This window comes from Gilliamella sp. wkB292 (assembly GCF_001690235.1).
GTDB classification, from domain to species: Bacteria; Pseudomonadota; Gammaproteobacteria; order Enterobacterales; family Orbaceae; genus Gilliamella; species Gilliamella apicola_F.
The window spans coordinates 1-57,671 of record NZ_LZGO01000024.1 but is presented as its reverse complement, the minus strand read 5'-3'; the positions used below and the strand labels follow the sequence as shown (position 1 = coordinate 57,671).

At 37.6% G+C, this 57,671-nt stretch carries 40 protein-coding genes and 1 pseudogene (1 of these 41 running past the window's edge); 27 read left to right on the top strand and 14 right to left on the bottom strand.

Translation table 11 applies throughout. From position 1 onward, the window contains the following. On the top strand, positions 1–198 hold the end of the coding sequence (gene tsaA / locus A9G09_RS02210; protein WP_065633287.1) for a tRNA (N6-threonylcarbamoyladenosine(37)-N6)-methyltransferase TrmO. The gene continues 522 nt to the left of window position 1, outside the view; 198 of the gene's 720 nt are visible here — the last part of the coding sequence; the start codon falls outside the window, past its left edge; it ends in the stop codon at positions 196–198. 294 nt (positions 199–492) lie between these two features. Here tsaA and hslO read toward each other — a convergent pair whose 3' ends face one another. The 3 genes from hslO to A9G09_RS02195 form a co-directional block, all read right to left on the bottom strand. Next, positions 493–1,365: an Hsp33 family molecular chaperone HslO gene (hslO, locus tag A9G09_RS02205; protein ID WP_065633286.1), complete on the bottom strand. Its 873-nt coding sequence runs from the start codon at positions 1,363–1,365 to the stop codon at positions 493–495. After that, entirely contained in the window at positions 1,358–1,756 is a 399-nt protein-coding gene (gene hslR / locus A9G09_RS02200) for a ribosome-associated heat shock protein Hsp15 (RefSeq protein WP_141671509.1), read from the bottom strand. Before hslR ends, hslO begins: the two co-directional genes overlap by 8 nt. Before the next feature lie 105 nt (positions 1,757–1,861). Beyond that, positions 1,862–3,418, bottom strand: a complete 1,557-nt coding sequence (locus tag A9G09_RS02195) for a hypothetical protein (protein ID WP_141671508.1) — start codon at positions 3,416–3,418, stop codon at positions 1,862–1,864. Positions 3,419–3,701: 283 nt separating this feature from the next. On the opposite strand from A9G09_RS02195, the gene greA reads away from it, so the two are divergent. Next, a complete protein-coding gene (gene greA, locus A9G09_RS02190; RefSeq protein ID WP_065559646.1) occupies positions 3,702–4,178 on the top strand; it encodes a transcription elongation factor GreA in 477 nt (158 codons plus the stop codon). Between the two features lie 41 nt (positions 4,179–4,219). Here the strand turns inward: greA and yhbY are convergent, their stop codons facing one another. Continuing rightward, positions 4,220–4,513: a ribosome assembly RNA-binding protein YhbY gene (yhbY, locus tag A9G09_RS02185; protein WP_065633283.1), complete on the bottom strand. Its 294-nt coding sequence runs from the start codon at positions 4,511–4,513 to the stop codon at positions 4,220–4,222. A 98-nt stretch (positions 4,514–4,611) separates the two neighbouring features. On the opposite strand from yhbY, the gene rlmE reads away from it, so the two are divergent. The 3 genes from rlmE (at position 4,612) to folP (ending at position 8,215) form a co-directional block, all read left to right on the top strand. Further along, entirely contained in the window at positions 4,612–5,238 is a 627-nt protein-coding gene (rlmE, locus tag A9G09_RS02180; RefSeq protein ID WP_065633282.1) for a 23S rRNA (uridine(2552)-2'-O)-methyltransferase RlmE, read from the top strand. Positions 5,239–5,324: 86 nt separating this feature from the next. Further along, a complete protein-coding gene (gene ftsH, locus A9G09_RS02175; RefSeq protein WP_218837068.1) occupies positions 5,325–7,196 on the top strand; it encodes an ATP-dependent zinc metalloprotease FtsH in 1,872 nt (623 codons plus the stop codon). Positions 7,197–7,378: 182 nt separating this feature from the next. Then, positions 7,379–8,215, top strand: a complete 837-nt coding sequence (gene folP / locus A9G09_RS02170) for a dihydropteroate synthase (protein WP_065633281.1) — start codon at positions 7,379–7,381, stop codon at positions 8,213–8,215. A 954-nt stretch (positions 8,216–9,169) separates the two neighbouring features. Here folP and ubiA read toward each other — a convergent pair. The 5 genes from ubiA to A9G09_RS02145 form a co-directional block, all read right to left on the bottom strand. After that, positions 9,170–10,009 carry a 4-hydroxybenzoate octaprenyltransferase gene (gene ubiA / locus A9G09_RS02165; RefSeq protein WP_065633280.1) on the bottom strand — a complete coding sequence of 280 codons (840 nt, stop codon included), beginning with the start codon at positions 10,007–10,009 and terminating at the stop codon, positions 9,170–9,172. 140 nt (positions 10,010–10,149) lie between these two features. Beyond that, positions 10,150–10,713, bottom strand: a complete 564-nt coding sequence (locus tag A9G09_RS02160; protein WP_065633279.1) for a molecular chaperone TorD family protein — start codon at positions 10,711–10,713, stop codon at positions 10,150–10,152. 68 nt (positions 10,714–10,781) lie between these two features. After that, entirely contained in the window at positions 10,782–11,621 is an 840-nt protein-coding gene (locus A9G09_RS02155; protein ID WP_065633278.1) for a DmsC/YnfH family molybdoenzyme membrane anchor subunit, read from the bottom strand. Position 11,622: 1 nt separating this feature from the next. Then, positions 11,623–12,246 carry a DMSO/selenate family reductase complex B subunit gene (locus tag A9G09_RS02150; RefSeq protein WP_081297446.1) on the bottom strand — a complete coding sequence of 208 codons (624 nt, stop codon included), beginning with the start codon at positions 12,244–12,246 and terminating at the stop codon, positions 11,623–11,625. A gap of 11 nt (positions 12,247–12,257) precedes the next feature. Beyond that, complete coding sequence (locus A9G09_RS02145) at positions 12,258–14,708, bottom strand: DMSO/selenate family reductase complex A subunit (RefSeq protein WP_065633277.1); 2,451 nt, start codon at positions 14,706–14,708, stop codon at positions 12,258–12,260. A gap of 234 nt (positions 14,709–14,942) precedes the next feature. Between A9G09_RS02145 and parE the strand changes: the two genes are divergently transcribed. From parE to A9G09_RS02090, 11 genes are all read left to right on the top strand, one after another. Further along, positions 14,943–16,832, top strand: coding sequence for a DNA topoisomerase IV subunit B (gene parE, locus A9G09_RS02140; protein ID WP_065633276.1), 1,890 nt, complete (start codon positions 14,943–14,945; stop codon positions 16,830–16,832). Between the two features lie 27 nt (positions 16,833–16,859). Then, positions 16,860–19,088, top strand: a complete 2,229-nt coding sequence (parC, locus tag A9G09_RS02135; RefSeq protein WP_065633275.1) for a DNA topoisomerase IV subunit A — start codon at positions 16,860–16,862, stop codon at positions 19,086–19,088. A 1-nt stretch (position 19,089) separates the two neighbouring features. Then, on the top strand, positions 19,090–19,944 hold the full coding sequence (gene djlA, locus A9G09_RS02130; RefSeq protein WP_065633274.1) for a co-chaperone DjlA: 855 nt from the start codon (positions 19,090–19,092) through the stop codon (positions 19,942–19,944). Positions 19,945–19,958: 14 nt separating this feature from the next. Beyond that, the gene (locus A9G09_RS02125; protein ID WP_065633291.1) at positions 19,959–21,404 is read left to right on the top strand and encodes a TrkH family potassium uptake protein; all 1,446 of its coding nucleotides are present in this window, start codon (positions 19,959–19,961) and stop codon (positions 21,402–21,404) included. Between the two features lie 793 nt (positions 21,405–22,197). Then, positions 22,198–23,760: a TerC family protein gene (locus A9G09_RS02120; RefSeq protein WP_065633273.1), complete on the top strand. Its 1,563-nt coding sequence runs from the start codon at positions 22,198–22,200 to the stop codon at positions 23,758–23,760. A gap of 537 nt (positions 23,761–24,297) precedes the next feature. Further along, positions 24,298–26,097, top strand: coding sequence for a YbaL family putative K(+) efflux transporter (gene ybaL / locus A9G09_RS02115; protein ID WP_065633272.1), 1,800 nt, complete (start codon positions 24,298–24,300; stop codon positions 26,095–26,097). Between the two features lie 178 nt (positions 26,098–26,275). Beyond that, positions 26,276–27,586, top strand: a complete 1,311-nt coding sequence (locus tag A9G09_RS02110; RefSeq protein WP_065633271.1) for an NCS2 family permease — start codon at positions 26,276–26,278, stop codon at positions 27,584–27,586. Between the two features lie 317 nt (positions 27,587–27,903). Then, positions 27,904–29,223, top strand: a complete 1,320-nt coding sequence (xylA, locus tag A9G09_RS02105) for a xylose isomerase (RefSeq protein ID WP_065633270.1) — start codon at positions 27,904–27,906, stop codon at positions 29,221–29,223. 70 nt (positions 29,224–29,293) lie between these two features. After that, entirely contained in the window at positions 29,294–30,751 is a 1,458-nt protein-coding gene (gene xylB, locus A9G09_RS02100) for a xylulokinase (RefSeq protein WP_065633269.1), read from the top strand. 404 nt (positions 30,752–31,155) lie between these two features. Beyond that, on the top strand, positions 31,156–32,802 hold the full coding sequence (locus tag A9G09_RS02095; protein WP_065633268.1) for a family 43 glycosylhydrolase: 1,647 nt from the start codon (positions 31,156–31,158) through the stop codon (positions 32,800–32,802). An 18-nt stretch (positions 32,803–32,820) separates the two neighbouring features. After that, the gene (locus tag A9G09_RS02090) at positions 32,821–34,056 is read left to right on the top strand and encodes an MFS transporter (RefSeq protein WP_218056796.1); all 1,236 of its coding nucleotides are present in this window, start codon (positions 32,821–32,823) and stop codon (positions 34,054–34,056) included. An 87-nt stretch (positions 34,057–34,143) separates the two neighbouring features. Here A9G09_RS02090 and A9G09_RS02085 read toward each other — a convergent pair whose 3' ends face one another. Next, positions 34,144–35,328, bottom strand: a complete 1,185-nt coding sequence (locus A9G09_RS02085; protein ID WP_065633266.1) for a DNA-binding transcriptional regulator — start codon at positions 35,326–35,328, stop codon at positions 34,144–34,146. A 431-nt stretch (positions 35,329–35,759) separates the two neighbouring features. On the opposite strand from A9G09_RS02085, the gene rpsL reads away from it, so the two are divergent. The 6 genes from rpsL to nusG all read left to right on the top strand — a co-directional run bounded on the left by rpsL (position 35,760) and on the right by nusG (position 41,252). Further along, a complete protein-coding gene (rpsL, locus tag A9G09_RS02080; RefSeq protein ID WP_034883792.1) occupies positions 35,760–36,134 on the top strand; it encodes a 30S ribosomal protein S12 in 375 nt (124 codons plus the stop codon). Between the two features lie 99 nt (positions 36,135–36,233). Beyond that, positions 36,234–36,704, top strand: coding sequence for a 30S ribosomal protein S7 (rpsG, locus tag A9G09_RS02075; RefSeq protein WP_065633265.1), 471 nt, complete (start codon positions 36,234–36,236; stop codon positions 36,702–36,704). Between the two features lie 108 nt (positions 36,705–36,812). After that, complete coding sequence (gene fusA / locus A9G09_RS02070; protein ID WP_065633264.1) at positions 36,813–38,915, top strand: elongation factor G; 2,103 nt, start codon at positions 36,813–36,815, stop codon at positions 38,913–38,915. 68 nt (positions 38,916–38,983) lie between these two features. Further along, the gene (tuf, locus tag A9G09_RS02065; protein ID WP_065633263.1) at positions 38,984–40,168 is read left to right on the top strand and encodes an elongation factor Tu; all 1,185 of its coding nucleotides are present in this window, start codon (positions 38,984–38,986) and stop codon (positions 40,166–40,168) included. A 135-nt stretch (positions 40,169–40,303) separates the two neighbouring features. Further along, on the top strand, positions 40,304–40,705 hold the full coding sequence (gene secE / locus A9G09_RS02060; RefSeq protein ID WP_065633262.1) for a preprotein translocase subunit SecE: 402 nt from the start codon (positions 40,304–40,306) through the stop codon (positions 40,703–40,705). Between the two features lies 1 nt (position 40,706). Then, a complete protein-coding gene (nusG, locus tag A9G09_RS02055) occupies positions 40,707–41,252 on the top strand; it encodes a transcription termination/antitermination protein NusG (RefSeq protein WP_065633261.1) in 546 nt (181 codons plus the stop codon). Between the two features lie 1,575 nt (positions 41,253–42,827). Here nusG and A9G09_RS02050 read toward each other — a convergent pair. Beyond that, entirely contained in the window at positions 42,828–44,753 is a 1,926-nt protein-coding gene (locus A9G09_RS02050) for an ABC transporter ATP-binding protein (RefSeq protein WP_065633260.1), read from the bottom strand. Between the two features lie 90 nt (positions 44,754–44,843). Here A9G09_RS02050 and A9G09_RS12680 point away from each other — a divergent pair. After that, positions 44,844–44,936, top strand: a pseudogene (locus A9G09_RS12680) (sugar diacid recognition domain-containing protein); the annotation flags it as partial. 68 nt (positions 44,937–45,004) lie between these two features. On the opposite strand, the gene A9G09_RS02045 reads toward A9G09_RS12680, so the two are convergent. Continuing rightward, positions 45,005–47,011 carry an OPT family oligopeptide transporter gene (locus tag A9G09_RS02045; RefSeq protein WP_065633259.1) on the bottom strand — a complete coding sequence of 669 codons (2,007 nt, stop codon included), beginning with the start codon at positions 47,009–47,011 and terminating at the stop codon, positions 45,005–45,007. A gap of 235 nt (positions 47,012–47,246) precedes the next feature. Between A9G09_RS02045 and mazG the strand changes: the two genes are divergently transcribed. The 3 genes from mazG (at position 47,247) to A9G09_RS02030 (ending at position 49,276) form a co-directional block, all read left to right on the top strand. Beyond that, positions 47,247–48,053, top strand: coding sequence for a nucleoside triphosphate pyrophosphohydrolase (gene mazG, locus A9G09_RS02040; protein WP_065633258.1), 807 nt, complete (start codon positions 47,247–47,249; stop codon positions 48,051–48,053). After that, a complete protein-coding gene (locus A9G09_RS02035; RefSeq protein ID WP_065633257.1) occupies positions 48,046–48,486 on the top strand; it encodes a hypothetical protein in 441 nt (146 codons plus the stop codon). Before mazG ends, A9G09_RS02035 begins: the two co-directional genes overlap by 8 nt. A gap of 97 nt (positions 48,487–48,583) precedes the next feature. Next, positions 48,584–49,276, top strand: coding sequence for a glutathione S-transferase (locus A9G09_RS02030; protein ID WP_065633256.1), 693 nt, complete (start codon positions 48,584–48,586; stop codon positions 49,274–49,276). Between the two features lie 78 nt (positions 49,277–49,354). Here the strand turns inward: A9G09_RS02030 and A9G09_RS02025 are convergent, their stop codons facing one another. Together A9G09_RS02025 and gltB are read right to left on the bottom strand one after the other, a co-directional pair. Then, positions 49,355–50,767 carry an FAD-dependent oxidoreductase gene (locus A9G09_RS02025; protein WP_065633255.1) on the bottom strand — a complete coding sequence of 471 codons (1,413 nt, stop codon included), beginning with the start codon at positions 50,765–50,767 and terminating at the stop codon, positions 49,355–49,357. 13 nt (positions 50,768–50,780) lie between these two features. Next, on the bottom strand, positions 50,781–55,238 hold the full coding sequence (gene gltB, locus A9G09_RS02020) for a glutamate synthase large subunit (RefSeq protein ID WP_065633254.1): 4,458 nt from the start codon (positions 55,236–55,238) through the stop codon (positions 50,781–50,783). A gap of 675 nt (positions 55,239–55,913) precedes the next feature. Between gltB and A9G09_RS02015 the strand changes: the two genes are divergently transcribed. Continuing rightward, the coding region (locus tag A9G09_RS02015) for a type VI secretion system Vgr family protein (protein WP_065634047.1) at positions 55,914–57,671 on the top strand (1,758 nt) is incomplete at its 3' end.

Below are 57,671 nucleotides of genomic sequence, written 5' to 3'. Positions count from 1 at the left end.
TATCAACTGACATACCCTAATTTAGCGACATTAATTACTCAAGTTATTGCTCAAGATCCAAGGCCTGCATATAAACAAAAAAGTTTGAAAGAGCAGGATTATGGATTTAGACTTTATCACTTTAATATTAAGTGTAGAATTTCTGATAAACATGCCATAGTTGAAGATATTGATATAGAAAAAAACAACAAAACATAAATCGCATTACTGCCGTTATTATTATAAATTCTATACTAGAAACACTTTTAGTTTATTAAGTAAAAAGTAAACCACCTAAATTATTGATATTAAAGAAAATTAATAAGATATTTTTAGGTATTATTGTCATAAAAAGTTTTGTAAAGATTCTTTACAAAAATATCTGTCAAAACCGATAAAAGAGACTGACATAATTATACGAGTCTGGTAAATTAGAACTGGGTTTAATTTCCCTATATTTCACCTTACCACTAAAATTTTAACAAATTTTAGTGGTCCTTTTAGAAAGAAAAATCAATGATAATTGGTATGCTGTTTAGCTCTGATTTGTGCAATATCAATTGCATCAAATACGTAATGTTTTCCACAATAATCACAGTGAATATCAATTTTGCCACCATCTTCTTTTAGCATCTGATCTATTTCATTGGCAGGCAAAGTCATTAAGCTATCTTCACAACGTTCACGAGAACAACTACACTTAAATGTCACGTTATGTGTCTCAAATAATCGAACTTGTTCTTGATTATATAAACGATATAAAATTTCTTCAGTGGACAGTTCAAATAACTCATCACTAGTAATCGTTTGAGTTAAAGTACATAAATGCTCGAAAGAATCTGATGTATTTTCATTTCCTGGCAATATCTGCAATAAAATACCAGCAGCAACAGGTTTATTATTATAAACGCCTGTTTTGACAAATAAACGTGTTGGCAACTGCTCAGACTGCATGAAATAGTTTTCAATACAACCAATAAGCGTATCGCTTTCTAATCCAACAATACCTTGATAACGCTCACCATTTTTGGGGGTAATTGTAATAACAATATAACCATTACCAACCATTTCTTTAAGTGTTGCATTATTGGCAATATCAGACTTTACACGCGCAACTCCTCGAAGTTGTTGCTGATCATTACCATTTACAACCGCTAAAGATAAAGGACCATCGCCTTGTAATTGTACTGCGATATCACCCTCAAATTTTAGTGTAGCCGTTAACAAACTGGTTATCACCAGTAATTCACCTAATACTTTTTGTACAGCAACCGGATAAGTGTGATTATCTAAAATTGCCTGGTATGTCTGTTCAAGATGGGTGATTTCACCTCGAATAGCGTGATTATCAAATAAAAATCGATTTAAAGTATCCATATTAGTTATTTTCGCCTAGTTGTCTATCATATTTAAATTTAATCAAGTTACGTCGCTCTTTTTTATCCGGTTTCCGATCCGGATGTGGCATAGTTAATGCGTTAAGTTTACGTGCTTGCGCTATTGTTTCGCGTTTAGTAATACTTTCTTGCGTTTCTTGATAAAGTAATTGTGCCTCTGTAGCAGATCTACGCTGTTCAGTAATGGCTAATACTTGGATGGTCTTTTGATCAGAACCTTGTCGAAGAGTTAAAATTGCACCCACTTCAATAATTTTACTTGGTTTAGTGCGCTGTCCATTATAATGAACTTTACCACCGTCAACCATTTCTCGAGCTAATGAACGAGTTTTATAAAACCTTGCAGCCCACAACCATTTATCTAATCTAACTGGATTCATTACATCCTCATATACATTTTTCATCAAGTCAATCTGATACTAAACACTAGTCAGATATCAAATATCTTTACAGGGTATATAAGGATGTTTTTACTTAAATCAATATTATGGATTAATAATAAACTCGTTTTCATTAGACAATAAAGTGCCAGATAATTTAAATGGTGAAATACTACCGTGTAAATCTGCACTATAATTAATGGATTTAGGTGGTTCTTCTATTAATTTCCACTCTTTTAATAGTAAACTGGAGATATTATAGGCAGTTAAATGTAACGAGACAAATTCAGTTTGCGTTGGATCTATTGTCGCTATTGCTTCAACCATACCGCCACTCACTAACGAACTAAAACTGACTAAAGTTTGATCTTGAGCATCAAATTTAACAACAAGATCGGGATATTTAATATCAATTTCATTAATAGAGCCCAGTTCAGCTTTACAAAATAAGGTTCCAGCATAAATACCTAATTTTCTATCTTGAACTAAGACTACATTAGAGCCTGACATTTCAAAATTGATAAAAACAAATGGAAAATCTGAATTTTTATCAATTAACATACCAGGTAAAATGGTTAATTGATCCACTTCTACTCGGCTAAATAGATCGGGTAATAAGAATCCTTCTGATTTTGGCGGTACTTGGTAATTAACACCAGCTAATAATAATTTTTCTAAATGTAAGGCGTTATCGCTCCAACTACCAGTAAAATCAAGATTACCTTCATTCCAATTTGCCATCGCTTTTTGAATTTCAACTTGATTATTTTTAAACTGTAATTGTAACAATGCCGATGAAAATACCTCATCATGCCAAACTACACTCTCTGCACTCAAAGTAACATCACTATCATCTACTATCCATTGTTGATCATAGCGTAGGTTAGTTGCATCAATATTCCCTTTATCAATAGTTAATTCTGGAAGTTGAATACTACTATCGAACATAGTTAATTGGCGAATAACTAACTTAGGCAGTATTGCAGAATAGCGGTCATCCATCGATTTAAAATGAATCTTATTAATCTTCAACTGTTCAATATCCCAGCTATTATCCGCCATTATTTTCAATTTACTAACAAAAAAACCGTTATCAACATTACCACCTAAATTGGTAACAGTAATAATATTATTTCGATGAAAGCCTTGAATAAGTACCTTATCCATTGCCTGTTGATTCAACATAACTTGCTGTGCCGTCAAATCAAACTGATAGTCTCCCTCACCTTGCGAATTAAATGACTTAATGCCACCATTTAACTGGTTTAGTGATAATTTATCTTGGTTATTATTGAGGGGAATATTGATGTTGGTATCCACAAATTTTAACGTGTTGGCTGTAAAATTATAATCTTTAGCTGTTTGTGAATAATCAATCACACCTTCGAAAACAGTAATATAATTGAAATGATTTAACTGCCAAAGATTATCTTTATCAAATCCAACAACTAATTTTTGCACATTGACCAATTGCTGCTTTTCATTACTAATCACAACATCATCAAAAGATAGCTCGTATAAATTTGAAAACGAATGACTTACCTTACCAATAGAAATAGTATAGGGGCTTAATTTTGATAATTGTTGCCCAATTAAATTTGCACCAAAAGAAGTCTGCATTAAAAAATAAGGTAATAACAACACAAACCAAATGATAGACAAGACAATAATTATAGATAATCTTAATCGTCGCATAACATAAATAGACTAAATGTTTAAATTAAAATATTAATAATTACATTACGATAACCGATTTTAGCCAAAATAGCACCTGATTTCGATATAAATGATTTGTGGTCAGATCGGTTTTACAGTTAATATATAGCGATAGACATTGGTGTCTTTTAAAATAACATATACAAATACAATCACCACCTGCCACGCTTTTGATTAAGCGTTGGGCTTGTTATTTTTTATTTATTATCAGTAAAACGGGAGAGCAAAGATGAAACAAATCCCAATGACGGTAAAGGGAGCCGAATTATTACGCGCGGAATTGGAAGAGCTGAAAAATGTTAAACGACCACAAATTACAGCAGCTATAGCCGAAGCAAGAGCGCACGGGGATTTAAAAGAAAACGCCGAATACCATGCAGCCAGAGAACAACAAGGCTTTTGTGAAGGACGTATTCAAGAAATTGAAGGCAAGTTATCACAAGCACAAATTATTGATATTACCAAAGTGAAAAACACCGGACGTATAATTTTTGGTGCCACAGTAACAGTAATCAATGTTGATACCGACGAAGAGACAACTTATCGCATTGTAGGTGATGATGAAGCTGACTATAGGCAAAATCTGATTTCGGTCAACTCACCTATTGCCAGAGGTTTAATTGGCAAAGAAGATGGTGACACAGTCCAAATTAAAACACCGGGCGGTGATGTAGAATTTGATATTGTTAAAGTTGAATATATTTAGTAAAAACTCAATTGCAAAAAAACAGGGCTGTTGCCCTGTTTTTATTTTGGTAAAGTGATTTTCTTTTCATCACTTGGTCTAAAAATGGTAAAAATAGAGCCTACTTGCTGTACAGCTAGTGCCTTGGTTTCACGGATAATTGCATCGCAAATTAATTTTTTACTATCACGATCTTCAGCTGACACTTTAATCTTAATTAATTCATGAAAATTTAAAGCGCTTTCAATTTCAGCAAGAACACCTTCAGTAAACCCATTAGCACCAATCATCACAACAGGTTTTAGATGATGAGATTCACTTTTTAAATACTGTTTTTGTTTATTTGATAAATTCATTAATTTTTTATCACATTAAGTTGTAATTTTGCTATTCTACCCTTATATATATGAGTAATCAATTGAAGAAACCTTCTTACACTAAGGATTTATTAGCGGTGAGTAATAAAAAACGCTCGGCAAGTTCAACACGCTGGCTTAATGAACATTTCAAAGATCGCTTTGTACAACAAGCCCAAAAAAAGGGATTACGATCTCGGGCATGGTTCAAATTAGAAGAAATTCAAAAAAGTGACAAACTATTCAAACCTGGAATAACCGTTGTTGATTTAGGTGCAGCGCCTGGTGGTTGGTCACAATACGTAGCATCTCTAATTGGTAATAAAGGTCGCATTATTGCATGTGATTTATTACCCATGGATCCAATTGTCGGCGTTGATTTTTTGCAAGGTGATTTCCGTGATGAAGCTGTATTAAAAGCACTACTTGAACGCGTTGGTGATCAAAAAGTTCAAGTTGTGATGTCAGATATGGCGCCCAATATGAGTGGTCAACCCGCTGTTGATATTCCTCGAGCTATGTATTTAGTTGAACTCGCGCTTGATATGTGTCGCGACGTGCTTGCACCTAATGGTAATTTTATTGTCAAAGTATTCCAAGGTGAAGGTTTTGAAGAGTACCTAAAACAGGTACGCTCAATGTTTAAAACAGTCAAAATCCGTAAACCTGAAGCTTCACGGGCAAGATCCCGAGAAGTTTATATCGTTGCAATGGGTATGAAGTAGCCAGTTGTATAATTTTGTAGTACCATTGCTAAGTTAATTTTAGTCGTAACTGTTAATTTTTATGAGAGGTTTTTCTTTTGAACGACATGGTAAAGAATTTGCTGATCTGGGGAGTCATTGCGGTAGTATTGATTGCTGTATTTAATCAATTCAGCTCAGTATCCAATAGTGGTCCTCAAGTCAATTATACCCAATTCAACTCTGACATCACGAGTGGCAAACTTCAAGAGGTGCATATTAACGGACGTGAAATTGTTGCTACCACTAAAGGTAACGGCAGTTATGTCACCTACATCCCTTATTTTGATGAAAAATTAATGGATGATTTGGTATTAAACAAAGTTGCTGTTTATGGTAGCCCTGATGAAAAACCGAGTTTATTAGTTAATATTTTAATCTCTTGGTTTCCAATTATCCTATTAATTGGCTTCTGGATTTTTATCATGCGCCAAATGCAGGGGGGAGGCAAAGGCGGGCCAATGTCTGTTGGCAAAAGTAAAGCAAAAATGCTCACTCCAGATCAAGTCAAAACTAAGTTTACCGATGTTGCAGGTAGTGAAGAAGCGAAGCAAGAAGTCACCGAAGTCGTGGATTTTTTACGCGATCCTGGCAAATATCAAAAACTAGGTGGACGCATCCCAAAAGGTATTTTAATGGTTGGACCACCAGGTACCGGTAAAACGCTACTTGCCAAAGCTATCGCGGGTGAAGCCAATGTACCTTTCTTTAGTATATCGGGTTCTGACTTTGTCGAAATGTTTGTTGGTGTCGGTGCATCTCGTGTCCGCGATCTATTCGAGCAAGCTCGTAAACATTCGCCTTGTATCATTTTTATTGACGAAATTGATGCTGTTGGACGTAAACGTGGCGCAGGTTCAATGGGTGGTCATGACGAACGTGAACAAACCCTTAACCAAATGCTTGTTGAAATGGATGGTTTCGAAGCGAATAGTGGCATCATCATTATTGCGGCAACCAACCGTGTTGATATTTTAGATCCAGCATTACTTCGCCCAGGTCGTTTTGACCGCCAAGTACAAATTGGTTTACCGGACATGAAAGGCCGTGAACAAATTTTAGCCGTTCATGTACGTAAAGTTCCACTTGGTTCTGATGTCAATTTATCCGTTCTTGCACGTGGTACACCTGGTTATTCTGGTGCTGAACTAGCAAACCTTGTAAACGAAGCCGCACTATTTGCCGCGCGTCGTAATAAGCGCTTAGTCACCATGGACGAGTTTGAAGAAGCTAAAGATAAAATTAACATGGGTACTGAACGACGTTCATTAACCATGACTAAAGAACAGCTTATTTCTACTGCTTATCACGAAGCTGGTCATGCAATTATTGGTTATTTAATGCCTGATCATGATCCGATTCACAAAGTCACCATTATTCCACGTGGGCGTGCATTAGGGGTTACTTTCTTTTTACCTGAAGGCGATCGCGTTAGTGAAAGCCGTGAAAAATTAGAAGGTGACATTGCAACACTTTATGGTGGTCGGCTTGCTGAAGAACTTATTTACGGTGTTGATAAAGTATCAACCGGTGCATCTAACGATATTAAAGTCGCAACGCAATACGCCAGAGCGATGGTTACTCAGTGGGGCTTTTCTGATCGCTTAGGTCCGTTATTTTATGAAATGGATGATAACTCATCTTATGGTCGTCCTAAAGATATTTCAGACGAAACAGCACGTATCATTGATGAAGAAGTCAAAAAAATTATCGACCGTAATTTTGAACGTGCACGTAAAATACTGACTGAAAATATGGATGTACTTCACGCTATGAAAGATGCGTTAATGAAGTACGAAACTATTGGTGCTAAACAAGTTGCAGATTTAATTGCTCGTCGACCTATCACTGCGCCTGATGATTGGACAGAAAGTGACGAAAAAGCAGCAAATCAAATCCCAAATGAAGGAAGCGATACACCACCTCAATCAGAAAGTTAATCGACTTTAATAAAATATAACGCGCTACGGCGCGTTTTTTATCGATAATATTAAAATAACTATCTAATAAATAGGGCAAGAATAAAATCATAATCTGCATAAAATGCATGCAACAACTGTGCTCAAGAGTTTTCAATATCACACTAAAACATTATCAATAAAAATAGAATAAGGCTATAACCATGGAAATACGTTTTCAAAATCAAGTAATGGAGCTCTCTTATCCACAAGTGATGGGGATTGTAAATATGACACCAGATTCGTTTTCTGATGGCGGCAATTACAACAATCTTGATGATGCAATGCGTCGTGTCGATAACATGATCCAAGCCGGTGCCACATTCATTGATATTGGTGGAGAATCAACTCGACCAGGGGCGGCTGAAGTCTCGGTTGAAGAAGAACTCGATAGAGTGGTTCCTTTAGTTGAAAAAGTTGCCCGTTATTTTGATGTTTGGATTTCGGTTGATACCTCAAAACCACAAGTAATAACAGAATCGGCAAAAGCAGGTGCACACTTAATCAATGATATCCGTGCATTAACCGAACCTGGCGCAATTGAAGCAGCGTCCCAAACAGGATTGCCCGTTTGTATTATGCACATGCAAGGCGATCCAAAAACTATGCAAAATGCGCCACATTATGAACAAGATATCTATCAAGTAGTGGATGACTTTTTTGCTCAACATATTGATCGTTGCGTACAAGCAGGAATTGATCGACAAAAAATTATCCTCGATCCGGGCTTTGGTTTTGGTAAAACCTTGACGCATAATTATCGACTCTTAGCAACATTAGAAAAATTCCACCATTTTGACCTCCCTTTATTGGTAGGCATGTCACGTAAATCCATGATTGGACAAGTACTAAATGTACCACCACAACAGCGTATGCTAGGTAGTGTAACTTGTGCTGTCATTGCTGCAATGAAAGGTGCACACATTATTCGTGTCCATGATGTTAAAGAGACATTTGATGCACTACGAATTGTACAAGCAACATTAGCGGAACAAAAATGAAAAATGTTTATTTTGTGGTAGATGTAAAAATGTAAAATCTAGAGATTTTGGGTGTATACAAAAACGCATCCATTTCCTAAAAATTTTTAACCACGGATTGAGTTTTTTAGTTGGGTGTTGGTTTCAAACGTTTATGGTTTTGTGATTTTTTCTTTTTGGTGAAAACATCTGAGTTAGGGAATTTTTTGTCAAATCCCCCTAACCCTCCTCACAGCACAAGGACAAAGCGGTCTGCGACTTCGCTCCACCTTCGTGCGGTCTTACGCACCGTCGCTGATTTGCTCCTGATAGAACAGCGTCTTGCCAAATTCCCTATTTGGCATACTAACCGCTCTCAATTGTCGGCTCTTTGTAATTGCGCGAATATTATCTTTAATAAACGCCTTAGCTTATTGATGCAGAATTTTGCGATTTTTAAGATCCGATACTAAAATGCCACTCTTTCATTAAACTTTTCGACTGGAAATTAGATTCTTTCTTTATTTCAACGAGAGATTAATCAAGATACCAGTTTCCCATCTGAATGCTGCCGAGTAATGAAATTGACATAGAACATTCGGCAGAATGCTGAATGAGGCGAGAGCGCACAGAAAGTAGGATACGCCGGTTCGTTAAGTGACAATTTACGAAGCGAGGGCAGTCACGCAATGACCAGCATAAGGCGGGGACAACTTTTTATGGAAATCGCTCCGCGATGATGGCCTCGAAGAGGCAAGTATCATGGATGATACGAGTAGTTTGTAAAGCGGGATTTCCACCATTCCCGCTTTACTCGGACATTTTCACCAAAAAGAAAAAATCACTAAACCATTAATGCCCGAAATCTTACCATACAAAAAATCCTTAACTTCTTTTAAGAAGTTAAGAAATTAAAAAAACAAATTTGATTGATAAATAGAGACAATTACCGACAAGAAGTTTAAGGAAATATCCATATTTATGGATGAAAATCAATCAAACAAACCACTCACTGCAAAAAATCCCGACAAAAACCAATAATCCCACAGAATTATTATTCATAAACGCTTTAAAACAGTTGCTGCGTTGGCGTTGTTTGATTAATGTTTGTTGATAGATAAATAACATCAAGGCTAATGCTAACGCGCTATAGTATATAAACGATAAATGATTGATTAACCCAACAATAAATAAACAGAGTATGGTGATCATTTGTAACGCACCAATCATTAATTTGTCATAACAACCAAATAGAATTGCCGTTGATTTAATACCAATTTTTATATCATCATTTCGATCGACCATAGCATACTCAGTATCATAAGCGACCGTCCAGCTAATATTCGCTAAACAAAGTAACCAGCAAGTTAATGGAAATTGCTCGATGGTTGCCGCGTACACCATTGGAATGCTCCAACTAAATGCTAACCCCAAAATAACTTGAGGAAGATGAGTATAACGCTTCATGAAAGGGTAAATCATGGCGGTTAATAAAGCAAAACAGGCAATTAACCAAGTCAATTTGTTTAAAGTTAACAATAAACCAAGCGCTATCCCTAAAAGTAATACTAGTGTCCATAAAGCATTTTTGGCAGTTAATGCACCGCGTGCCAATGGGCGATTTTGGGTTCGTTCGACATGGGTATCAAAGTGACGATCGGCATAATCATTTACCACACAGCCAGCCGCCCGCATAACAATTACACCTAAAACAAATATCACCGAGACATAAGTATAAGGCTGCCCAGTCAGCCAAATTGCCCAAAGTGTGGGCCATAGTAATAATAAGGTACCAATTGGTCGGTCTAACCGCATCAGTTGTAAATAAGCTAACATAATTTGGTGTTTATCTAAAAAGTAATAGCAGGATTATACCGTTTCCCTTAAAAGCTGCAATGTACAACAACTTGCGTATCGGTCAGTAACATTAAGATTTAAAAGCAAGTTGTCATAATGAGTAAACAACACGACACAGCTCAGATTGAAATCATTTGTAAATATTGTTCAACAATGACTGCCAATGCTTGATAAAATTGGCTAATGCCATTATTTTTTAATTTGGCTAAATAGTTAGATGACCAAATTATTAGATGTTGATTAATCAATTGCCATGCGGCTTGTGGTTGATTTTTATCTAACAACATAGCAAATGCCATTAACATTAATCCAAACTGATCTTCCGGCTCATTCATACCGGTATTAAGGGTTATCCCGTGTTGCTGTAAAAACTGACGATAACGCTCTTGTGATTCGCCCATTAATAACTGTTCTTGATCTAAATAAACGGATCCCCAAGGGGGTGCAGGCATATCACCCTGCCCTTCAAATAACAAAGAAAATTGATAATCAAGATCTGTATTACTTATCTCTGTCATTAATGTTTGGCACTGCTGACTAATTAATGATGGATTTTGCCAATCAATAAGTTTATCAATATGTAATAAAGGATTAATCAGTGGCTGTACAATCTGGCTATTTGGCGAATAATAAAAAAAAGCACCTAACACTTTTGCCACCGTTGCGCATGCTAACTTATCCAAGTTATTCTATCCCTTAATTATCATTAGACGATTTTTTCATCTTGATGAGTAAAACTGTTTGTTACTTATTATAATGGAATTATCCATAAATTATAAAATACAATGCGCCCACAAATTTCAGCAACAAAAACACAAGCAAAAGCGAAAATCGACAAGACCATCGAATAATTTGCTCGCCAAATATTGATAATCACTAACAACAAGGCAACTAAGATTAAAGCACATTCACCAATCATCCAACCACTTTGCTGAGCGGTGAGTTCTGGCGTAATAGTTGCCATTAAATTAGCATAAGGTATTTTTAACAATAGGATTAACAATCCGCCAATAAAAAAAACAACACTGCCCAACCGTTTCAAACCCAACATAGCGCTTGCAATCCCACCTAAAGCAAACATAGCGGTATACATTTGCAAGGCAGTGTAATACGTATCCCATGTTTTGACTGTTGGTAACATATAGGTTAAAACAATGGTCCAAACAAACACTATGCTTAATAAAATTAGAACGGCTGATAGTAGACCATTTACATAAGGAATCTTATTTATCTTCGAACAAATAACTCTAAAGAATTTGAACTTATCATTAGTTGGACAACACGAAAAATAATTTAATACTACTGAAGCAAAGGTGACACCAAATAATACACCAAAGGTAAAAATTTCGTTACTCATCGGCGAGCGACCAATACCAAAAATCACATTTAATGCGCGTAAAGGATGCCCTAAATGGAAAGAAGCAATGATCATGCCTATCGCCATAAAAATCAGGCTGATAACATTAATTTTTTGAATAATAGATAATTTATCTTTTGTATGATTAACCAGATAATATAAGCTACTCAAAAACACCATACCAGCGGATAGTTGCCCAAACACCGTAAAAAACACTAGAGGTAATTCATGCATATTACACCTCCTCTGGATTGAGTATTTTACCCAAAGTATCACCCGAAGCTTTAGCTTGGGGATGTGGTTTAATCACGATATTAGGTTTTGTTAACTGAGCATCAGGTAATGGCGCAATATTACGTTCTTCACCATAGCGCTCACGTAATTTATCGATTTGGTCAAAATCTAATGCACGTTGTGGACAAGACTCTACACATACTGGTTTTAGCCCCTCGGCCACACGTTCATAACAACCATCGCATTTTGACATCACCCGTTTTTGGTGATCATACTGAGGTGCACCATATGGACAGCGCATTTCACAATAGCGGCACCCTATGCACACATCTTGATTAACCACAACTAAACCATCTTCCTTGCGTTTATGCATCGCACCGGTTGGGCAACCTTGCACGCAAGTTGGTTGCTCACAATGATTACATGAAATGGATAAATAATAGGTAAAAGTATCATTTTGCCAAATACCATCAACTTGCTGCCATGAACCACCGCCATATTCATATACGCGGCGATAATGAACACCGAGCGCATTATCCTTTTCATCTTTACAACTTAATTGGCAAGTTTTACAACCAGTACACTTGGCAGAGTTAATATAAAATCCAAATTGCATTTTGCTCATCCCCCTATTACCTATGATGTCAATGACATCACCGACAATGGTTTAATCTCAACCAAATTGGTGTGCTGTGGATTCGATTTAGCCAGAACTGAAGGCCGCATAGAAGTTAAGCGATTCACACAACCACCAATATCAATGCCGGCCGCATTAGTTTTAGCCCATAATCCTTGCGGAATAGCAATCACGCCAGGTAATATTCTTGGTGTAACTTTAACGGGAATATAAAGTCGTCCTCGGTCATTAAAAACTTCAACAAGTTGACCATGCTTAATTTGACGTTGCTCTGCATCTAGTGGATTGATCCATATACTGCTTGCTACAGCTTCACGTAATTGAGGTAAATTACTATAACTTGAGTGACAATGACCTTTAATATGAAATCCTATCATTTGTAACGGATATTTTTGCCGCATAGCTATATCTTCACTCCCCTCAATAGCGGGTAGATAAGCTGGAATTGGGTAAAGCATATCCTGCTCATCAAACTCCCACTGACCGGCTATCTTAGCTAATGCTTCAGAATAGATTTCTATTTTACCGGACGGCGTATTTAATGGCTGATTAATCGGATCATCTCGAAAATCTTTTAACGCGATTTGTGCATCACTATCAGCTAATTTACGGTCAATCACACCCATCCCATCAGTGTCAGCAAAAGGGGGTAAATCGGGATTTTGCTTGCGCATTCTTTCATAGCTATAAGCTATCCACTCATCTTGAGTTCGCCCTTGCGTAAATTTATCTTTAACGCCCATTTTTTCAGCCAATTCAGTCAAAACCTCATATGCAGGGCGATTTTCCCATAATGGCTTAATAGCGCGCTGCATTCGAATAAAATAGTGATAAGCACCCGTTGCATAAGAATTATTGATAAGATCATTGCTTTCAACCGATGATACATCAGGTAGCAATAAATCAGCATATCGTGCCGATGCAGTCATATGGGTATCCCACACTAAAATAAATTCACATTTTGATTCATCTTGTAAAATTTGATGGGTTTGATTGAGATCAGCATGCTGATTGCCAATTACATTACTGGCATAACTCCATAAGAATTTGATACCCACATCGAGTTTATCTTTACCCAGTATATAAGAGTTTTTAGCAGTCATGCTATTTGGATCTGCAATAGCTTTCGTCCATAAAAAGAAAGGAATACTGGTTTTAATCGGATTTAAAAGGTTTAAACCTGGAACAGGATAAGTCACACTCCCTCCCCATGTTCCAATATTAGTACCACGTTTACCAAATTGACCTGTAATAATTGGTAATAACATAATTGCACGAGCCGTATGCTCACCATTTTGCCAGCGTTGAGCCCCCCAACCTTGAGAGATCCAAGCTGCTTTAGCATTGACAATATCAAGTGCAAGTTGCCGAATTTTTGCAGCAGGAATACCGGTCTTTTTCGCTGCCCATTCAGGGGTTTTAGCCGTTCTATCATCCCCCAAACCTAAAATATACGATTTATAATCACTAAAAGGCGGCGCAGAATCAGGCAAAGTGTCAGCATTCCACCCCACACAATATCGATTAAGCATTGCCTCATCAATTTTATCTTCTTCCAGTAAAGCATAGCCAATTGCGGCAACTAATGCAGCATCGGTACCGGGAATAATTGGTATCCACTCGGCATTATAACCAACCACACTTTCACTACGCCTAGGATCGATAATAATTACTCGAGCGTTGCTTTGTGCTAATGCATTAAACAGCTCTGTAACTTGCCCACCGCCCGACATTCGCGTTTCGGCAACATTATGACCAAACATCACAACTAAATCAGAATGCTTTATTTGATCCAATAATGAATCTTTAGCATTACCATAAATATAAGGTTGAATGGCGGTTATCTGCCCACTTGAGTAATCACCATGATAATTAAGAAAGCCGCCAATACTGCTTAAAAATCGCTTACAGACATTACGCCCAGAAAGATTGGCACCCGTCGTGCCTGTGCCATATTGATAATAGATAGCCTCATTACCATATTGGTTGATGGTATATTTAAGTTTATCTGCAAGAAGATTAATGGCTTGGTCCCATGAAATGCGTTTAAATTTACCTTCACCTCGTTTACCGATACGGAGCATGGGATATTTTAAACGCTCAGGATCATAAGTTCGCCAACGAACAGCTCGACCTCGCAGGCAAGGACGGATTTGATGCAATCCAAAGGCTGGTTCGTTAATACCGTCTTCCGATGAAATTTTAGTAATAATGTCATTTTTTACATGTACTTTTAATGGACATCGACTACCACAATTAACTAAACAAGCACTATAAAAAATCTTCTCATCATTAGTAGGATTTGGTGCTAAACTATTTTCAGTTGTTGGATTAGGCTCGGCATAGGCAAATGGTAATTGAAAATTATTTGCGAGTGCAGCAACGCTCCCGACAGCGAGCGATTTTTGCAAAAAGTCGCGTCGAGTAATTTTATTTTCTGACTTGCTCATCTTATTCCCTTAATTTTTGTGTGGGATTTATCTATCATAATACTAAAAGTGTAATAAAAAAACTGAGAAATAGGAAAAAAACAAATTAACTTCAAATAAATTAATATAATAAAAATCATTATCAAATAACGCAGCTTTAAAAAACGTATTTTCAAATAAGCATAAATTTAATTTCATACATCTTAATGAAAGATTGGTATAATACCCCCATTTATCCGGATGAATAGAAAAATTATGTCACAATCCACATATAATGCCGTTGATATTGAAGTCCTAAAAGGACTTGATCCTGTCCGTCACCGACCAGGGATGTACACGGATACTACCCGTCCAAACCATTTAGGGCAAGAGGTCATTGATAACAGTGTTGATGAAGCAATAGCGGGACATGCCAAACAAGTTAAAGTCACACTTTATGAAGATAACTCATTAGAAGTGATTGATGATGGTCGCGGAATGCCGGTTGATATTCACCCTGAAGAAGGCGTTCCAGCGATTGAACTATTACTGTGCCGTTTACATGCAGGGGGTAAATTCTCTAATAAAAATTACCAATTTTCTGGTGGTTTACATGGGGTAGGTATCTCGGTAGTTAACGCTTTATCAAAGCGTGTAGAAGTCACCGTTAACCGTGATGGGCAAGTGTATCAAATCGCGTTTGAAAATGGTGATAAAGTCGAGGATTTACATGTTATTGGTACATGTGGTCGTCGTAATACAGGGACCAAGGTTCATTTTTGGCCTGACGAAAAATATTTCGACTCACCAAGGTTTTCTGTACCACGTTTAACGCACCTATTGAAGGCCAAAGCTGTACTTTGCCCCGGTCTTGAAATCATTTTTAAAGATAAGATCAACAATACCGAGCAACGCTGGTGCTATCAAGACGGTTTAAAAGATTACCTAATGGAATCAGTGAGTGGTTACACGCTTTTACCAGAAGAGCCCTTTACTGGTAGCCATAATGGTGAAACTGAAGCAGTTGAATGGGCGCTACTTTGGATGCCTGAAGGCGGTGAACTGTTAACTGAAAGTTACGTTAACTTAATTCCAACGGTTCAAGGCGGTACTCACGTAAATGGTCTACGCCAAGGTCTGCTCGATGCAATGCGTGAATTTTGTGAATTTCGTAACCTATTACCACGAGGTTTAAAACTCACTGCCGATGATATTTGGGAACGCTGCGCTTATGTACTGTCGGTAAAAATGCAAGAACCTCAGTTTGCCGGCCAAACCAAAGAACGCCTTTCATCAAGACAAAGCGCTGCATTCGTTTCGGCAATTGTTAAAGATGCCTTTAGCCTTTGGTTAAATCAACATGTACAAGTCGCTGAATTACTGGCTGAAATGGTCATTTCAAGTGCGCAAAAACGCCTACGAGCATCAAAAAAAGTTATTCGTAAAAAGCTCACAAGCGGTCCTGCTTTACCGGGTAAATTGGCCGATTGTTCTTCACAGGATTTAAGCCGAACCGAACTCTTTTTAGTGGAAGGGGATTCTGCGGGAGGTTCAGCAAAACAGGCTCGAGACCGTGAATATCAAGCGATTATGCCGTTAAAAGGTAAAATCTTAAATACTTGGGAAGTCTCATCAGACGAGGTCTTAGGTTCACAAGAAATCCATGACATTTCGGTCGCTATTGGTATTGATCCCGACAGTGATGATTTGAGTCAATTACGATATGGTAAAATCTGTATTTTAGCTGATGCCGATTCCGATGGATTACATATAGCTACGCTGCTTTGTGCGCTTTTTGTTCGCCATTTTAAAGCCATGGTAGAACATGGGCATGTCTTTGTTGCCATGCCGCCACTCTATCGTATCGATCTTGGTAAAGAAGTTCACTATGCCCTAGATGAAGAAGAAAAAGAAGGGATTTTAGATCAGTTAAAACGTAAAAAAGGCAAACCAAATGTCCAACGTTTTAAAGGTTTAGGTGAAATGAATCCACTGCAACTACGTGAAACAACGATGGATCCGAATACTCGCCGTTTAGTTCAGTTATCATTAGATAATTCCGAAGAAACAATGGCATTAATGGATATGCTACTTGCGAAAAAACGCTCAGAAGATCGCCGTGAATGGTTACAAGAAAAAGGTGACCAAGTCCAACTTGATGTCTAACATAAAGAATGATTTAGAGGAACAATAATGAGTGAGATAACTCATGACGGAGTAGAAGTTCAATCGCTACGTACCTTTACTGAAAGCGCTTATTTAAACTACTCGATGTATGTCATTATGGATCGTGCACTGCCATTTATTGGTGACGGTTTAAAACCAGTGCAACGACGTATTGTTTATGCCATGTCAGAATTAGGGCTTAATGCTCAAGCTAAATTTAAAAAATCAGCGCGTACCGTTGGTGATGTTTTAGGTAAATATCACCCACATGGTGATAGCGCCTGTTATGAAGCAATGGTATTAATGGCTCAGCCATTTTCCTACCGTTATCCTTTAGTTGACGGACAAGGTAACTGGGGTGCGCCAGATGATCCCAAATCCTTTGCCGCTATGCGTTATACCGAATCACGCTTATCGAAATATGCTGAACTGCTATTAGGCGAGTTAGGGCAAGGCACGGTCGATTATACCCCTAACTTTGATGGTACATTACAAGAGCCGAAAATGTTACCGGCTAGATTACCCAATATCTTATTAAATGGTACCACCGGTATTGCAGTAGGGATGGCAACTGACATACCACCGCATAATATCCGTGAAGTAGCTAATGCCGCTATTATGTTAGCTGATAATCCTAAAGCAACACTGAGTGAAGTGATGGCTCACATTCAGGGGCCGGATTTTCCAACTGAAGCCGAGATTATCACCTCACCAGAAGATATTGCAAAGATTTATCAAACTGGACGTGGATCAATTCGCATGCGTGCCGTTTGGAAAAAAGAAGACGGTGATATTGTTATTACTGATCTACCACACCAAGTTTCAGGTGCAAAAATATTAGAACAAATCGCCGCACAAATGCGAGCAAAAAAACTGCCGTTAATTGAAGATTTACGTGACGAGTCAGATCATGAAAATCCAACGCGTCTAGTGATTGTTCCTCGGTCCAATCGCGTTGATTTAGAACAAGTGATGAATCATCTATTTGCGACAACCGATCTGGAAAAAAGCTATCGTGTTAATATGAACATGATTGGGCTTGATAACCGCCCAGCAGTGAAAGGCTTAGTTGAAATTCTTACCGAATGGTTAGAGTATCGCCGTAATACCGTAACCAGACGTCTAAACTATCGTTTAGACAAGGTTTTAAAACGCCTTCATATTTTAGATGGTTTATTAATAGCTTTTTTAAATATTGATGAAGTTATTGAAATTATTCGGCATGAAGACGATCCAAAAGAAGAATTGATTAAACGATTTGCCTTGAGTGAAACACAAGCAGAAGCGATTTTAGAGTTAAAACTGCGTCATTTAGCAAAATTAGAAGAGATGCGTATTAAAGGCGAACAAGCTGATCTAGCTAAAGAACGCGATCAACTACAAGCTCTACTTGACTCACCAAGAAAACTCAGTAATTTAATCAAAAAAGAGTTACAGCAAGATGCTGAAAAGTATGGCGACGATCGCCGTTCGCCAATTGTTGAACGTAGTGAAGCTAAAGCGATTACCGAACAAGAATTAACACCGTCAGAACCTGTTACTATTGTGCTGTCCGAAATGGGCTGGGTAAGAGCGGCTAAAGGGCATGATATCGATCCAGTTGGGCTAAGTTATAAAGCGGGAGACAGCTTCAAAGCAGCAGCCAAAGGTAAAAGTAATCAACCAGTTGTCTTTATTGATTCAACTGGTCGCAGCTACGCTATTGAACCCAATACATTACCATCCGCTCGAGGTCAAGGCGAACCGCTTACCGGAAAATTGGCACTCCCTGCTGGGGCAATAGTTGAACATGTCCTTATGTCAGCTAACGAAAATCAAAAATTATTACTGGCATCAAGTGCAGGTTATGGTTTTATTTGTCAATTTAGTGATTTAGTTGCGCGCAATCGTAATGGTAAAGCTATCATTAATTTATCTAATCAGGCTCAGGTATTACCACCTATTGAAATTACTGATGAAGAAAGCTTACTGTTATCCATCACAAAAGCAGGACGCATGCTAATTTTTCCGGTAAAAGACTTACCCGAATTAGCCAAAGGCAAAGGTAACAAAATTATTTCACTTGCCGGTAGTGATGATAGTTTAGCGTATATGATGTTAATCACACCAACAACATCAATAACCTTACATGTTGGTAAACGCAAACTAACGCTTTATCCTGCTGATTTACAAAAATTTACTGCAGAACGCGCGCGTAAAGGTAGTGCTTTACCTCGCGGACTACAAAAAATAGATCGAATTGAGGTGAACGAATAATATGTCTTTTATTTGGGCGATTATTACAGGCTTTGTGTTAAGCATTGTCTTAAAAACAAGTTGGGGTTTTATACTGGGTCTTTTTATTGGCCCAATGCTTTATCAAGCATTTTGTAATAAATTAACCAATCAACGAACCCAAGCAAATCCAACGCTCTATCTAACCGTTGTTTTTGAAGTATTGGGACATTTAAGTAAAGCTAAAGGTGTGGTGACCCAAGATGATATCAATCTGGCTCGCCAATTTATGGATAGATTACAACTTGATAGTAACAGCCGCCAGTTAGCTCAAGAATCATTCAATCGCGGCAAAGCTAGTGATTACCCACTACGTTCACGTCTGGCTGAGCTCTATGCACAATACCGTTACCGACGTAATGTGTTAAATATTTTTTGTGAACAACTCATTCAAGCCGCGCTGGTTGATGGTCAATTGGATGATAAAGAGTTAGAAATTCTTTTTATTGTAGCAGATGAATTTAATATACCTCGTCAGCAAATGGCGGCGTATATCAAAATGATGATGGCAAGCTATCATTTTGGTCAAAATAGTCATGGTTACTCACAAAATCAATATAACCAACATAGTCAATATAATCAGGGTAATAATTATGGCGGTTACCAAGGTCGCTCGACTCAATCAGATTTGCAAAATGCTTACAAAATTTTGGGCGTTGAGACGACAGCTGAAATCTCAGAAATTAAACGCGCTTATCGTAAATTAATGAATGAGCATCATCCAGATAAACTGGTATCAAAAGGTTTACCGAAAGAGATGTTAGAAGCCGCTAAAAAACGTGCGCAAGAAATTCAAGCCGCTTATGATCTTATTAAAGCATCCCGAGGATTTAAGTAGAGACTATCATTATGATGCATTGGCGTTCAATTATCAGAATCGTTGGATTGTTAATAGCCTTATTATCGATATTTATGCTTTTACCAGCACTGGTCGCGTTGATTTATCGTGACGGTGCGGGAGCGATTTTTGTTCGTTCATTTTTTGCAGCGCTAGTTTTAGGTTGTGTTTTATGGCTTCCTAATCGAAATCACCGCCATGAACTTACCACGCGTGAGGGATTTTTTATTGTCGTACTATTTTGGTTAGTATTAGGGACTATCGGTGCCTTTCCCTTTATTTTTGACAACCATATCAACCTTAACTTAACCACAGCTTTTTTTGAATCGTTTTCTAGCTTGACCACAACAGGCGCAACCACTATTGTGCATCTTGACCATCTACCTAAAGCACTACTTTTTTACCGGCAGTTGCTACAATGGCTCGGCGGGATGGGTATTATCGTATTAGCCGTAGCCATTTTACCATTATTAGGGGTCGGGGGTATGCAGCTTTATCGGGCCGAAATTCCTGGTCCACAAAAAGACAGTAAAATGCGACCACGTATTGCCGAAACAGCAAAAACACTGTGGTCAATTTACATTTTGCTCACCACCCTATGTGCTATTTGCTTATGGCTTGCTGGCATGAATGTGTTTGACGCCATTTCGCACAGTTTCTCGACAATTTCGATGGGCGGATTTTCAACCCATGATAATAATCTAGCTTATTTTAACAGTCCGGCCATTAATTATATTGTGACCATTTTTCTAATCTTATCGGGTTGTAATTTTGCACTACACTTTGCGGCACTAAATGGGTTTTCTATCAGTGTTTATTGGCGAGATCAAGAATTTAGAACCTTCCTTTTTATTCTTATAATTTTAATTATTATCTGTGCTTTTGTTATTTATGTCTATCAACCACAACGCCATCTAAGTATTGATAAAATTATATTACAAGTAGTCTCAATAGCCGCAACCGTTGGCTTTACGGTTGATGATATTAATACCTGGCCGTCTTCATTACCTATTTTCTTACTTTCTGCATCATTTATCGGTGGCTGCGCTGGTTCTACCGGTGGTGGATTAAAGGTAGTGCGTGTATTATTACTCTTTATGCAAGGTTCACGTGAATTAAAGCGTTTAATTCACCCTAACGCAATTTATACCTTAAAACTCAATAACCGCGTCGTACCCGAACGCATAATCGAAGCGGTTTGGGGGTTCTTTTCTGCTTATGCGTTAGTCTTTTTAGTCAGTCTATTTATAATTATGGGCACAGGCATTGATGCTACAGATTCTTTTTATATTGTCTCTTCATCCCTAAATAACTTAGGTGTTGGGCTAGGTAGTGTAAGCGATAACTTTGCTAATGTGAGTGATTTAGTCAAATGGGTAATGGTTGTCGATATGTTATTTGGCCGATTAGAAATCTTCACCTTGTTAGTATTATTTACACCAACTTTCTGGCGTAGCTAAGGATTGGTGATGTTTGTCAGGAATCATTTCTACTTATCAATCAAACTCGTTTTTTAAATTTCTTAATTTCTTAAAAGAGATTTTCTGGTTTGGTTGGAGGTTCGGACGTTAGTGGTTTTGCTGATTTTTCTTGTCAGTGAACACGTCCAAATTAAGGGATTTTTTGCGAAATCCACTAACAACCCCTAGCAGCACAAGGACAAAGTGGCCTGCGACTTCCCTCCGCCTTCGTGCGGTCTTACGCACCACCGCTGATTTGTTCCTGACAAAACAGCGCCTTGCCAAATATCCCTGTTTGGCATGCTAACCGCGCTCAGTTGTCGGCACGTTGTAATTGCGCGGATATGTGCTTTAATAAGCGTCTTAGCTTATTGATGCGGAATTTTCAAGATTCAGAGCTCAATACTAAAACACCTATTTCGCTTAGATTTTTTTGTTTGGTTTGGGTTTCGGACATTAATGGTTTTGCTGATTTTTCTTGTCTGTGAACACGTCCGAGTTAAGGGATTTTTGCGAAAGCCCCTAACATCCCCGCTTTACTGGGACGTAATTATCGTTATGAAAAAATCACTCAGCCAGAAACGTCCGAAATCTCACCCTACCCCAAAATCACCCAATCTCGTTCAGAACTTGAAAGAAACGCCTACATTAAAGTAAAAAACTTCCCCACTCTCAATCACAAAACCACCAAATTTTGACAAAAATTATAAATATTTTATTGATTATTTAGCCAATTACAGACAGAATTACTGGGCAGCATGTGCTGTATTTATTTGAGGTAATCACCTGACATATGGAATGGATCATGGATCCTACAATCTGGATTGGTTTATCTACTCTGGTTGTACTTGAAATCGTCCTTGGTATTGATAACATTGTTTTCATTGCCATTCTTGCCGAGAAACTTCCCCCCCAACAACGAGATAAAGCACGCGTCACGGGGCTAGCTTTTGCATTAATTACACGCATTATTTTACTAATGTTTGCAGGCTGGTTAGTCACTCTTACAACGCCTTTATTTTCGATATCAGGAATAAGTTTTAATGCACGCCAATTAATTATGTTAATTGGAGGGATATTTTTACTATTTAAAGCCACCATGGAGCTCAATGAACGACTTGAAGGTGCTTCACAGGAAGATGGCAAACCGAAAAAAACATCTCATTTTTGGACCGTTGTCGCACAAATTGTCGTACTTGATGCCGTATTTTCGCTCGATTCGGTGATTACTGCCGTTGGGATGGTAGAACATATTCCAGTGATGATAATTGCAGTATGTATAGCAATTGGAATCATGATGGTCGCCAGTAAACCGCTTGCCAATTTTGTTAATTCACATCCAACAATCGTTATCCTCTGTTTAAGTTTTCTATTGATGATTGGTTTTAGTTTGGTTGCTGAAGGATTTGGTTTTGCAATACCTAAAGGTTACTTATACGCCGCAATTGGCTTCTCGATTATGATTGAATTTTTCAATCAATTAGCGATCTTTAATCGTCGTAAAGCGTTAAACAAAAAACCATTACGTGAACGCACAGCCGAAGCGATATTACATTTACTTAAAGGCGATGCCGAAGAAGATCCAGACACGCATACCGTTGATGTTGTATCTGATGCCAATAAAAAAGTATCAGTATTTAATCATCAAGAACTGAGTATGGTTGAACGGGTACTCGGGCTTGCACAGCGTTCGGTAAGCAGTATTATGACCTCAAGATTAAATGTTGATATGATCAACATTAATGAAAATCGTGAAGTTATTTTAAAAGAAATTTTCGATAATCCACATTCACGATTAGTGGTGACTGATACAGCTTCAATTGATGAACCATTAGGCATTATTCAGGTTAATGATCTTTTAAAAGATGTACTACAAAACAAAGAGCCGATTGATATTAGTGCACTAATAAAACAACCGCTGATTTTTCCAGAAACAGTCTCGTTATTAGTTGCGTTAGAACAATTTAAAAAAGCTAAAACCCATTTTGCCTTTGTGGTTGACGAATTTGGTTCAATGCAAGGTGTTGTGACTGTCACAGATATCATTGAAACCATCGCGGGGGACTTTCCAACCGAAGAAGAGGAAATCGACGCCAAACATGATATTCAATGCTTAGAGGATAATAGTTGGATAGCTAATGGTTATATTCCTGTTGAAGAATTGATCAGGTTTGTCCCAATCCCTATTGATGATAAAAGAGAATATCATACCTTAGCGGGACTTTTGATGGAAAAAGCGCAGCATTTACTTAATGTTGGCGATACCATCCAAATTGGTGATTATCAATTTGAAATTGCCGAAGTAGAAAGTCATCGTATTCTTAAAGTCAAAATTAAACTAAACAAACCGGAATAAGACAGTTAGCATAAAATGCATTAGCCCACCTAAGTGGGCTAAAACTAAGTTAACTCATTATGATAGTACATTCGTTACTTATCGAACTAACTGGAAATGGTTTGGCTATCCTACCAAGCAAGACTCAATCACCCTTTTTTAAAGCTATTGAAACTACTAAAGTAGAAAGTCAATCGTATTCTTAAAGTCAAAATTAAACTAAACAAACCGGAATAAGTCAGTTAGCATAAAATGCATTAGCCCACTTAAGTGGGCTAAAACTAAGTTAACTTTTGATTAAAAAGCGCCGTTTGTTTATTAAATCAAAGCTAAATCTGTTAACTGTCCGACTTAAAGCATGAAATAGCTAAATTGCCGATTTTTTTCAAAGCAATTATTCATATCTAAAAATAGTAAATAAAGCTTAAACCAAACTATTTACCTGTTACAGTGATTGGTGAATAACTGTATCTATTAATTCAAAAAATCATCATGTTATGTTAACATTAACACACTCCATACTTTCAAACTCACCCTTTACAAAGCAAGGAGGTATACATGCATGACACCGGGCCTTTACTCATTGCCATTATCGGCGGCATTGTACTTGCCACCCTACTTGGATTACTCGCTAATCGTTTACGTATTTCCCCGCTAGTCGGTTATCTTATTGCCGGTATTATTGTTGGACCCACAACACCTGGATTTGTTGCAGATACATCAATTGTGCAAGAACTAGCAGAAATAGGCATTATTTTGTTAATGTTTGGTGTAGGGCTACACTTTTCATTAAAAGATCTTATGCAAGTAAAAAACATTGCTATTCCCGGTGCAATTGTTCAAATTACCGTTGCCACATTGCTTGGAATGGGTATGTCTAGCTTGATTGGATGGCCGATTTTAACAGGATTAGTATTTGGGCTGTGCTTATCTACTGCAAGTACAGTTGTATTACTCAGAGCCCTAGAAGATCGAAATCTGATAGAGAGTCGTCGTGGTAAAATTGCAGTGGGATGGCTAATTGTTGAAGATTTAGTCATGGTGTTAACACTTGTATTGCTACCTGCGATTGCTACCATGTTTAGTGATAGCGATAACTATAATACAATCGATGTTGTCAAAGAAGTCGCCAAAACTATAGGTCTTGTAATTCTTTTTATCGCTATCATGATTGTAATTGGTCGACGAACGATTCCTTGGCTATTAGCCAAAAGTGCCGCAACAGGTTCTGAAGAGCTTTTCACACTAACCGTACTTGCTATTGCTTTAGGTATTGCTTTAGCAGCAGTACAACTGTTTGGCGCTTCATTTGCATTGGGCGCTTTTTTTGCGGGAATGGTATTAACTGAATCGGATTTTAGCCATCGGGCCGCTAAAAATATCTTGCCATTAAAAGATGCCTTTGCCGTACTATTTTTTGTTTCAGTTGGAATGTTATTCAAACCACAAATATTACTGATTCACCCTATTGCCGTATTGTCGGTGATTGTAATAATCATTTTAGGCAAATCACTCGCTGCATATTTGATAGTCAGATTATTTGGTTATTCTAAACGCACCGCTTTAACTATTTCAGCAAGTCTGGCGCAAATTGGTGAGTTTGCTTATATTCTTGCGGCATTAGGTATCACTTTACAGATCTTTCCTGATGAAGCGCATAGCCTAATTTTAGCTGGTTCTATCATATCTATTGTGCTCAACCCTTTCATATTTAATATGCTCGAATACTACTTATCACGCACTGAAAACATTGTTGATAGAATGATTGATCCCATTATTGAAATTAACCAACAAATACCCGAGGTTGAAAACCATGCTATTTTAATTGGCTATGATAGATTAGGTAGTATGATTGCCGAAAAATTAATTGCCCATCACGTGCCGTTTATAGTGATCGAGCCGTCACTAACTTTAGTTGAAAAAATTCGCCATGATGGATTAATTGCGGTATTTGGTAATGCAATAAAGCCGGGGATCCTCAATTTTGCTCATATCAAATCAGCCAAATGGTTAATTATTACCTCGCCAAATGGCTATAAATCAGCAGAAATATCGCAACAGGCGAAAACGGTGAATCCTGATTTAGAAATTTATGTACGAGCATTTTACGAAGATGAAATCGAATATATTGAAGAACATGGTGCAACCAAAGTTGTTACCGGTGAAGAAGAGATTGCAAATCACCTTTTACAGTTTCTTAATATTGATAAACAACATGAAACAAATAATCAATATCAAGTTAGTCAAACCATGTCGATTGATATGGAAACTTCAAATACTAACAATAATTTAAAAGTTAAAATAGATATTCCGGTAAATGCTAATCTTGCCGCAGGAAATGGTAGTCCGATAGAATAACACTTGACCTAAATAAATAACTGGCAATAATAACGCAGTAAAAACTCTGTTTATTGTAAGATGTGGAGTGAATACTTCGCATCTTTTCTATTTTTGGCTTACAAAAATTTTAGATAAACACAGCAAAAACACACTAAATGCACATTGACTATTATCAATCAAAATTAGGCCTTAACTTATGAATTCAATATTCGAAAAAGTATTTCAATTGAAAGAGAAAAAAACCACCATTGGTACCGAAATCATTGCTGGTTGTACCACCTTTCTTACTATGGTTTATATCATCTTTGTTAACCCGTCTATCTTATCTGCAACCGGTATGGATACTTCTGCGGTATTCGTTCTTACCTGTGTGGTGACAGCTGTTGCCACTATTTTAATGGGTTTGTTTGCCAATTTACCGATCGCATTGGCCCCAGCGATGGGACTTAACGTATTTTTTGCCTATGGGATTTGCGGCGCAATGGGCTATTCTTGGCAAATTGGCATGGGCGCGATATTTTGGGGTTCTTTAGTCTTTTTCGCTTTATCACTATTTAAAGTACGTCATTGGTTAATTGAGCATATTCCACAATGTTTACGAGTAGGGATTAGTGCAGGTATTGGACTATTTATTGCCTTTATGGGCTTCCAAAATATGGGCATAGTCGTGAGTTCACCGGCAACACTCTTAACCATGGGCAATATCTTATCACTCAAAGTCTTATTAGGCTCTCTTGGTTTTTTTATTATTATTATTTTAGCAGCGCGCAATTTCCATGCAGCGGTTTTAATTTCAATATTTGTAGTCACACTACTGGCGTTATGGCTTGATCCTAATATTACGTATCAAGGTGTAGCGGCAGTGCCACCGAGTGTCGCACCAGTTGTTGGTCATGTTGATCTTGCTGGCTCATTCAACATTGGTATTATGGGTGTGATTTTTTCAGTGATGATTGTTAGCTTATTTGATTCATCAGGCACAATTTTAGCCTTAACCGACAAAGCAGGCATTTCGGACGAAAAAGGACGCTTTCCTAAAATGCGTCAAGCACTATTAATCGATAGCTTTAGCTCATCACTAGGCGGATTATTTGGTACATCATCTGTATTAACTTATATTGAAAGTTCTGCGGGTATTTCGGTTGGTGGACGAACTGGCTTAACAGCTGTTGTGGTTGGAATCTTATTCTTACTGATGACCTTTTTATCACCGCTTGCACATTTAGTACCAAGTTATGCCACATCTGGCGCACTCATATTTGTCGGTATTTTAATGGTTTCAAGTTTAGTCAAAGTTAACTGGTCTGATTTAACCGATGCAACGCCTGCATTTATTACCGCTTTGATGATGCCTTTTGCCTTTGCAATTACTGAAGGTGTTGCGCTTGGCTTTATCTCTTATGTGGTATTAAAAACCTGTACAGGTAAATTTAAAGAACTCAATCTTTGTGTAATTATTTTTGCATTATTGTTCGCATTAAAATTTATCTTTATTGATCATCACTAATTTAAACAGCTATTGCTACGATTAACACCGTAGTAATAGCTTAGTTACTTACCAACCAGCTAATCTTCAAAAATCCTCATTATTCAGTCAAAAAAATCATTCATTATCAAACATGTCACTAGAGGTGCTTATAGAGTTTGATCTGCATCACAAAAATAAAAAAACATAAAATAATTACAAAATTTAATAATTGTCGTTAGTTTCAAATTTAATGCATATTGATTACAACGTATTAACACAACTGTGCTTAACACTAAATTAAAACAAGCAAAGATAACTCTCTCATTAACTTATTAGGCACCATTTAGAGGAATATTATGAATCAATATTACGACAAAATAGATAGAATCAACTATGAAGGAACACAATCAGATAATCCTTTTGCATTTCGACATTATGATCCAAACCAGATAATTTTAGGTAAAACAATGGCTGAACATTTACGTTTTTCAATCTGCTATTGGCATACTTTTTGTTGGGCAGGTACCGATATGTTTGGTTCTGGTTCGTTTGATTATCCTTGGCAAAAAAGTAGTGATCCTTTAATCAATGCTAAAGCAAAAGCCGAGATTGCTTTTGAGTTTTTCTACAAAATGAATGTTCCTTTTTATGCTTTTCATGACGTGGATGTTTCACCTGAGGGGAGTTCAATTCAAGAATACATCAATAATTTATCCACTATGACTGACATTTTGCTAGAAAAACAACAACAAACAGGCGTTAACCTACTTTGGGGCACAGCAAATTGTTTCACTAATCCAAAATATGCAGCGGGTGCGGCAACTAATCCGGATCCAGAAGTTTTTGCTTGTGCAGCAACGCAAGTTGTCTATGCGATGAATGCCACACATAAACTTGGTGGACAAAATTATGTGCTATGGGGTGGTCGTGAAGGCTATGAAACACTTTTAAATACCGATCTTCGTAAAGAAAGACAACAACTGGGTAAATTTATGCAATTGGTTGTTGAAAACAAACATAAAATTGGTTTTAAAGGTGCATTACTAATCGAACCTAAACCTCAAGAACCCACCAAACATCAGTATGATTATGATGTTGCCACTATTTATGGTTTCTTAAAACAATTTGGACTAGAAAACGAGATAAAAGTTAACATCGAAGCTAATCATGCCACCCTTGCTGGTCACTCTTTTCAACATGAAGTTGCCTCAGCTATCTCACTTGATATTTTTGGTTCGCTTGATGCCAATCGAGGCGATCCACAATTAGGTTGGGATACCGATCAGTTTCCAAATAGTGTCGAAGAAAATACTCTTGTCATGTATGAAATCCTAAAAAGTGGTGGTTTTAAAACAGGCGGTCTAAATTTTGATGCCAAAATTCGCCGTCAAAGCGTTGATAAATACGATGTCTTTTATGGTCATATTGGCGCTATTGATACTATGGCGTTATCATTGAAAAGTGCAGCAAAAATGCTCGAAAGCCAAACATTAAGCCAATGTGTTACCAATCGTTATGCTGGTTGGGATAAACAACTTGGTAACGATATATTACAGGGAAAAATGTCATTACAACAAATTGCAGAGTATAGTCTAAAACATAAATTACAACCAAAAACACGTAGTGGAGAGCAAGAAAAACTTGAAAACTTAGTCAATAAGTTCATTTTTGGCTAATCGTTAGGCAACATAAGTTTATTAGGGCTACAAACCCGTAGCCTTAATAAACATTGTAGTGGAGAAATATATGTATATTGGTATTGATTTAGGCACTTCCGGTATAAAAGTCATTCTCATGGATGAACAGCAAAACATTATCGCATCGACAACACAACCTCTTAGCGTGTCTCGCCCTTTTCCGCTTTGGTCAGAACAAGATCCAAATCAATGGTGGCAAGCGACCAATATAGCGATGCGTGAACTTCGTTCACTGCATGATTTACAACACGTTAAAGCGATTGGTTTAAGTGGGCAAATGCATGGAGCAGTATTATTAGATAAACAATTGCAAATTTTAAGACCAGCCATCTTATGGAATGATGGCCGCTGCGATGCCGAGTGTCATCAATTAGAACAGCAAGTCCCGAATTCAAGAAAAATTACCGGTAATTTAATGATGGCTGGCTTTACTGCGCCTAAAATCAAATGGGTTAAAAATCATGAGCCAGACATTTTTGCCAAAATCGATAAAGTGCTCCTGCCTAAAGATTATTTACGTCTTAACATTACCGGACAATTGGCATCAGACATGTCAGATTCAGCCGGCACCATGTGGTTAGATGTTGAAAAACGTGATTGGAATGATGATCTATTAGCCGCTTGCGGACTAAGCAGGCATCATATGCCGACGCTATTTGAAGGTAACCAAATCACCGGTTATGTCAACGATGAAGTTGCAAAAAGTTGGGGAATTAATACCATTCCGGTGGTTGCTGGTGGCGGTGATAATGCAGCTGGTGCAATTGGTGTTGGGCTCTATCAATCAGGACAAGCGATGTTATCACTTGGCACCTCGGGCGTCTACTTTGCTGTCACAGATCATTTTATTAGTCAACCTGAACAGGCTATTCACAGTTTTTGCCATGCATTACCAAATCGTTGGCATCTTATGTCCGTAATGTTAAGCTGCGCATCTTGCCTTGATTGGGGCTGCCAATTATTATCAATTAAAGATGTACCTACGCTAATTTCATTAATTCAAACCGATCAAACTGATGCTAAACCTCCCATCCAATTTTTACCTTATTTATCTGGCGAAAGAACGCCACATAATAATCCTGAAGCGAAAGGCGTATTTTTTGGCTTAACTAATCAGCACAACAAAGTAGACTTAGCTAAAGCCATATTGTTAGGTGTCAGTTACGCACTGGCTGACGGTATCGATGTCGTTGCGAAAACTGGCATTTCGCCCGATAAAATAATGGTAATTGGTGGCGGGGCAAAAAGTGCCTACTGGCGACAATTAATCTGTGATATTTCTGGTTATCCTATTGAATATTGTGAAGGCGGTGAAGTGGGTCCGGCATTAGGGGCAGCTAAATTGGCCCAAATTGCTTGCCATCCAGATACCCCTATAAACGATTTATTACCTTCACCAAAAGTAATTCAGCTGCATCAACCTAACCGTGATAATTATCAAATCTATCAACAACAACGCGCTGTTTTTAGACAGATTTATCAGCAACTAAAACCACTCATGTGTTAATGATCATCAAAGGAGGAAGGAATCATGTTACCTTCCCCCTTATTTCCACTATCGAAAACCAATCATATCAATACTTAAGTAAATCGCTCTTCCCAATAAAAAGGCGTTAACATAACATTATTGTGTCAATAAACTACCGCTAGCTTGATTGGCGATTGTTACACACCACCTGTGCTAAGCAGATCTTTTTTAGAATTAAAAATCTTAATTTACCTGCCAATTTTTTATATTTTTCAGATTGTGACAAATATCTCATAAACCAAATTTCATAAATTTAAAACCAAATTTGATAATAACAAAATAAACAGAGATAAATTATATTGAAAAGCACGTTTTAATTTATCTGTTATGCAACTTATATTTTTCATTGAGTATCAATAATTTAACGATAAGAGAAAAATAACATGCTAAAAATAAATAATCCCGTTATACCCGGTATGTCACCCGACCCATCGATTATTCGTGTCGATGATATTTATTACCTTGTAACCTCGACTTTTCATTGGCTACCAGCGATACAAATTTTTAAATCAACTGATTTAGCCAATTGGCAACTTATTGACTATGTGTTTAAACAAGGAGAAATTAATTTATCAGGAACACATACACCAGCAGGAATATGGGCCCCACATTTATCGTACGATCGCATCACCAAAAAATATTGGCTTATTTACTCTCACATGATCAATATGGCCGGACGAGAATTTAATGCCGATACCTATGTAACGTTTGCCGATAATATTCAGGGTCCTTGGTCTGCACCTATCTACATCACCTCAATAGGTTTTGATCCTGCACTGTTTCATGATGAGGATGGTAAACATTATTTAACCATTCTAGAATGGGAAACACGTCAAGGTTACCAAGCACCGGGTAATATCGTAATAGCCGAAATCGATTTAGACCATAAAAAATTAGTAAGCCCTTGGGTTCGCCTTACACAAGGTTTCACCACACGAGGCTGCGCCGAAGCACCGCAACTTTATAAAAAACAGGATTATTATTATTTGTTAATCGCAGCTGGAGGGACCGGTTATGCACATGGCATTGAAATTGGGCGTAGTAAAACTATTTTTGGCCCTTACCAACCTCATCCATCATTAGAACCTATTGTGACATCTTCGCCTAATCATCTATTTTCATTGGGCGATCCTGATGCGGGTCATTTTGAAATGTATAATCCTAACTCAATCATGCAAAAAGCTGGACATGGTTCACTAGTTGAGACACAAAATGGCGATTGGTACATTGCTCATCTGATGTCCAGACCGATAAAAAACACATTACTAAATCCACTTGGACGCGAAACTTCAATCCAAAAAATGCAGTGGACTGACGACGGTTGGTTAGTCATGGCTGATGGTTCTAATTTGGCTAAAATGGATTTCGACTCTGAACTACCACTTGGTAAGCCACTCAATCACGATGTGATTGATGAGTTTGATGGATCATATTCATTACGTTTTATGACACCTTATAGAAATCAAACCACTAATTGGGTCAATAGCTATGAACGCACAAGTCATCTCAGGATATATGGGCAAAATTCACTATTTTCTCAAGTTAATCCGGCTATCATGGCAACAAGGGCCACATCGTTTAATTATCACGTTCAAACCAAAGTCGAATTCCAGCCCGAGCATTATTCACAAACGGCAGGAGTTGGGCTTTACTATGATGCCAATAATTGGATTTACTTTCACTTAACCTATAACGAACAACTAAAAACTACCGTTCTTAGCCTTCTACAAGCAAAGTTAGGCGTTCGAATCGAGTTCACCAATCACCGTGTTGCTATACCTCATGGTGTTGTTGAACTCAAAATAGTCTATCAACAAGGTATTATTGAACTATTTTACAAACGCGATAACGCTTGGCTATCTTTCATGAGTAATTTGGATGTCCTTTACTTATCTGATGAAGGCGTTAATGGCGAGCCGGGTGAAATAGGTGGATTTACTGGCTTATTTAATTTTATTGCCTCTGTCGATAGCTATCAGCATCAATCTTATGCTGACTTTGACTATTACTATGTAATAAATAATGATTGAGATTTAAGGCGATATATTATGAAAATAACGATTCCATTAACTCGACTTATCCCTGGGCTAATCATTGGTCCTGCATCGTGGTTAGGTCCATATATTGCTGCATCAAGTCTCTTTTTACCGGCACTAATTCAACAAATTGATGAAGCCAACAAGATCCATCTATTAGCCCTATTTTCTGCCTGCGGTATGGTGATTGCGGCAATATCCAATATGCTTGCAGGCTATTTATCAGATCGAACACGCTCAAAATTTGGTAATCGCTCACCTTGGATAATTTGTGGTGGCATCGCTTTCATGCTTGCTATGATATTAGCGTCAACGGCTGATAGCATACCTTTTTTACTGGGCTGTTGGTTATTTGGTCAAATTGCATTGAATTTTATTGTTGCGCCCATGGTGGCTTGGATAGATTTTGCCGCTGACGATAGAAAAGGCACCGCATCGAGTGCTTATGGTGGGCTGGGAATGGCACTTGGTAATAATGGCTTTACAATTATTGCTGCAATGTTTTTAGGTAATTTCCGGTTTGGCTTTGTTATCTTTGGTGTGCTGGCATTTATTGGTATATTAATTGCTGTCATCATAGTGCGAGAGCCAGCTAATCTAAATCAAGCAACCACCCATCGTGCAATCAGAAAGCAAAATAGTTTTAGTGGTGCGTTAACAATTTTCCCTAAGTGGTCAATTGGACGAGACTACTACTTAGCGCTAATTGGTAAACTCTTTCAAGGTGTCAGTAATTTTACTATTGCAGGTTACTTATTATATATCATGACCGATTTTATCCACCATGATGCGCAAGCAACCCAAAATTCAATTCAGCTAATTAATTTGATTATGCTTATATTAGGCATTTTAATGGGGTTCATTGCAGGACCAATCTCCGATAAATTAAAAATTCTAAAACTACCTGTTGGACTGTCCACTATCTTTTTAGGTATTGGTGCAATAAGCTTATTTATTTATCCAAACCTAAATGGTGTCCTTATTTATGCCTTTACTGCTGGTATTGGTATGGGGATCTGGAATTCACTCGACAATTTATTAAATTTAAAAGTGATTCCCGATAAAAATCGCATAGCATTCTTTTTAGGTATTTACAATCTAGGCAATACTATTACCCAAGCACTAGCACCAATTATTGCTGCTTTTGTTATTTCAGTATTTGGCTTTTCTGCTATTTTTATCGTTTCATTGATATTTGCCACAATGGGGGGCATAGCCATATTATCGATTGGTTCAGTTAAAAAATAGTCTATTCACACCAGAAAAATTTTGTTAGTAACGAGCAACTTTTTTCTGGTGATAAAGTGATACAACATAATTTTTATTAACGCGATATCATGATGAAGTTTTATTGACAGCATACTTATTTCTATAATCTTTAGGTGTCATTCCATAAAGCTTTTTGAATAAAAAATAAAAGTATTGTACAGAGGGGTAACCACACTGCTCAGAAATCATTTGAATCGACAGTGAAGATTCAATTAATAGGTATTTGGCTCGATTAAACTTTTCTTCATGAATGACACAATGAATTGTTTTACCTAATGACTCTTTAAAACGAAGTTCTAAGTTTGATCGAGATATTTGCATTTCAGAAATAACTTGCTCAACTTTAATTCCTTTACAAGCATAATCGCGAATATAATGCATAGCTTGAATTACATATGGATCTTGTATTGATCGGTAATCAGTTGAGCGCCTAGCAATAATTTTTTTAGGTGCTATAAGGAGTGGTTCTGTTGAGATTTTGCCTTTTGCGAACTGTTTATTTAATAAACTTGCCGCATTAAATCCCATCTCTTCAGTCCCTTGCTTGACAGTCGATAACGACACCATCGACAAATTATTGATCACCTCTTCATTATCAATCCCAATCAAACATAACTGTTCAGGTATTTTTATTCCCACTCTATCACACGCTTGCAAAATATGATGCGCTCTAGCGTCATTGACCGCAATAATGCCTGTATTAACCGGTAAAGCGAGTAACCATTTAGACAGTTTGTCTAGGCTTTCTTGCCAATTATCCAGCGAGGTAGTCATTCCTTGATATATAACCCCTTGGTAGCCTTTTTGCGCTAAGATCTGCTCAAATATTTTTTCTCTTACTGCTGCCCAGCGGCAATATCGCGTTGGCGGTATACTATAAAAAGCAAATTGATGGATGCCTTTTTCGCATAGATGATTAAACGCACTTTCGATAATGGCATAATTATCAGCTGCCACATAAGGTACGTTTGGATAGCTTACGTGATCATGATAAGAGCTGCCAACACCAATAATAGGAATGGTTTCTTTAGCCAGCAAGTCTTCAATATCCGGATCATCAAAATTGGCAATAATCCCATCACAATCAAAATGAAAAGCGGTTTTTGCATCATAACGCAGGGTTTCTGAAATATAAATATTCCAATGAATATTATGCAATTTCAAATAATCGCCAATGCCTTTTAATATTTGGCGGTCATAAATATTGTTTGCATTAAAGAGTAAAACAACTTTGTAAGATTCACTTTTCATAGATGTTATTTAATACATGGTAAATTCACGATCAGTATAATATTACTATTTTTTAATGCAAAAATTTGATTAATATAATTTTAATCTTTATCGATAAAACCACGTTGATAATTACACATAAAATACGAGTGTACCTAAACTTAAGCCATCAATTACAACTAACTGTGTAATAAATACTATTTTAGTGGCTAAAAATCTTACTAAGATAAAAATAATCCGCTTACTGATGATACTCAACTATACCTCGCTATAATCAATATTAAATATGTATTAAACCCGACAAACAACTTGTGGTAATACTTGACATTATGCCTGTTGGGGTCTAGAATCTTGCGACCCAAAACTTATATACATAGGTTTTGGTCTACAGTTATTAATTACGTATCTAAAATGCAATTTTAAATTTATTTTAATTAATCAGGAGCTTATTAATGGCAACAATTAATCAGCTGGTACGCAAACCAAGAGCCTTAAAGGAAGCGAAAAGTAACGTTCCTGCCCTTGAAGCATGCCCGCAAAAACGCGGTGTTTGTACACGTGTTTACACAACTACACCGAAAAAACCTAACTCAGCATTACGTAAAGTATGCCGTGTACGTTTAACCAACGGTTTTGAAGTGACTTCTTACATCGGTGGTGAAGGTCATAACTTACAAGAACATAGCGTGATTTTAATCCGCGGTGGTCGTGTTAAAGATTTACCTGGTGTTCGTTATCATACTGTTCGCGGTGCATTAGACTGCGCAGGTGTTAAAGATCGCAAACAAAGCCGTTCTAAATACGGTGTAAAACGACCTAAAGCTTAATGGTACTCCGTTAAGTAAGGCCAAACTATAAAATTCCATTTAACTCATTTGAGTTTTGGGTAAACCTGAAAATTTATAACATATAAACGGAGTATTCCAATGCCACGTCGTCATGTTGTCGGTCAAAGAAAAATTTTACCTGATCCGAAATTCGGTTCAGATTTACTGGCAAAATTTGTCAATATTTTAATGGTAGATGGTAAAAAATCTATCGCAGAATCAATCGTATATTCAGCTCTTGATAAATTAGCTGAGCGTAGTGGAAAAGACCACTTAGCAGCTTTCGAAGTTGCACTAGATAACGTAAGACCAACTGTAGAAGTTAAGTCTCGTCGCGTTGGTGGTTCTACATACCAAGTTCCTGTTGAAGTGCGTCCTGTTCGTCGAAATGCACTTGCAATGCGTTGGATTGTAGATGCTGCACGTAAACGTGGCGATAAATCAATGGCTTTACGCCTAGCGAATGAACTTATGGATGCTTTTGAAAACAAAGGTACCGCTGTGAAAAAACGTGAAGATGTTCATCGTATGGCTGAGGCTAATAGAGCGTTTGCACACTATCGTTGGTAATCAACCACTTATATTAAGTGGCTTGAAAATAGACTGACAGCACATATCTACTGTCAGTCGACCTAAATGATATTTTATTAAGCAAACGATTCTAAATAGAGGATTAATATGGCTCGTACAACCCCTATAGCACGCTACCGCAATATCGGTATCAGTGCACACATTGACGCAGGTAAAACGACAACAACTGAACGTATTTTGTTTTACACTGGTGTAAGTCATAAAATTGGTGAAGTTCATGATGGCGCAGCTACCATGGACTGGATGGAACAAGAACAAGAACGTGGTATTACTATCACGTCAGCGGCGACCACTGCATTCTGGTCTGGTATGGGACAACAATTTGAACCACACCGTATCAATATCATCGACACCCCGGGACACGTTGACTTCACAATCGAAGTTGAACGTTCTATGCGTGTACTTGATGGTGCAGTTATGGTTTACTGTGCGGTTGGTGGTGTGCAACCTCAATCAGAAACAGTATGGCGCCAAGCAAACAAATATAAAGTTCCACGTATCGCATTTGTAAACAAAATGGACCGTATGGGTGCTAACTTCTTACGTGTTGTAGAACAAATCAAAACACGTTTAGCAGCAGTACCTGTTCCATTAGTATTACCAATCGGTGCTGAAGAAGGATTTACTGGTGTAGTTGATTTACTTAAACGTAAAGCAATTAACTGGAACGATGCTGATCAAGGCGTAACATTTACTTATGAAGATGTGCCTGCTGACATGGTTGAGCAAGTCGAAGAATGGCGTGCTAACTTAATGGAAGCTGCAGCTGAAGCAAACGAAGAGTTAATGGAAAAATACCTTGGTGGTGAAGAGTTAACTGAAGAAGAAGTGAAAAAAGCATTACGTGAACGCGTACTTGCTAATGAAATCATCTTAGTAACTTGTGGTAGTGCCTTTAAAAATAAAGGTGTTCAATTCATGCTTGATGCAGTTGTTGAATATTTACCTGCACCGACTGATGTTCCAGCGATTAAAGGTGAATTACCAGATGGTGAACCAGCAGAACGTCATTCAAGTGATGATGAACCATTCTCATCATTAGCATTTAAAATTGCAACTGACCCATTTGTTGGTAACTTAACATTCTTCCGTGTTTACTCTGGTGTGGTTAACTCTGGTGATACTGTTCTTAACTCTGTTAAAGATAAAAAAGAACGCTTTGGTCGTATCGTTCAGATGCACGCTAACAAACGTGAAGAAATCAAAGAAGTTCGCGCTGGCGACATCGCTGCAGCAATCGGTCTTAAAGACGTAACAACAGGTGATACATTATGTGCTGAAAGCGCACCTATCATTCTTGAAAGAATGGAGTTCCCTGAACCTGTTATTTCTGTTGCAGTAGAGCCAAAAACTAAAGCTGACCAAGAAAAAATGGGCCTTGCTTTAGGTCGACTAGCACAAGAAGATCCTTCATTCCGTGTACACACTGATGAAGAATCAGGTCAAACTATCATTTCTGGTATGGGTGAACTACACTTAGAAATCATCGTTGACCGTATGAAACGTGAATTTAAAGTGGAAGCAAATGTTGGTAAACCACAAGTTGCTTACCGTGAAACAATTCGCAATGAAGTTGAACAAGAAGGTAAATTTGTTCGTCAGTCTGGTGGTCGTGGTCAATATGGTCATGTATGGTTAAAAATCAAACCATTGGAAGCGGGTGGCGAAGGCTACAAATTCAACAACGAAATTGTTGGTGGTGTGGTTCCTAAAGAATACATCCCAGCAGTTGATAAAGGCTGTCAAGAACAAATGAAAAACGGTGTTCTTGCTGGTTACCCAATTGTTGATGTTGAAGTCACAATCTTTGATGGTTCTTACCATGATGTCGACTCATCAGAAATGGCATTTAAAATTGCCGGTTCAATGGCATTTAAAGAAGGCTTCATGAAAGCTAAACCTGTGCTTTTAGAACCGATTATGAAAGTAGAAGTTGAAACCCCTGAAGATTATATGGGTGACGTTATCGGTGACTTAAACCGTCGTCGTGGTATGATCGAAGGTATGGAAGATACTGCAACTGGTAAAACAGTTAAAGCACAAGTTCCACTTTCAGAAATGTTTGGTTATGCAACAGACCTTCGTTCGCAAACACAAGGTCGTGCTTCTTACTCAATGGAGTTCTTGAAGTACAATGAAGCACCAACAAATATTGCAACCGCAATTATTGAAGCTCGTAAAGCGAAATAATTATTTATATAAATAAAGTAACACTTCCCTATTAAATTAGGGAAGTGGTTAAATAAAGGAACATTAAGATGTCTAAAGAAAAATTTGAACGTACAAAACCCCACGTTAACGTTGGTACAATCGGCCACGTTGACCATGGTAAAACAACTTTAACTGCTGCAATTACGTCTGTACTTGCTAAAAAATACGGCGGTCAAGCTCGTGCATTCGATCAAATCGATAACGCACCAGAAGAAAAAGCACGTGGTATTACCATCAATACTTCACACGTTGAATACGATACACCAACTCGTCACTACGCACACGTAGACTGCCCGGGCCATGCTGACTATGTTAAAAACATGATCACTGGTGCAGCACAAATGGACGGCGCTATCTTAGTAGTAGCAGCAACTGACGGTCCTATGCCACAAACTCGTGAGCACATCCTTTTAGGACGTCAAGTAGGTGTTCCTTACATCATCGTATTCTTAAACAAATGTGATATGGTTGATGATGAAGAATTATTAGAATTAGTTGAAATGGAAGTACGTGAACTTCTATCTCAATACGATTTCCCAGGTGATGACACACCAGTTATTCGTGGTTCAGCGTTAAAAGCGTTAGAAGGCGATGCAGCATGGGAAGACAAAATTGTTGAATTAGCTGAAGCTTTAGATACTTATATTCCAGAGCCAGAGCGTGATATTGACAAACCATTCCTACTTCCAATTGAAGACGTATTCTCAATTTCAGGACGTGGTACAGTAGTAACAGGTCGTGTAGAGCGCGGTGTAATCAAAGTTGGTGAAGAAGTTGAAATCGTTGGTATCAAACCGACTACAAAAACAACTTGTACTGGCGTTGAAATGTTCCGTAAATTACTTGACGAAGGTCGAGCAGGTGAAAACGTAGGTGTGTTACTACGTGGTACTAAACGTGAAGAAATCGAACGTGGTCAAGTATTAGCTAAACCAGGTTCAATCACACCACATACAGACTTTGAATCAGAAGTTTATATTTTAAGTAAAGAAGAAGGCGGACGTCATACTCCATTCTTCAAAGGTTACCGTCCACAGTTCTACTTCCGTACAACTGACGTAACAGGTACTATCGAGTTACCAGAAGGTGTAGAAATGGTAATGCCAGGCGATAATATCAAAATGACAGTATCATTAATTCACCCAATTGCGATGGCAGAAGGTTTACGTTTTGCGATTCGTGAAGGTGGCCGTACTGTTGGTGCGGGTGTTGTTGCTAAAGTTATTAAATAATTTTATACACTAGCGACAATAAGAAGGGTGTCGTTTGATACCCTTTCTTATCTAGTCTGTTTAGCAAAATGTTTTTCTTTAAAGAGCATTTTGGAAAATAGATATTATTATAAATAACATAATCATAGGTTTTATATGCTAGTAAGTAACGAGAGTCAAGATACAAACACGAATCTAGACAAATTCAAATGGGGTTTAGTTCTAGTACTGATTGCGTTTATTGTCTGGGGGAATTTCTATTTTGCTGGACCTAATGATATATATCAACCAAATACTATTGTACGAATTATTGCGGTTGTTGTAATTTCGTTGTTAACTTTATTTATTGCCTTTACAACAAATAAAGGTAAGGCATTTTATGTGTTTTTACAAGAATCTAGAAAAGAGCTAAGAAAGGTAGTTTGGCCAACACGTAAAGAAACCGTACAAACAACTTTACTCATTGCTGCAATTACTGTGATTGTCGGCTTAGCACTTTGGGGAATGGATTCTTTATTCCGTTCAATAGTCTTTTATTTAACATCAATAGGACGTTAATATGAGCGAAGCACAACAAAAACGTTGGTATGTCATTCAAGCTTACTCAGGTTATGAAGCGCGTGTTGCACAATCATTACGTGAATATATCAAATTACATAATATGGAAGACGCATTTGGCGAAGTATTAGTTCCTACAGAAGAAGTCGTTGAGATGAAAAGTGGTCAACGCCGTAAGAGTGAACGTAAATTCTTCCCAGGTTACGTACTAGTTGAAATGATAATGAACGATGCGACTTGGCATTTGGTCAAAAGTGTACCAAGAACTATGGGCTTTATTGGTGGTACATCGGATAGACCAGCACCGATTAGTCAACGTGAAGTTGATGCAATTATGAACCGCTTACAACAAGTCGGTGACAAACCTCGTCCTAAAACACTGTTTGAACCAGGTGAGCTTGTGCGTGTTAATGAAGGACCATTTGCTGACTTTAATGGTGTGGTTGAAGAAGTTGATTACGAAAAAAGTCGCCTAAAAGTTTCAGTTTCTATTTTTGGTCGTTCAACACCTGTTGAACTTGATTTTAGCCAAGTAGAAAAAAGCTAATTTATTTGAATATTTTTAATTCAATGACAACAAAAATCACAGAAATTATTCTGTGATTTTTTTTATGCAAAAAATCTGCCTTAAAAATAACAATTACTATTTTTTATTCGCTATTTAAATGTAATGACCAAGATAGCCTTATTTGGATCAACGTCAATGTTTTACCCTTTCGATAAAATGATAGGATAAACATAAAGGTGAATTTGTTCATCACCGACAGAAATGATTTGTATTGCATTTTAGTTTTTTGTCTATTTTTACTTCATTAGTATATTTCTTCTTGCTACTCTCCTCATTAAGTATCTTCGCTTAAAAGTATTTTTATAGCTCATAATGGTGTAATTAACTTTATGTTTTAAATCAAATCTTTCATTTTGATGCTATTTATACATTATTTTGTATGATATTTACAGTAACAAACTTATGGTTTTGTTATTCCCGTATGGGCTATGCAATAATATTTTTTGGTTTGAAATGATGATGATACATAAGTTTGCTGGCTTTTAGGGAATGGAAGGTGATTGCTTTGTCATTGGAACAATGATAATAATTACCCTATTAGTATGTGCTTTATACTCAGCTCTGGCTATATTTTTGACGATGTTTACGAAAAGAGAAAATTGATACGGCTGCAATTTATTGATATTTTGTCAAAGATCTATTTATTCGAGTTATTTTTAACGCAATTTTATTAGGTGTTGCTGTTGGAGTTAATGCAACATTTGGGGATAATCTATGCACCGCATAGCGCTAGAATATGCTAAGCATATAATGGTTATAGGTCGAATTTTTTATTATCAATTATAATTCTGACTGTTGTTGTTAGACTTGGTGTTACGTTGATGAAGGGAATGTTCTGGTTATGTTACCGAATTTACAACCAACTATTTAGGTTTATCAAAAACTAATTTTATCGATGTGCAAAGAATTTCCCTGAGCATTATAATAATGGTTATATTTCGATTTTTGGTTATAAGCTAAAATGCCAAGATTAAATCAAATTTAAATCAACACGCTGTATTGTTGGCATTAGACTAGAAACTATTGAGCTGATAACCCAAAAAGCTGAAGATTGCCAAAAATATCGTGTCGAAAATGTAGCGTATATGCGGACTCAGTACAAGATTTCAGTTAACTGGTATGATCAAATCTTACTTTTATACGTTAATTTCATTTAATTTAAAGCCAAAATACGGCGATGAATTTTATCTAAAAATTCATCCCGACGGGATATTGGTATTAGATGAATAAATTATCTTTACAAATTCAATAAATTACTCTTAGCGATAAAATTTAGTTTGTTTAACTCTTTCTATTTTTTACTAAGGTTAAAGTATAAGACCTCTTTTCATAAGGCGATCTTATCTGATCTTTTACATCATTTGTATTTGCATTGGTTGCTTTAGTAAACAGCAACCAAGCAAGGATATATTTGTGTGTGATGTTGCTCATTAAATATTTTTTTAAAAATATTTAAAATTAGCCATTTACAAAAAAATTCGTTTTAACTTGGTTCTTTATTAAAGATTATTATGCTATAGGTTAATTAGCAAAAATAAACCTGGCAAAACAATATTAATCTTCATAATTAAAATCTTCTAGTTGCTGCTGTAAATCTAACCATTTCATTTCTGATTCTTCTTGATCACCTTTAAGTTGGCTCTGTTTCAGTAATAATTCCGTTAATTGTGATTTATTTTCTGTTTCGTAAATAGTTGGATCAGCTAATTGTTCTTCAATTGCTTTTAATTGTTTTGTCAGTTGTTCAAGAACTTGCTCTTCTTTTTGCAACAATTTTTTAATTGGCTGCATTTGCGCTCTTAATTCCGCTTCACGGCGTTTTTGTTCTTTGCGCTCTTGCGAGGAGATATTTTGGACACTATCTTTTTTAGCCGCATCTTGATCGGGTTCAGGTTGATTTTCAGCTTTCTGTTCTTCAGCAAGCCATTTTTGGTAGTCATCAAGATCGCCATTAAATGGTTCGACTTTATGATTGTGGACTAAATAAAACTCATCAGTTGTTGAACGTAATAGATGACGATCATGTGATACAACAACTAAAGCTCCTTCAAAATCAATAAGCGCCTCGGTTAATGCCTGACGCATATCTAAATCTAAATGGTTAGTTGGTTCATCAAGTAACAGTAAATTGGGTTTTTGCCAAACAATTAGTGCTAACACTAATCGTGCTTTTTCACCGCCTGAAAATGTTTTTACAGGCTCATTGACTTTATCACCATGAAAATCAAAACCACCTAAATAGTTACGCAGTTCTTGTTCTGTTATTTTAGGATCAGCAAGTTTGGTTAGATGCCAAAGTGGCGATTCATCACCTCGCAAATACTCTAACTGATGCTGAGCAAAATAGCCTAATTGAACACCTTTGGCTAAATTAATATGGCCTTCTTTAGGTTGTAGTTCGCCCGCTAATAATTTAATTAAGGTCGACTTACCCGCTCCATTGCGTCCTAATAAACCAATTCTTGAGCCTGGCACAAGATTCAATTTAATTTTTTCAAGGACAATTTTATCTCCATAGCCGGCAACTACTTTATCCATCATCAATAATGGACTCGGTAAAAATTCAGCAGGTTTAAAATTAAAATGGAAAGGATTATCCACATGCGCTGGCGCTATCAGTTCCATTTTTTCTAGCATTTTAATTCGACTTTGCGCTTGTTTCGCTTTGGTTGCTTTAGCTCTAAAACGGTCGATGTAACTTTGCAAATGAGCGACTTTAAGTTGTTGGCTTTCGTATAATGATTGTTGTTGAGCCAATTTTGCTGAGCGCTGTGTTTCAAATGATGAATAATTGCCTGTGTATTCAAATAATTTCTTTTGTTCGATATGAATAATTTTATTCACTAAAGGATCTAAAAAATCTCGGTCATGTGAGATTAAAATTAGTGTACCTTGGTAATTACTTAACCACTTTTCAAGCCAAATTACAGCATCTAAATCAAGGTGGTTGGTCGGTTCGTCTAGAAGCAGTAAATCAGAACGACACATTAACGCTTGCGCCAAATTTAGTCGCATTCGCCAACCGCCTGAATAGGATTTAACCGGCAACAGAAGTTGTTCGTTAGAAAATCCTAAACCATGTAATAGTGTTGCAGCTCTTGCCTGTATTGACCAAGCATCAATGGTATCGAGTTTTTCATGAATAATTGCAATTTGTTCACCATTATTTTCTTGATTAGCAATGGCTAATTTCTGTTCTAATTGGCGATACTCTCGATCCCCATCAATAGCATACTCAATAGCAGGCACATCTAAAGCGGGTGTTTCTTGATTAACCCAAGCTAGTTGCCATTGTGCAGGAATGCTCAAGCTACCACCATCTGCTTGAATTTCACCTTTGATTAGCGAAAATAAGGTGGATTTTCCACAACCATTTTTACCAACTAATCCCACTTTTTGTTTAGGATTAATAGTGGCTGAAGCATTATCTAATAGGAGATTTACACCTCGGCGAATTTGGATAGAATCAAAAACAATCATGATATTGCGATCTATTATTCAAAATAAAATGAGCTATCCTAGCAAAAATTGAAGTTCAAGTAAAATCAAAATAGGATGACCAAGATGGCAATGAGTCCTTATAATCTAACGGCTAAAATTGCACAACAACTTGTTGATAGAACCATGAAAATCATTGATTGTAATATTAATATGATGGATGCGTAGGTAAGGTTTTCAGATAAATGAAAGCCCTTTATGATTGCTAAAGGGCTTAACGTTGTTTAGTTCTATTATGATTGTTTGATTGCTGTTAATGATCGACGAATAAAGTACAAACAGATCGCCACAAATACCGCTAATCCCAAATATTGTGGTAATGTACCTAAGTCAGCTGATATAGCCAATGGTGTATCACTACCGCCACTGGCAATACTGATAACAATCACTATAGCTAATAACACACCAACTAAACTTTCACCTACAATTAATCCCGAAGCAATTAACGCCGCTTTACTATCAACTTTTTTATATTGTGCTTCAGGATCTAAATTTTGTTTTTTTGCTTTAGCATAAGCGCCACGCTTAATTAACCACGATAGTATGGTGCCCACGAAGATTGGCATAGTAATGGTCGGCGGTAAATAGATACCCAAACCAACCGCTAATGCAGGTAAACGGAAGCGACATTTTGATTTTGCTAAAATTAAATCAATGATGATAATCATTGTACCGACCGCCAAGCCGATTAAAATCATGGTCCAATCAAGTTGATGAGAGAATATCCCTTTGGCAATAGTTGTTATTAAGGTTGCTTGCGGTGCAGCTAACACTTGTGAATGATCCATATCTGCTCGTGGTAATGCCCCGGTAAAACCATATGCGTTATAGAGAATCTCAAGAATAGGTGCGATAACAATAGCACCAACCACACAACCAATGAGTAAAGCAACCTGTTGTTTCCAAGGGGTTGCTTTAACAAGATAGCCTGTTTTAAGATCTTGTAAATTATCATTAGAAATACAAGCAACTGCTAAAACTGAACTGGTAGTAAATAGCGCTAAAGCAGTCGCAAAATTGGATCCTTCAACGGATGCTAACATACCATTGGCTTCACCTAAACCTAATAAGATGAGCGAAATTACAATAGCTGCGACAATGGCAATGCCTGATATTGGACTTGCGGATGAGCCAACTAGTCCAGCCATGTAACCACAAGCGGCAGCAACTAAAAAGCCCATAATAAAAGCAAATAGAACTGCACAAAATACTAATGCCCATGCAACGCCTGTTGATAACCCACTGCCAGAAATAAATGAATAAAAAGTCACGATTAAGATAATTAGCATCCCACCCATTATCAAAAAGATTGATTTAGGCGAGAGATCGCGATCTGTTTCGGCGATATCATTCGCTGAAACATCAGAACGTAAAGTGCTGAATGATATTTTTAAACCTTCAATAACTGGTTTGATTAATGTTAATAATGTCCATATTGCAGCAATTGCAATAGTACCAGCACCAATGTAGCGAATGTCTTTTGCCCAAAGTCCCATAGCAATTTTAGATAAAGGCTCATTAGTATCATAATCGGTTATAAGACTTAAAATAGGAATACCAAATCCCCAACCAATAATTGTCCCAACTAACACAGCAATACCCGAAATAATACCAATTAAATAACCTGCGCTAAGTAAAGCTAATGAAAAACCCATTGGTAATTGAAAGATTGATTTACCACCGGTAAACCAATAAGAGATACTTTCAGATAGTAATCGAAAACCATTAGTACAAACACTGACTACAGAAGCGATGACGCCACCGACTAAAATATCTTTTAGGCCTTCATTGGTATCGTTATCCCCTGATTTTGAGCCAGCTTTTAAAATTTCAGCAGCAGCGATCCCTTCGGGGTAAGGTAGTGTGCTTTTTACTACCATAACATGACGCAATGGGATTGAAAATAATACGCCCAACATTCCTCCAGCAGCACATATGGCAAAGGTTTGTAAAAACGGAAAACCTTGCCAGTAACCAATCATTAATAATCCCGGTAACACAAAGATAATTGAAGACAAAGTACCCGCTGCTGATGCTTGGGTTTGCACCATATTATTTTCTAAAATGGTTGAGCCAGAAAAAAGCCTCAATATTGCCATAGAAATAACGGCTGCCGGAATAGCAGAAGAAAATGTTAATCCAACTTTTAAACCTAAATAGACATTAGATGCAGTAAAAATAATCGTTATAAAGGCACCTAGAATAGTGCCTCTTAATGTAAGTTCACGTAAGTTATTCATTTTTATTAATGTAATTGATTTAGCATACCGACATTATATACTGAAATTCACTTTATTTGTTGTTTATCTTTTTTTGTTTGTCTTATTTGGATTTTTTTGCTTGTTAAATTTTTTTAGTGTAATTGTGCTTGAATTTATTATGAATAATTTGAGTAGTAATAGGTTAGTAATATTAAAAAAATAACTGTTTTATTGTGAATATATTACAATATGCGCTTAGGTCAATTTAATTGAGATATCTACCGTGAATGGATTAAAGCGTCTACAAGCTATTACAAAGCAACTTCGTGATCCGATTAATGGTTGTGAATGGGATCGCGTACAAACTTTTACCTCATTAAAGCCTTATACTTTAGAAGAAACTTATGAAGTTTTAGAGGCTATCGATCAACAAGATATGCAAGAACTGAAAAATGAATTAGGCGATCTGTTATTTCAAATTGTTTTTTATGCTGATTTGGCTGACGAGCAAAAGGCGTTTAATTTTGATGATATTTGCAATGCGGTTGCTGATAAATTAGTTCGTCGTCATCCACATATCTTTTCAGATAATCCTGCTGCAAAACTCAATTGGGAGCAGCTCAAACAACAAGAGCGTAATGAGCGAGCGCAGTTCTCGATACTCGATGATATTCCTAATTCTCTTCCTGCTTTGATGAGAGCTGAGAAAATCCAAAAACGCTGTGCATCTGTTGGTTTTGATTGGTTAGCGTTGCAGCCTGTCTTAGATAAAGTAAAAGAAGAGCTAATTGAAGTCGAGCAAGAGCTAAATAAATCAACACTTGAACAAGACAAAATTGAAGAAGAATTAGGCGATTTGATTTTTGCAACGGTTAATTTAGCACGTCATTTGAAAGTTAAATCGGAACTTTGCGCGCAAAAAGCAAATAACAAGTTTGTTCGTCGATTTAAACAAGTGGAATCGCTATTAAAACAAAAAAATCTGGCTTTAGTTGATGCAACACTTGAACAAATGGAAGACGCGTGGCAAAGTGTTAAGCAATTAGAAAAATCAAATAGCGAAGTAAATAAAAATGACTGAACAAAAAAACGAACTGTATCAAGAAATAGAAGCGTGGGCACAAAATGCGATATTACATAGTCCAACATGGAGCATTAATCAGCTTGATTACTCTGAAAAGAGCATCACTGTTGTTGAAATGATTATCAGCGAAATTGCCGAAAAAAACTTTAGTATTCCTGAAGAACAATTAAATATGATTGCTCAAGAGTATGGATGTTACCTACTACTCACCGCACATAAAATATATGGTGGCGAGTTTTATTATAATGAAGAGTTCGAACAACCTATGCTGATTTGCTGTGAACCCGATGCAATGATTGTGCTAATGACCTGGAATAAAGTGAAAGGGCGTTTATTGGGTGATAAAACTGATCATATTGCTTATTTCCTTGATGAATTTGGTAAAGCGACCTTCCAACCTGAAAAAGGCACACATGTGGTTTACTTATAACTTCGTAGAAAGTGAGATAAGGTTGTTGATGTAAAGATTAAGTGAGATTAGCACTTAACACTTTTTAAAGTTAATATTTATTGTAGGGTGGTTGGAAATGTATTACACACTTTATATCGGCAATAAAAACTACTCTACATGGTCTATGCGGCCTTGGGTGGTGATGAAATATTTTGATATTCCCTTTGCTGAAAAATTGGTTAAATTTGATAGTTTTGATGAAGATTCCCTATTTAAAACTACGATATCATCCATTTCAAAATTTGGAACTGTTCCGATACTTGTTGATAACGATCTTGTTATTACCGATTCTTTAGCGATTTGTGAATACTTAGCTGAACAGCATCGCAATTTAGCGCTATGGCCGACAGATATAAAACGTAGAGCAATGGCTCGTAGCTTAGTTGCAAAAATGCATTCGGGATTTCAAGCGATTCGAAATTATTTACCCATGAATATCGAGGCTGAATTGCCAGAAGTTGGGCAGATAATTTTACGTGATCACCCCGAAGTCAAAAAAGAGCTCTTGTTCTTAGATGATTTATTAACGTCTTTTTTATCTTCTAACAAATCAAATGATCACTATTTATTTGGTGATTTTAGTATAGCTGATGGATTTTATGCACCTTTATGCTTAAGATTAAAAAATTATCATATTCAGACAAGCTCAACTTTAGCTAATTACATTGAAACGATTTGTCATACTAAAGGTATTCAAGCGTGGATAAATGAGGCGTTAAAAGAACACAGCTTTGTCACGATGGATGAACCTTATCGATTACACCGATAATTAAAGATTTTGCTAAAAATAACCCCACTTAACATTGCGTAAGTGGGGTTAATTTTTGGATTTAATCTAAAAACGCAATCACACTTCTAAATAATCTAAAATTCCTTCTGCTGCTTTACGTCCTTCGCTAATGGCGGTGACGACTAAGTCAGAGCCTCGTACTGCATCGCCGCCGGCAAAGATTTTTGCATTAGTCGTTTGATACCCTTTAACCTCTGGGGCAATAATGCGACCTTGCTTATCTAAATCAACTCCATGTTCTGTAAGCCAAGGCATTGAGTGCGGCTTAAAACCAAATGCCATTACCACTGCATCGGCAGGTAAAATAAATTCAGACCCTTCAATAATAACTGGTGAGCGGCGGCCTTTAGCATCTGGCTCACCTAATTCAGTCCTGACCATTTTCACGCCGGTAACGTGCCCAGTATTATTAATTTCTATACTTAATGGCTGTACATTAAATTGAAATTGTACTCCTTCCTCTTTGGCGTTTTTGACTTCGCGTTTAGAACCGGGCATATTGGCTTCATCACGACGATAGGCACAAGTCACGTCAGTTGCACCTTGGCGAATTGAAGTGCGGACACAGTCCATCGCTGTATCACCCCCACCTAATACAACTACACGTTTATTTTTCATGTCGATGTATGGGGTATCTTTGGTTTGTTCATGATGCATTATGTGCTTAGTATTGGCGATCAAAAATGGTAACGCATCATAAACGCCGTTAGCATCTTCATTTTCGAGTCCTGCGCGCATTGATTGATAGGTACCTGTTCCAATAAAAACAGCATCGAACTCATTGAGTAACTCAGATAATTGAACTGTTTTTCCTACTTCGGTATTTAGACGAAACTCAACTCCCATCTCGGTAAAAATTTTACGACGGTTGATTAATACTTCCTTATCCAATTTAAATGCAGGAATACCAAAGGTTAATAGCCCACCAATTTCAGGGTGACGATCAAAAACTACCGGTGTTACACCATTACGTACTAAAACATCAGCGCAAGCAAGTCCTGCAGGACCCGCACCAATAATGGCGACTTTTAATCCCGTTTTTTCAACATTAGTTAAGTTAGGTTTCCATCCCATTTTAAAGGCTTCATCGGTAATATAGCGTTCAATATTACCGATAGTAACAGCGCCAAACTCTGCGTTTAAGGTGCATGATCCTTCACAAAGTCGATCTTGAGGGCAAACACGGCCACAAACTTCCGGTAAACTATTAGTTTGGTGAGAGAGTTCAACTGCCTCTAAAATTTTACCTTCGTTAACTAATTTTAGCCAATTCGGAATATAGTTATGCACAGGGCAACGCCATTCACAATAGGGGTTACCACAAGCCAAACAGCGATCGGCTTGGGCTTGAGATTGCGCAGGGGAAAATCCTTCGTAAATTTCAACAAATTCTATTTTACGAATATTCAACGGTTTTTTTGGCGGATCGACACGTTGTAAATCGATAAACTGATAAACATTTTGACTCATTTTCGTGCTCTCCTTACTGTGCTTGAACGCGTAGTTCTGCTGATGAACGACTACGATGACCAAGCAGCGCTTTTACATCGCTCGATTTAGGTTTAACTAAAACAAATTGTTTAGCAAAATCCTGCCAATTAGCTAAAATTTCTTCAGCGCGTGATGAGTGAGTAAGTTGAGCATGCTCCATGATTAATCCTCGTAAGTGCTCTTCATGTATTGAATAATCAGCAACATTTAGCATTTCGACTAACTCTTTATTGATACGTTTATGAAAATCGCCATCAGCATCTAAAATATAGGCAAATCCACCAGTCATACCGGCACCAAAGTTAACCCCTGTTTTACCAAGTACGCATACAATACCGCCTGTCATATATTCACAGCCATTATCACCAATGCCTTCAACAACACTAATAGCACCAGAATTACGTACGGCAAAACGTTCACCGGCACGACCTGCGGCAAATAATTTACCGCCAGTTGCACCATATAAACAGGTATTACCGGCAATGGTTGCTTCATGGCTTAAAAATGCCGAACCTTGTGGGGGGCGAATGACTATACGTCCGCCAGCCATGCCTTTACCAACATAGTCATTAGCATCACCTGTAAGGGTTAAATCCACACCACCGGCATTCCATACACCAAAACTTTGACCGGCTGTACCATTAAAGTTAAGGTTGATAGGATCGGTCACTAAACCTTGATCGCCATATTTTTTAGCAATATAGCCGGATAAACTTGCTCCAACTGAACGATCGGTATTTTGAATTTCAAAATAGAAACTTTTGCTTTGACGATTATCCACCGCTTCTTGTGCTTGGGTTATGATCGCTTTATTAAGTAGCCCTTTGTCAAAAGGTTTATTATCCTCAATACAATATACCGGTTTACCTTCAAGCGGTGTGGCTGTTTTAAGTAATCCTGATAAATCAAGTTTTTGTTGTTTAGCTGTTATGCCATCGAGTTCTAACAGCAAATCAGTACGACCAATTAAGTCGATGATGCGACTAACACCTAGTTCAGCCATAACTTCACGCGTATCACGAGCAATAAAGCGGAAATAATTCATCGCTTTTTCTGGTAATCCATGATAGTGCTCACTTCGTAATTTCTCATCTTGAGTAGCAACGCCGGTTGCACAATTATTAAGATGGCAAATACGTAAATATTTACAGCCTAAGGCAACCATTGGCCCCGTTCCAAAGCCAAAACTTTCCGCCCCTAAAATAGCGGCTTTTACAATATCAACACCAGTTTTAAGGCCGCCGTCAACTTGTAGGCGTATTTTGTGACGTAAACCATTGGCAACAAGCGATTGTTGCGTTTCAACCAGACCTAATTCCCATGGCGAGCCGGCATATTTCACAGATGTTAATGGACTGGCTCCGGTACCACCATCGTAACCCGAAATAGTGATTAAATCGGCATAAGCTTTAGCAACCCCTGTTGCAATTGTTCCAACACCCGGTTCCGAAACTAATTTAACCGAAATCATTGCAGTTGGATTGATCTGTTTCAGGTCAAAAATAAGTTGTGCCAAATCTTCAATTGAATAAATATCGTGGTGAGGAGGTGGTGAAATTAATGTTACCCCTGGCACAGAAAAACGTAATTTTGCAATATAAGGGGTGACTTTATCACCCGGTAATTGGCCGCCTTCACCCGGTTTTGCGCCTTGTGCCACTTTAATTTGAATCACATCCGCACTCATTAAATAACCAGGTGTAACGCCAAAGCGACCAGACGCCACTTGTTTGATGCGTGAAACTTTTATACTGTTATAACGAGCAGGATCTTCGCCGCCTTCCCCAGAGTTTGAAAAACCACCTAACGTATTCATTGCGGTTGCAAGAGATTCATGCGCTTCAGGACTTAACGCGCCAATTGACATCGCAGCGGAATCAAAACGTTTAAATAAAGCCTCTTCAGGTTCGACTTCATTAAGTGCAATAGCGCCACTTTCTGGTGGATTAAGTTTTAATAAATCACGCAATGTAGCAACTGGTCGATTATTGACGATATCGGCATAACGCTTATACTCTTCATAACTACCATTATTTACAGCTTTTTGTAATGACTGCACCACATCTGGATTATAAGCGTGGTATTCGCCACCATGAACAAATTTGAGTAATCCACCTTGTTCTAATGGTTTACGGCGTAACCACGCTTTTTTGGATAGGTTAAATTGGTCTTGAGCAAAATCATCAAAATTAGCACCACTAATTCGGCTTGTAACGCCTTGGAAACAAAGTTCTACCACATCCTTATGTAAGCCAACTGCTTCAAACAGTTTAGAGCAACGGTAAGAGGCGACTGTCGAAATGCCCATCTTGGACATGATTTTATATAAACCTTTATTAATCCCGTTACGATAATTAAGTATTGCTTCACGGTAGGTTTTATTAATCGTACCTTTATCGACCATTTGCGCTAAAGTTTCATACGCTAAATATGGATAGATTGCAGTTGCGCCAAAGCCTAGTAAGACAGCAAACTGATGTGGATCTCGACAGCTTGCTGTTTCAACAATAATATTGGCATCGCAACGTAAATTTTTCTCAACTAAACGTTGTTGCACAGCACCAACAGCCATTGGCGCAGGAATGGGTAGGCGATCGGCTGCAATATTTTTATCTGATAGAATCAGCAATACTGTGCCATTTTTTACTTTGGCTTCAGCATCACCACAAAGCTGTTCAATTGCATCACGTAAGCTACCATCAATTTCATAGGTAATATCAAGCGTTTCTGATTTATAGTATTTTGACTCTAACGTCGTTAACTGCTGAAAATCTGAATACACTAAAACTGGATATTTAAATGCCACACGATGCGCTTGTCCTTCCGCTTCGGCAAACACATTCATTTCACGGCCAATACTGGTAGAAAGTGACATAACGTGCGCTTCACGCAATGGATCGATTGGTGGATTGGTTACTTGCGCAAATTTTTGGCGGAAGTAATCATAAATTAAGCGTGGACGGCTTGATAATACCGCAAATGGCGTATCATCGCCCATCGAGCCTGTTGCTTCTTGACCATTTTCACCTAAAACGCGAATGCATTGATCAAGTTCTTCATTGCTATAACCAAATTGTTTTTGGTAAGTCGCCAGTAACGTATCATCATAATCACGAGAGCCGATATCATCATCAGGAAGATCTTCAACTGGAATCAGACGTTTTACATTCTTAGCCATCCACTCTTTGTATGGGTGACGTTTTTGTAAATCGTTATCAGTTTCAGACGATTGTAAAATTCGACCTTCTTCGGTATCAATCACCAGTAATTCGCCCGGACCGACGCGCCCTTTAGTTACCACTTCATCTGGTTGATAATCCCAAATACCAATTTCCGATGCGCAGGTGATGAGTTTGTCTGTGGTAATAACATAACGAGCAGGGCGTAGACCGTTACGATCTAAGTTACAAGCAGCATAACGACCATCCGACATAACAATGCCTGCTGGACCATCCCATGGTTCCATATGCATAGAGTTAAAATCAAAAAAGGCACGCAGATCTTCATTCATATCTGGATTGTTTTGCCATGCAGGTGGAACAAGTAAACGCATTGCACGTACTATATCCATCCCACCAACAAGGAATAATTCAAGCATATTATCAAGTGAACTTGAATCCGAACCCGTTACATTCACAAACGGTGCGGCATTTTGTAAGTCAGGTATAAGTGGCGTTTTAAATTTGTAAGATCGCGCTTTGGCCCATTGGCGATTGCCCTCAATAGTATTAATTTCACCATTGTGGGCTAAATGTCTAAATGGCTGGGCAAGTGGCCAACGCGGTACAGTATTGGTTGAAAAACGTTGATGGAATAAACAGATTGCTGTTTCCATACGAATATCTGCCAAATCTAAATAGAATCGAGGTAAATCTTTAGGCATGCAAAGGCCTTTATAGATATTGACCTGATTTGAAAAACTACAGACATAAAACGTATCATCTTGCACACGCTTTTCTATGCGACGCCTAACCATATATAAACGACGCTCTAAATCAATTTTTGTCCAACCCGCAGGCGCATTAACAAAGACTTGTTCAATTCTTGGTAGTGATGACAGGGCAATTTCACCTAACACACTTTTATCAATTGGCACTTCGCGCCAACCTAAAATTGATAAAGTTTCATCCGCTAACTCTTCTTCAACAATTTCACGACTAGCTTGAGCTTCGGCTTCATCTTGGCTTAAAAATAGCATGCCTACAGCATAATTTGTTGCTAAACGCCATCCGGCATCTTCAGCTACAAGCCTAAAAAATCGATCGGGTTTTTGCATTAAAAGCCCACAGCCATCGCCCGTTTTACCATCGGATAAAATGGCACCACGGTGCTGCATTCTTGCAAGTCCGTGAATTGCTGTACGCACCACCTTGTGACTTGGTTGCCCTTCAATATGGGCTATCAAACCAAATCCGCAGTTATCTTTTTCATGATGCTGGTTATATAACATATCATTGCCTCTAAATCATCGCTTTTATATTTTGTGAAAGTATAGGCATTAATCCCATAATGGCTAAGAAATTAAAGAAAAAAGGTATTTTGGTCAAATAAATATTACTTATAAGTCAATCTTTTAATAAGGTCTATCTGAGTTATTAATGAAGCTAATAATTGATTTGTAGCTTATTGATTATTAAGATAATAATTAAGTATATGGCTGTTATTTTCAAAAAAAATTATATAATTAATATCAATGATAATTGTTATTTTTGTAAATAAGTTTAACTAAATTAGAATGTTTAAGTATGAAATTATATGAGAATTTAATTCGTCTCGACAAAAGTGTTTGTAAAAAAACTTATCCAGCAGGATTAACTTATTTTTAACCAATTAGTTAATATTATTAAATTAGCTTAATATCGCTTATTGAATTAAAAATTCAATATAAACAAACAAAGTGATTGCAAATTACTCAAAAATAGGTATTTTGTAAGCTAATATAGTGTATTTTTAATGCTTATAACGTTTAAATTAATACAGATGTTTTAAATATTTAGCAAAATAATTATCTGATATTAATAAGAAAATAATGCTGAATAATTGTGAATTTAAAGAATGTTAATCATTTAACATATATTTAAATATAACTTTATTCATAAGATCTGAATCTGATAGAGAGGATTATATGGATATGGAAAAAGGACTAGCCACTCTTACTCAATATGGTAAAGGTGTGAGTAATGGGCTTAATGGCGCAATCAGCCATAATCGTTACACATTAACAATAGAAGCCTTAGGCTCAGCAATATCGGTATTAGATGTAAGCAGTGATGAAACCCTTAACCAGCCCTGGCATTATCGCATTTCCTTTACAAGTTCAGATAAACACCTCACACTTGACTCGGTTTTAAATCAAAAAGCCGCATTTATTTTTCACCCGGCGAATAATTTCGATATTGTCTCAAAGGTAACGCAAACGCTTAATACCTTAAGTGCTTTTGCTCCGCTTGAATCGTCGTTGACCGACCTGTTATCGTCAGGCGATTCACGCATTGTATACGGGGTGATTACTGAGTTTAGTCAGTTATCGGTCAATAAAGAGCAAGCGCATTATCAGGTGGTATTGTCCTCGGTGCTGGCAAAGCTGGCACTCAGTCATAACAGTGCTATTTTTCAGAATTTGAGTGTGGTGGGCGTTGTTGAAGAGGTGCTGCGTGGGCATGGTTTTACCGGCATTGACTACCGTTTAGAATTAAAAGACCGTTATCCGGTCCGGGAGCTTATCACCCAATGGCAGGAGAGTGACCTGACCTTTATTCAACGAATTTTAGCCGATGTGGGGATATGGTTTCGTTTTGAAACGCATGCTGAGCACAGTTGTGATGTTATGGTCTTAAGTGATTACGAACAAGGTTATCAGCAGGCAAAGGATATCGACTACAAACTACCGAGTGGCACTTTAGATGCGGGTGTTGACAGTGTGTGGGATATGGGTTTACACAGTCAGATGGTTGAAGCGTCAGTTCAGGTGCAGGATTATAATTACCGGGATGCAGGCAGCAATTTACAAACGGAAGTGAACAGTCAGCCGACAAACGGGACAACATATGGCACGAATTACCGTTATGAAGAGCACTATAAAGGATTGAATGATAATGGCACGGCTAATGCTGGTCGTGATAGCGATACAGCCAACCGTTTTGCGGCAGGAGAGCAAAATGGTAACCGCGAAGGTAATCAGGATAACAGCATTGAAAGTGGGACATGGTATGCGCGTATTCGTCATGAACAGGCAATCAGTAGTCAGGTAATCATCAGCGGTAAAAGTAACCGCTGTCAGCTGGTGCCGGGTCAACGTATTCGCATAACAGGTAACCCGTTAGCCGATACGCAAGAGGGGTTTATCATTATAAGTGTGGCTGGGCACGGTAACCGCACGGATGCTTATGAAGTGGCATTTACCGCCATCCCGTATCAGGTATTAAAACCCTACCGCCCTAAACCGATAGCATGGCCACAAATCAGTGGCACCTTACCGGCACGGGTGACCAGTCCGGATAATGACACCTATGGTTATATTGACACTCAGGGTCGATACCGGGTTAAGTTTAACTTTGACCTGAAAAGCTGGAACAGCGGTGAAGAGAGCTTATGGGTCAGACTGGCGAAACCGTATGCCGGTGGTAGTTATGGTTTTCACTTTCCGCTTATTGACGGTACGGAGGTGGCGATAGCCTTTACTAACGGTAACCCTGACCGCCCTTATATTGCTTATGCGATGCATGACAGTGCCCACCCTGACCATGTTGCAACGGCCAACAAACATCGCAATGTGATTCGCACGGCGACCAACAATAAACTGCGGATGGATGATAAACGCGGTCAGGAGCACATCAAGTTAGCCACTGAATACGGAAAAACCCAGCTTAATATTGGTCACTTA

Coding starts and splice junctions, on each gene's coding strand:
- greA (WP_065559646.1), top strand. CDS start 3,702: ATGAAACAAATCCCAATGACGGTAAAGGGAGCCGAATTATTACGCGCG.
- A9G09_RS02120 (WP_065633273.1), top strand. CDS start 22,198: ATGGAATGGATCATGGATCCTACAATCTGGATTGGTTTATCTACTCTG.
- A9G09_RS02090 (WP_218056796.1), top strand. CDS start 32,821: ATGAAAATAACGATTCCATTAACTCGACTTATCCCTGGGCTAATCATT.
- rpsG (WP_065633265.1), top strand. CDS start 36,234: ATGCCACGTCGTCATGTTGTCGGTCAAAGAAAAATTTTACCTGATCCG.
- A9G09_RS02145 (WP_065633277.1), bottom strand. CDS start 14,708: ATGAGCAAGTCAGAAAATAAAATTACTCGACGCGACTTTTTGCAAAAA.
- A9G09_RS02050 (WP_065633260.1), bottom strand. CDS start 44,753: ATGATTGTTTTTGATTCTATCCAAATTCGCCGAGGTGTAAATCTCCTA.
- A9G09_RS02045 (WP_065633259.1), bottom strand. CDS start 47,011: ATGAATAACTTACGTGAACTTACATTAAGAGGCACTATTCTAGGTGCC.
- gltB (WP_065633254.1), bottom strand. CDS start 55,238: ATGTTATATAACCAGCATCATGAAAAAGATAACTGCGGATTTGGTTTG.
- xylA (WP_065633270.1), top strand. CDS start 27,904: ATGAATCAATATTACGACAAAATAGATAGAATCAACTATGAAGGAACA.
- xylB (WP_065633269.1), top strand. CDS start 29,294: ATGTATATTGGTATTGATTTAGGCACTTCCGGTATAAAAGTCATTCTC.
- fusA (WP_065633264.1), top strand. CDS start 36,813: ATGGCTCGTACAACCCCTATAGCACGCTACCGCAATATCGGTATCAGT.
- A9G09_RS02030 (WP_065633256.1), top strand. CDS start 48,584: ATGTATTACACACTTTATATCGGCAATAAAAACTACTCTACATGGTCT.
- nusG (WP_065633261.1), top strand. CDS start 40,707: ATGAGCGAAGCACAACAAAAACGTTGGTATGTCATTCAAGCTTACTCA.
- A9G09_RS02035 (WP_065633257.1), top strand. CDS start 48,046: ATGACTGAACAAAAAAACGAACTGTATCAAGAAATAGAAGCGTGGGCA.
- A9G09_RS02025 (WP_065633255.1), bottom strand. CDS start 50,767: ATGAGTCAAAATGTTTATCAGTTTATCGATTTACAACGTGTCGATCCG.
- parE (WP_065633276.1), top strand. CDS start 14,943: ATGTCACAATCCACATATAATGCCGTTGATATTGAAGTCCTAAAAGGA.
- A9G09_RS02085 (WP_065633266.1), bottom strand. CDS start 35,328: ATGAAAAGTGAATCTTACAAAGTTGTTTTACTCTTTAATGCAAACAAT.
- A9G09_RS02095 (WP_065633268.1), top strand. CDS start 31,156: ATGCTAAAAATAAATAATCCCGTTATACCCGGTATGTCACCCGACCCA.
- secE (WP_065633262.1), top strand. CDS start 40,304: ATGCTAGTAAGTAACGAGAGTCAAGATACAAACACGAATCTAGACAAA.
- ybaL (WP_065633272.1), top strand. CDS start 24,298: ATGCATGACACCGGGCCTTTACTCATTGCCATTATCGGCGGCATTGTA.
- djlA (WP_065633274.1), top strand. CDS start 19,090: ATGTCTTTTATTTGGGCGATTATTACAGGCTTTGTGTTAAGCATTGTC.
- parC (WP_065633275.1), top strand. CDS start 16,860: ATGAGTGAGATAACTCATGACGGAGTAGAAGTTCAATCGCTACGTACC.
- rpsL (WP_034883792.1), top strand. CDS start 35,760: ATGGCAACAATTAATCAGCTGGTACGCAAACCAAGAGCCTTAAAGGAA.
- A9G09_RS02125 (WP_065633291.1), top strand. CDS start 19,959: ATGCATTGGCGTTCAATTATCAGAATCGTTGGATTGTTAATAGCCTTA.
- A9G09_RS02110 (WP_065633271.1), top strand. CDS start 26,276: ATGAATTCAATATTCGAAAAAGTATTTCAATTGAAAGAGAAAAAAACC.
- hslR (WP_141671509.1), bottom strand. CDS start 1,756: ATGAATCCAGTTAGATTAGATAAATGGTTGTGGGCTGCAAGGTTTTAT.
- yhbY (WP_065633283.1), bottom strand. CDS start 4,513: ATGAATTTATCAAATAAACAAAAACAGTATTTAAAAAGTGAATCTCAT.
- ftsH (WP_218837068.1), top strand. CDS start 5,325: ATGGTAAAGAATTTGCTGATCTGGGGAGTCATTGCGGTAGTATTGATT.
- A9G09_RS02155 (WP_065633278.1), bottom strand. CDS start 11,621: ATGCATGAATTACCTCTAGTGTTTTTTACGGTGTTTGGGCAACTATCC.
- folP (WP_065633281.1), top strand. CDS start 7,379: ATGGAAATACGTTTTCAAAATCAAGTAATGGAGCTCTCTTATCCACAA.
- A9G09_RS02150 (WP_081297446.1), bottom strand. CDS start 12,246: ATGAGCAAAATGCAATTTGGATTTTATATTAACTCTGCCAAGTGTACT.
- tuf (WP_065633263.1), top strand. CDS start 38,984: ATGTCTAAAGAAAAATTTGAACGTACAAAACCCCACGTTAACGTTGGT.
- ubiA (WP_065633280.1), bottom strand. CDS start 10,009: ATGTTAGCTTATTTACAACTGATGCGGTTAGACCGACCAATTGGTACC.